Raw genomic sequence first — 43,157 nt, 5'->3', positions numbered from 1 at the left:
CAACCGGCACCCGCCGGACAAGCCTCCGAATAGGAACGAAAGTCAGGCCGATTCACCTGTCGGCGCCATCAGTCAGGCGCTGAGCACGGCCTGGTTTAGCGACGAGTTCCCTCTTTTGCAGCTTGTTGTTCTCGCGACGTACGCAGTGGGGCTCTCCGCGCTGGCAGCGCGGCTATTTCGTTGGGATTGAGCGGTGGCACGCCGGGAGAGAAGCGTGCGCTCGCTTTGGCAAGAGGGCGAGCCGGTTCCGGGCGATCGAGGAACGCTATTGCAGCTTTGAGCAACGCGTTCGAGACTGTGGCCCGGTCGTCGCAGAGGTCGGCGGGCGAGATGGGGTCGAAGGCCCCGAGATGGTCGCGCACCTTGTCCGCGTACAGTGGGCTGTCCGACGGTAACGTGTCGGCTACAGCAGCCTGCGCTCCGCAACCGACCGCACCCGGCTGAACTGTCATCGAGGGGCGCATCGTTGAAGGCGGCGCGGTCTCGACGGGGTTCCGGCATCGGGCGTTGGCTATCAGTCGCCGAACAGAAGACAGCGGCACAGAGTGCCATCACCGTACGATGGCAGTCGGGTGGGTCGATTCCCGAGCATGAACCAGCGCCGCGGTCAAGCACAAACGCCTGGCTCGACCACTACAACTGTAATCAACCACACAGGCCACTCGGCGACCGCCATCAGCCATAGAACAGGATGCCCCCGGTCGGCTACCGCCAAGCTCGATGCATAGAACAGCTAGCGCCTCACCGTGGCCGAGGTTGCAGCCACGGCCACGGAGCTGGCTATGGGCTCCCACTCGGGACGGCTACGCGTGAGCATGCGAAGCGCTTTACAGCGACTTTTGCAGATGGTCGGGCAACAGGTAGGTGGCGAGTCGCAGTGTTGGGCGGCTCATTCGACTCTTGTGCTTGTCGAGGAAGTCGAGGAGCCGCTGCTGATCGATCTTGCCGACTTCCCTCAGTGCGGTTCCGACGGGCTTGGTGACGATCTCGCTGGGGTCGTCGAGGAGCAGTTCTGCTAGTGCGATCGGGTCGTCGAGGTCGCTTTGGCGGATCAGCCAGAACGATGCGGTGATCGCCGTTCGTCGCTCGATCGGGGCTTCGGATCGGGCGAGGTCGAAGAGGGGCTGGCGTGACTTGTCGAGGAGGTACCACCCGACCACCCGCGGAGCCGCACGGTCGACGAGATCCCAGATGTTGATGAACTCGTGGTGACTCATATAGGTGTCGTAGAGGCGGCGTCGTTCGTGGTCGGGTAGACCGCGGCGTCGTGCTTTGAAGTCGAGGACTGACACGCCGACCATCCGCGTCTCGTACCAGGGACTGGACAACAGTTCTGGAACGTGGTGAAGATCGAGGTCGGTCCACTCCTTCGCCGTGTCGAACACGTCCTTCATGCGCACGCCGATGGCGTCTAGGCCGCTGTCGGCTGGCAAGCGTCGAACGATCTTGTCCTTCTCAGTTGCGCTCTGCAGGTCAACCAGTGCGTCATGGACCTGACGTTGAGGTCGTGTCATCGTGTTCCTCTCTTCGTAGGGATCGGGACGAAATTTACGGGGAGCGCCAGCAGCCCGGCCTTCACCTGTCGATATCGGTGAAGCCGTACGCGTGTGCCAGGTGTCGCTCGACCAAGAACCCGTTCCCACGTTGTCTTTCGAGCCGCGGATGAGCGCGACTGTGCTCGCTCGATGAAGCGTGGCGATTCGGAGATCGCCGGCATATCAGGTGACGAGCCCACGGCCGAGCAGGTGGATGGAGAGATGCGGCGCGTGCCGCTCCGCGATCCGGGCGGTGCGAATCGCATAGTCGTTCAGCCCGGTATCCTCTCGCGCGGCTGCGCCGAGTGGTCCCTCGATCCCGAGGACTTCGATATCACGCAGGTTAGCCGCCTGAAGCTCTGTTTCGAGCTCCGCAGGGTCATGGTTGTACGAGACCCGGTCAAAGTCAGTGCCGTTAGGATCATTGCCCCCGCTCAGTACGGCCTCCAGATGGCGTTGGATCTCCGCATCAGCGAGCTCGCCTCGGGAGGCGCGCACTGCAGGCTTCGCCCACCTGGACATCGCCGCAGCGATCACCTGCCCGCCAGAACGACAGACTCGGGTTGCTTCGGCTAGGGCACGCTGACGGTCTTCGGCGAGCGGGAGGTGATAGAGCGGTCCCATGAGCAGAACGGCGTCTACGCTGCCAGTCGCCTGCGGCAACTCGCGTGCGTCACCCGGTTCCGCGTTGATCCCCTTTGCCCGTGCCTGCTCGACATGCTTGGTCAGGAGATCGATCACGAGGACGCTATACCCGAGCGAACTGAGCCACTGCGCGTATCGACCCGACGCGCCACCTACGTCGAGGATTGTCGCAGGCGCATTCGGCAGCCAGCGACGGAGCAATTCGCAGGTGCGATCCCATTCCACGAAGTTCTGGGGCAAGACCATGCGGGCATCTTCATCACCTTCCTGATATAGGCCGCGGAGCACCTCATCGGCGTCAGTCATTGCGTCTTCGATCACTGCCATCCTTCTCGATATGCGATGACGTTCACGGTCCGGCTCTTGCTCGTGCTGCATCGACGAACTCGCTATGAATGCCGGTCCGAAGCGGTGCACGCCTGTCACAGGGGCAATCGCACCGCTGTTCGCCAGGAAGACACCAACGTGTACAAGTTTGGTGTGTGAAGTGGGCTTGATGTCAACACTCGATATTCCGAGAGGGAATGGGCGATATGGTAACGAATTGCCAAATGCCGTGACGAATAGTAACGACCCCAGGAGAACGTCGCTGCGATCATCGGCAGCCGCGAGGCTGTAGCCGTCGCTGACCTCCGAACTGCGAGACGAGTAACGGGAGCGCGACGCCCCGCGAGGAGCAGCTTGCCAAGAAGCCGCGCACCGCTGTAGCAGGCATGGACAGTGCCGGTCCTGGCGAGAACAGGAGCGAATCGCCTACTTCGTCTTCGATCCGACAGCGCGAACCGAGTCACGGTGGTGGACATGATGGGGTCAGCGCACGCGAGCTATCCGCGGGTGGAGGCACACGACGATGGCGTGAGGACGCATCGTTGCTCCTACGCGGCGAGGTACCGGTACCGCCGGGCTGCCAGGGGGAGGAACACGGCGATGAGAATGAAGGGCCAGGCGATGGCGAGGAGTGTCGCGTTCTCGGCGGCCCATGATGTCGATGTCGTGATGCCGGGATTGCCGAAGAGTTCGCGCGTGGCAGTGACTGTGGCGGAAAGTGGGTTCCACTCGGCGATGACCCCGAGCCAGGCCGGCATCTGGGCAGGGAGGACGAAGACGTTGGAGATCATCGTCAGCGGGTAGATGGGCGCGAGGGCGACGCTCGTGAGGTCGGGCGACTGCAGTGCGAGGCCGAGGTAGATGCCGACCCACGCGAGCGCGTAGCGCAGAAGCAGCAGGAGCCCGATCGCCGCGAGGGTCTGCCATACGGTTCCGTTGGCGCGCCAGCCGACCAGCAGGCCGCAGGCGAGCAGGGCGATCAGTTCGAGGACGGATGCCGCAAGGTCGGCGAGGCTTCGTCCGGTGACGACGGCGGCGCCTGACATGGGGATCGTGCGAAACCTGTCCGTGATGCCCTTGGCGGTGTCGGTGGTGACGGAGATGACGGTCTGTGCCATGCCGAGCGCCATCGTCATCACGAACAGCCCTGGCATCAGGAACTCGCGGTAGTTGCCGCCGTCGGGCAGCGTGATCGCGCTCCCGAAAACGTACCCGAACATGATCACCATGACGATCGGGAAGAGGAGATTGCCGACAAGCCGTGATGGTTGCTGGCGGAAGTGGGTGAGGTATCTGCGGGTTACGATCAGGCTGTCGTGCAGAGCCCACCGTGACGGCGAGCCGGGGGCGGTTGCGGTGACGGGTGCGAGCGATGTCATGCTGTCTTCTCCTTCCGATCGGTGAGCTTGAGGAACACGTCGTCGAGGGTCGGTTGGCGCAGGGCGATGTCTTCGGGGTCGATGCCGGCCTCGTGGAGTTGTCGCATGGTGGTGCTCAGGTTGTGGAATCGTTCGGGAGCGGGCGCGCTGACGCGGCGACGGTGGAGGTCGATGCCGGGGTCAGTGCCGGTCGAGGCGGCGACGATGCGTGCGGCCGCGTTCGTCTGTTCCTCGTCGCGGAGTGCGAGTTCGATCCGGTCACCCCCGACGCTCTCCTTGAGTTCGCGGGGTGCGCCGCGCGCGATGATCGTCCCGCTGTCGATGACGGCGATCTGGTCGGCGAGGTGGTCGGCCTCGTCGAGATACTGGGTCGTGAGTAGGACGGTTGTGCCTGCCGAGACGAGTTCTCGGATGTCGGTCCAGACCTCGGCGCGCGTGCGTGGATCGAGGCCGGTGGTCGGCTCGTCGAGGAAGAGCACTCGCGGTGCGAGGATGAGGCTGACGGCGAGGTCGAGGCGACGCCGCATCCCGCCGGAGTAGCCGCCTGCGGGTCGGTCGGCGGCGTCGTGGAGTGCGAATCTGTCGAGCAGTTCGTCTGTTCGTTGGCGCGCCTGTCGTCGGTCGAGGTGGTAGAGCCGGGCGAACATGTCGAGGTTCTGCCGTCCGGTCAGGATCTCGTCGACGGCGGAGAATTGTCCGGTGAACCCGATCGCGGCGCGTACTCGGTCGGAGTGTGTCGTGAGGTCGTGTCCGGCGATGCTGGCGTTGCCGGAGTCGGCTTTCAGCAGCGTGGCGAGAATGCGGACCGCCGTGGTCTTTCCCGCACCATTGGGGCCGAGCAGCCCGCATACTGTTCCTTCGTCCACGGAGAGCGTGAATCCGTCGAGCGCCTGTTTCTTTCCGTAGGTTTTGCGGAGGTCGGTGGCGCTGATCATCGCGGTCATGTCAGTTCCTTTCTTCGGGTGGTCTCGGGGCGCTCGGGCCGCTGAGCGCTCGGAGCACGGCGGCGTGTTCGGCGGTCGTGCCGGCCTCGCGGGCGTGACGGGCGCCGTCGGGTGTGAATCCGGCGACGGCCCAGGCAGGGACTTCCGTTCGGGGGATGCCTGCGTCCCACCACTGCCGGAGGAGTTCGAAGCCGTCGTGGCCGGCTTCAGCGAGGGTTGATGCTTCGGAGGGGGTGAAGCCGATGCTGTGGTACACGGCGGCCTGTGCCGGGTCGAGGCCCGTTCTGGCCCAGGACACAGCCGTTGCGGCATCGCGCCATCCGGCGTCGAGGTAAGCGCGGCCGGTCGCGACAGGAACTCCGGAGCGGAGCAGCGCCCGCATGGTCGCGGACTGTTCGCCGGTCAGCGTGTCCGACTTGCGAGGGCGGTGTCCGAGCAGGATCCGCCACCAGCGTCGGGGGCGCGGTCGCTCTCCGGCGAGGTGCCGTTCTGCGGCCTCGGTGTGGCTGTAGCCGAGTTCGTGCCATCGCACGGCGTCGCGGGGTGTCATCCCGGCGCGCAGCAACGGTTGCACGGTGTAGGGGCTGAGGCCGGCGGTGCGCCAGGCGTACGCGTCGCCCGGAGTGTAGACGCCACTGCCGCGCCAGCGTTCGGCTGAGCCCAGCAGAAATCCGTTGTCGATCCAGCGGCGTGCTTCGGCCACGGTGAAGCCGCGCTCGGTCCAACGGTGGAGGTCTTCGGGCTCGGGGTCGGGATGGTCGTCGTAGGCGATGGTCATGGGTGCTCCTTATGCAGTGGCAGGGAGGGCGATGACATGTGCCCATCCAGGTGGCGGTGTCTCGGTGTGGTAGCCGGGGCCGGGTTCGACCAGGCCGACCACGACCGGCACGGGCGGGCGGCGGTCCGGCCACGGGGTTTGCCCGTCGGTGAGGACAAGGATCAGATCAGGCCGGGGTCGCAGCGCGAGCGCGGCGCTGATGCCCTCGCGCATATCCGTGCCGCCGCCGCCGAGCAGCTCGATGTCCTCTGCGCGGCGGATGGTCTGGACGGGGTGGGCGTTCAGGTCGCAGCAGATCACGTGCAGCCGTCGGCTCGGTCCACTGGCGCGGGCGATGATCGCCGTCACTTCGGCGAGGAAGCCGGTCAGGATCGCGGGGGTGATGCTGCCGGAGGTGTCGATGACCAGCGCGATCTCTGGTGCGGGAGCGACCATCGCAGGCATCACGATGCTGTCGACGGCCGGCCTCCGGGAGGGACGGCTATAGGAGAAGTCCACCCGGCCTGCCGCCTGCCGCGCTCCGCGGCGCAGCATCGCGCCGAGCTCGGCGCGCCAGTCGACGGCGGGATGCAGCCTCTCGCTAGCCCAGCGTCGCCAGCCGCCGGGAATCGTGGCTCGCGCGGCCGAGCGGGTTTCGATCTCGCGGGCGACCGCCAATTCGAGGATGTCGCGCTCGGTCTCACTGAGCCCGTCGCCACTGGCCGAGTCCTCGTAGTCGTGCGGGATCCCGTCCGCCGCGCTGCCGCAGTCGATCAGCTCGGCGAGCCGCCGCCCACCCTTGCTGTGGGCGGTGTCGAGAACCTCGATGAGCGACAGGTACTCCTCGGCAAGTCGTCCCTCGGGCAGCCCGAGTGCGTGTGGCGAGATGATCCCGGCCGGTGAGTCGAGTCCTGCCGCTTCGAGGTCGTCGTTGACCTCGGCGTCCGCGGCCTGGTTCCACCGCCGCGCGATCGAGTCCGGCGCGCCCGCCTCGCCGGTGGCATGCGTGCTTGGAGCGTTGGCTGACACCGGGGAGCGGGTCGCGTGATGGCGGACAAGATGCCCGATGTGGTGCAGCAGCCACCAGCCGACCACCGGCGGGGCCGTCGCGAGCGTCGCGCCGGGATCGAGGTGGACGTTCCAGCGGGTGTCGGCCGGGAACGCCCGGAAGTCGTCGTCCGGGACGGGCTCGCCGGTCTCCTCGTCCACGTATGGTTCCAGCACGACCGGTCGGAGTGCGAACAGCGCACTTGCGAGGTATGGCGCCTGCGCTGCGGCCCACAGCCGCGCCTCGGCGAAGCGTGCTAGCACTTCGGGTGTGTGATCGGGGTCTGTCGGAGCCGGGCCGGTCATGGCATGAGTCCTGCTGTGCGGAGGATCGGGGCGAGCTCGAGCATGGCCGTGGGCAGGTTCACCCCGGCCGGTCGCTGGCCTGCAAGCGCCCTGGCGGAGGTCGCGGCCACGTCCGGCGTGGTCTTGGCAACCCGAGCAATCACGTCCCATGCGCGCTCCCATGCCGACTCGCTCGCATCCGCGTGAACGTGGGCGACGACCGCGCCGAGCAGCGCGTGCAGGTGGTCGGGCCGGTCCGGCAGTGGCGCGTGGGGGTCGTTCAGCACCGACTCAGGGTCCGGCAGGTCGAGCGTGCGCAGCCAGGACAGCGCCTCGAAACCCGCCGCCTCTCCGACCGCACCGATCACCAGCGCGGCGATCGTCGCCTCGTCGCTGGCGTTCGCAACCCCGGCGGCCAGGCCGCGCGCCGCCATCTCCCAGCTCCGAGGGCTTGGCCAGCTCCGTCCCGCCCGCTCCGGCGAATCCGGCACGGCAAGCACCAGCTCCGGCCGGATACGAAGGAATGCACCGAGCTGCGCCTTCGCTGTCGCGATCTGCCCGGACGTCGGCGCGGCGACAGAGGCGGCATCGGCGACGGCGAACCCGTGAGCGAATCCCTCAGCGACCGCGGCGGCCTCGATCTGCCAGTCCAGATGGACGAGCCGGTTCGCCAGCGGCGCAGACAGCTCCCAGCCGTCCGCGGCGATTCCGGGCGGGTTCGCTGCGGCGACGATACGCACGCCCTCCGGGAGCACAAGATCGCCCACAGCGCGTTCCAGGACGACGCGGAGCATCGCGGCCTGCACCGCGGGCGGTGCCGTGGTCAGTTCGTCCAGAAACAGCAACCCGGATCCTGAAACGGACAGCCGTTCCGCCCATCGTGGCGGCGCGAACCAGGTCCCGTCATCGCGGATGACGGGAAGACCGGAGAAGTCGCTCGGTTCGCGGATCGAGCCGACCACCACCTCGATCGGCATGCCCAGCTGCTCAGCAAGCGCCACGACGGCGGAGGTCTTGCCGGTGCCTGGCGCACCCCACAGCAGGACAGGGAGGTTCGCCCTCACCGCCAGTGAGAGCGCCGAACGCACGGTCTCGTTCTTGGTCATGAGGTCCTCCTTCATATGCGCGCGGGCAGCACGAAGCCGCCCGTTTTCGGGTGTGCTGATCTCCGGCGGCTGAGGCTGCTGCTCGCCGCCTACGGATGGGGTCGGCTACCCGCCTATTTCTGGCTGCCGAACAGACCTCTGCCGCCGTACTTCTTGTGGATGGCCTGCTTGGACACGCCCAGCACGGCCGCGATGTCGACCCAGGTCGCTCCCTGGTTGCGGGCACGGCGCACCAGCACCGCCTCCACACGCTCCATCTCCTTGCGAACCTGCACGGTCGCATCCAACCCGACCAGCGGGTCCTCGCTCGCCGTCGCCCGGGCTAGCGCCGTCAACTGCTCCACGTCCATGTGGTCAACCATAATTGACCGCTTGGCCGAAGTCAACCTGGATTGACCGGTGCGCCGGGCGTGGAGGGCTGCGCTCGGCATGGAACGGTATCGACCGGGACGCCGACCCTCCGCAAAGTCGACGTCGAGCGCTTCTCCGACGCAGGCCCTCGCCAAGAGGGCGGCGGCCACGACCTCAGAGCATTTCGGGCGAGGATGCCAAGTCACCACAAAGTCCGAAGCCTGGACGAACAAGCATAACTCTGGCTCGTCAGAGCATTGAAGGCTCAGTAGACCACTCCATACGGTTGCTTTGAACATCACGATCGAACCGAGCACAGAAGGCAGGGCGTGGGCATGGTGGCTGACGGCAGAGGCATCGTCGCAGAACAGTCGGCGCCGGTGGTTCGCCTTCGCAGTCTTGTGCGGCATGCAGACGATGATTGTCATCGATGTCAGCATCGTCACGGTCGCGCTTCCCTCTATCCAACGCGATCTCGATATCGACCAATCGCATCTGAGTTGGGTGATCAATGCCTACACGATCGGATTCGGCGGTCTGCTGCTCTTGGCAGGGCGTCTAGGAGACCTGATCGGACGCAAGACCGTCTTCATCGCCGGCGTGGCTGCGTTTACCGGCGCCTCCGCGCTGAGCGGGTTGGCGTGGAGCCAAGAAGTTCTCATCGCGACCAGGTTCTTCCAGGGTGTGGGTGCAGGCCTGGCATACGCGGTGGCCATCGGCGTTGTGATCACGCTTTTCACCGAGCCGCGAGAACGTGGCCGAGCGCTGGGGCTGGTCGGCTTCGCGCAGGCCGCTGGAGCCTCGGCGGGCATCGTCCTCGGTGGCGTCATCTCGCATGCGATGAGCTGGCATTGGGTCTTCTACGTCAACGTCCCCATCGGGATCGTCGCCTCCGCACTGGCCGTCCGGCTCATTCCCCGCGACCGTGGCCTGGGATTACGTGCGGGATTGGACGTCGCCGGCGCCGCGCTTGTCACAGCCGGACTCATGCTTGGCGCGTATGCCGTGGTCGCCGTCGGCGACCACGGCTGGAACTCCCCACACGCGCTCGTCGGCCTTGCATCGCTGGCGCTGCTGGGTGGCTTCGTCCTCCGGCAGGCGACCGCCCGCGTCCCCTTGATCCGTCTTGCATTCCTGCGTAACCGCACCCTGGCCGGTGGGAACGTCATCCACATCCTGACGACGGCAAGCACCGTTCCTTTCACCATCCTCATCGCCCTCTACTTTCAGCAGGTCGCGGGATATAGTCCCCTCGACGCCGCGTTCTCTCTGATGCCGCTCGCGATCGCCTCAGCCCTCACATCGCTCACGCTCTACCCGCGCCTAGCCGCGCGCTTCGGGAGCCGCAGCCTGCTGGTCACTGGCCTGACCGCCGTGACGTGTGGTCTCCTGCTCGCGACCCGCCTGCCGACCGATCCGCTATACGCGGTCGACATCCTGCCCGCTATCACACTGGTCGGCGCGGGCAGCGGGATCGTGATGCCAGCGGTCATCGCGACCAGCATGACGGTCCCCGACCTCCGGGACGCAGGACTGGCTTCCGGTGTAGCCGCCACCTCAGGCATGGTGGGCGATACCGCAGGCATCGTGATCCTCACCACGGCGGCCGCCGCTCACACCGCCACGCTTCTCAGCGGTGGTTCACAGCCGGTGCCCGCGCTCAACGACGGATTCCACGTCGCGTTCGGCATCGCCGCGGCACTCGCAGCCCTAGCAGCGGCGATTGCCTCACTGCTCCTACGCCGTCACGCTCCTCTGAGCACGCCTGTGCCACGATGAAGACGCACACGCGACCCAGTGGCATGCCGCTGTCACGCACCTTCGTGCAACCCGCCTCCGTCATCTACCGGCATCGTTGCTCCTGCATCGCGTGCGCGTAGCCGCGCCCCTTCCCATCTTGATCCCCACGAGCAGCGAGGTGCCGCATGACTGAGGAACTAAGGACCGTGTGGACCAGTGTCACAACAGAATTCGGTGACCCGCGAGCCCTCCTGCACATGTCGTCCGTCTTGTCGGATGATGAGCCGCGTCCCGGGGTCGTGCTCGTAGACGGTTCTGGTGACGGGGTGTGTGACGACTGGGGCGGCTGGCCAGAGCGGGTCGCATCGTGCGATGCCGTTGTGCTCACCTATGACAAGCCCGGCTGTGGTGGTTCGCCTGGACACTGGACCCAGCAGACGATGGCGGATCGGGCCGTCGAGGCGCTGGCTGCCGTCGAGGTTCTGCGCGCCGACCCACGTTGCCAGGGGCAACCGGTCGGTCTGCTCGGAGTGAGCCAGGGAGGATGGGCGTCGCTGCTGGCGTCCGCGATCGGCGGTACGGACTTCGTCGTCTCGGTGTCAGGCCCGGGCGTCTCACCTGCCGCGCAGGAGCGGGATCGTATCTCTCGCGAGCTGGCCGGTCTTCCGTCTCAGGAGCACGCGGATGCGATGGCGTGGGTCGATGAGCGCTGCGCGCGACTGGTCGCCGGCGAGCCGGTCGACGCGGTGCTCGCCGACCAGCAGCGGTTCACTGGCCGCTCGTGGTACTCGGCGGTGTCTGTCGCCTACGACACCCAAGAGGACCTCGCCTTCGTCGCAGGCATGCTGGACTTTGACCCGGTGCCGGTACTGCGGTCGGTCACCTCGCCGGTGCTTGCGCTGTTCGGCGGCTCCGACCCGCTCATCCCGGTCACGGAGAGCGTCGCGGCGTACGCGGGGAACCTCGCCGCGCTTGATGGCGTGAGTCACGGGCTCGCCGTGTTCCCGCGCGCGAACCACGGCCTGTTCGTCCCCGACACTGCGCCAGGCGGCAACGCTAGACAGCTGGCCGCAGGAGTTCTTCCGATGATCGCGAGTTTCCTTACCGACGCCCGCGTGCGGCAACCTTCCTCGTGACCTTGACCCCGAGCCTGGTCGGCGAGGCGGGACGTCAATCTGCGGAGGCTCGGACGGCCGCCTCATCGTGAGTGGGCTACGTGCGTCTGGTGAGCGACCGCGCGAGCAGATCGGTGATTCGGTGGCCGTGGATGAGGTCGGGATCGAGGTCGGGATCGTAGATCGTCAGGTCCAGACCGATGAAGCGCTCAGATGCGGTGAGCGGTCCCAGGATGAGTGCAAGTTGGTCAAAGCTGAGTCCTCCCGGCTCGGGGCTATCGACGGCCGGCATCAGGTCTGGGTCGATGACGTCGACGTCCAGATGAACCCAGAATCCGCTGAGATCGGGACGCTCGACGACGCTCAGGGCTTCTCGTACGGCGTTCTCGGTATCAGTCGCCGTGGTGACGGCATCGAGGACCATCACCCCGTCTGCTGCCGCGTCGCCAGCGAACTCGTCGCCCGGGCGCGAGCCGATCGACACGACATCGGACGAACGCAAATACGGACCCCGGCCGTCTAGGTTCGCCAGTGCCCCGCCAAGGCCCGTCACCAGCGCGAGGCTCTCGCCGCCCGCGGATCCCACCGAGTCGCTGTTTCCCGGGTGTCGGTAGTCAAGGCCGTCAATGCTGATCAGACCGTACGGTCCGCTGCGATTCAGAGCGAGCCCAATGCCGATGAGGATGCTGCAGTCGCCGCCCAGCACGACAGGGAGGCCCCGGTCGGCAATGATCGACTCGAGCCGTTCCGCCAAACGTCGTGAATGATCGGCGATCGTCGCCTCATTGCGTACCGCACCCGCGACGCGACCAGGGCGATACCGTCCTGGCGTCACGAATCCGCCGTCTTGCGCGCCGAGCAAGTCCAGGAGCCCCGCGTCTCGAAGCGCCCCGGGCGCCTTGTAACAGCCTGGCACAGCCCCTTCCTCGGGAGGGCGCAGCCCAAGATTCGACGGCGCATCCACGACGACAAACCGCCGCGTGACTTCGGGCATCGGCATCCATTCTCCTGACCTACGCACGCGGAGGCTTCTCACGAGCCAGACTCGGGGACTTGTCTATGGTGCGATCCGGCATGGCTTCCACCTGATTCTATGAAATCGACCTTTGCAAGCTTACGAACCTGTGCGGTCGCCACCGTTGGATAGAACCGCCTCCAGCGCCAGCTCTGCGAGTACGAGCCGTACTGAGCGTGCGCGGCACGGCGCAGGCGTCCGTGTCGGGCGTTCACGGCTGCTGGTGGGTCTTTCCTGCTGCGGAACTACCCCGACGGCGGAACAGGGGGATGATCACCGCTGCGGCAGCGACGTGCATGAAAGTCAACGACAGCTTGGTCTCGGTATCCGCTTCATAGCCGAATGCTGGCAGCGTCGAAATCGCCGCCGCCGTGAGCGCGAGCACCGTCCATACGGTTCGCGCTCGCACGGTGAAAAGTTCGAGCACGACAAGCAGAACCCATCCCGCGACGGCGGCCGCGAGCACGGAACCGATGACGGCCCAGATGGTGACGTCCATGGACGCGTGCTCGTCGCCGAACGAGACGACGAACGACGCGCCCGCCGCACCTCCTGCTAGCCAGATGAGCGTGCAGCCCAGTGTCGCGACAACGGCGCCGAGCAGGCGCGGGCGCCAGTTGGCCGTCAACGTCTGGGGCAACTTGGGTCGGCTGCTGGCCCGAGTGGTTTGAATCTCAGAGGGCATGAGGTCTCCTGGCTTTGAAAGGCCATGGCGGTAATCGACACGGCGATGATCACGCTATGTCCCATCTGGGGCACGATCAATACGCGGATACACCGCCTTCATGTGTGATCGTCCCCCGAGTGCGAGTCATCGTATAGACTCAGTTCATGGACATGATGAGCGAGGTGGTCGCGGTCCTCCGGCGAGGACGACCGCGGTCTCAGCGCGTCACCTGGACGGCACCATGGGGTCAGCGTTTCGCTGCGGTCGTGGGCTCGGCCGGATTCCAGGTGATCCTCCGCGGGACGTGCTGGCTGCTCCGTGATGGTGAGGAACCGGTACGCCTACAGACAGGAGACGTCCTGTTCCTCCCCAGCGGGGTCGAGCATGCGCTCGCCGATCAGGTCGATGCCGAGCTGGCTGAGGCGTGCGAACCGGGCCGAGTGACTGGCAACGGCGCCGTTGCTATACCGTCGGACCCGGATCATGGGATACCGGGGGAACAAACGGTCACGCTATGCGGCGCCTACGAACTGGACCTGCGTTTCATCCACCCGTTGCTTGCGCAACTCCCGCCCGTGGTGGTCTTGCGCGCGCCATTCGATCGCGGCGAGCCGCTCCGGGACGCGGTAGAACTACTCGCGATGGAACTCGACCGACCTGGACCGGGCACGGATCACCTGGTCGCCGCACTCCTCGACGTACTGTTCATCCACATCCTCCGGGCGTGCCACGACGAGCGCGTCCTACCGGACAACGCACATTCCTGGATCACCGCAATCCGAGACACAGGAATCCGCTCCGCACTAGACGCCTTCCACGACAACCCAGGGCACCCCTGGACAGTCGCCGAACTCGCTCAGCATGCGGTCATGTCCCGCACCGCCTTCGCTCGCCGATTCCATGAACTGATCGGCGATCCACCCATGACCTACATCACCTGGTGGCGGATGAATCTCGCCGCCGCCCTGCTCACCGACACGGATCAATCCATGCGCGCGATCGCTCAGCGTGTTGGCTACAGCTCGGAGTACGCCTTCGCACACGCCTTCCGCCGGGAACGTGGAATATCGCCAGGGGCAGCACGCCGAGCCGGCAGACGCGGCGGCCTCCCGGACACCGGCAATCCACCAGAAGAAGGAGACACGGCGTGACAGACCGAAGCTCAAGCCCACTCCCCGAAATCGTCGTGGACGAGTTCGGCGACCGCAATGGGACACCCGTCCTCCTGCTCCATGGAGGTGGAGTCGCCGGGTGGATGTGGCGACCACTGATCGAGCAGATGAGTCCCGGATACCGACTCCTTGTCCCGGACCTGCCAGGGCACGACCGCAGCGCGCACGCAGACTACGAGTCACACGAACGGACCATCGAGGCGCTCGTGGAAGCGCTCGAGCACCGTCAGGTCCGCCCGGTCGCGGTCGTCGGCTTCTCGCTCGGCGCGCAACTCGCTGTGCTCCTCGCCGTCCGCCGCCCTGACCTGGTCTCGCACGTCGGGATCATCAGCGCCCAGGCAGAACCATCGAGATGGCCGAACGCGACCCTCGCACTGCTGCGAACGGCGGCGCCGCTTGCGAAGCGGGAGTGGTTCGCGCGAGCACAGGCGAAGGAACTGTTCATCCCCCCGACCCTGTTCCCCGACTACCTCAGAACCACTCAGGACCTTTCGACACGGACCCTCTTGGCGTCGGTGGGCGAGAACATACGGTTCACAATCCCGCCGACGTGGGCCTCATACGCAGGCAGAACTCTCGTCCTGGTGGGCGAGCGAGAACGAGCGATCATGGCCCGCTCGGCGCACCACCTCACCCGTTATCGAGCCGATGGCGAGCCTGAAACCATCGCCGAGTGTGGTCACGGAGTTCCGCTCCAGAAGCCACACTGGCTGGCAGACCGACTACAGGCTTGGCTTGCCTGATTGGGTTCACGCCCGACGGCGGTGCCTGAGGCAACATCGAGTCCCTGTATTCAGCGTGATTGCGTCCGTAGCATGACGCGGAGAGCTGTCACCGCCTGAATCGGCAGGACGCCGTTTCCAAGCGCAGCGAGTTGCTGGTTGTCGGTCAGATCGTGGGACGACTCGGTGACCCAGCCAGGTTCGAGACCCATGAGCCATTCCACGAACTCTGGCGCGGGCCGCGGCCCCTTCGTCGTGCTTAGGAGGGCTGGCTTAGGGGCAGATCGCCCGGTGATGTGTTCCCATCGCGCGACGGCTGTGGCGTAGCGTCCCCAGCGGTGAAGATGTCTTCGATCAAGGACCACAGCGTCTCCGACTCGTCGTTCTGGTTCGCTGAGCCGTCCGGTCCGTGCAAGGCGAGGTCGATGACTTGATGCAACAGCGCTACCGTCCCGCGACGAACTCGCACTTGCGCCAAGGTCTCCCCGCCGGAGGTCGGCCAGGTCTCCGAGTACGGCGCCAAGTGCCCGTAGAGGTCGGGTTGGCTGGTCTCCCGGACCCCACGGGTCGGGTTCCACACCGCGAAGGGTGGCACCTGTGGCGGTTGCAGGGGCGGGGTTGCGTCGTTCATCCTCGTGTCCTTCCGGAGGCGGGCGGAACGCGGGTGCGGAGAGCAGTCCGCGCACGTTCTCGATGACGACCCATTCGGGTTGCAGCGCCTCGATGGCGGTCGCCATGTGCGCCCAGAGGCCGGAGCGGGTGCCGGGTGCAAGGCCGGCCATCTTCCCAACCGTGGACACGTCCTGCAGGGGAATCCTCCGCAGAGCACATCAACCGGCTCGACCCTGCCCCAGTCGATCGTGGTGATGTCGCCGAGGTTGGGCGCGTCGGGCCAGTGGTGAGCGAAGATGCGGGCGACGGGCTCGTTGATCTCCGAGAACCAGATCGTGCGGGCGTTGAAGACCTCCTCAACGGCGATGTCGAGTCCTCCGTAGCCGGAGAACAGCGACCCGACCCGCAGCGGACGGGCGTCGCTCTCGTCGTTCGGCTTGCGCATGAGGACTCCGGCAGATCGGTGACCCCGGCCGTCGCTCCACTCGTGACCTCGATGCCGGGCTGGTCACCTGCCAGGTGCTCGCGTCGCATCCCGCGCTAGATTTCGCACCGGCCGCCCGCGACCCTGGCGAACTGCTATCCCGCACCTCGCCTCAGAGCCACCACGCCTCTTGCAGATCGAGGTTGAGCCTGCCGGTCGGCGGGCCGCTGCTCACCTCGTGAGCAAGCAGATAGGGCGGCGCGGATGACGGTTTCGATGCGCGTGATGAGCGCTGGCGACGGGTATAAGTACCTGCTGCGCACTGTCGCGGCCGGCGACGGCGACCGCTCGCTCTCGACTCCGTTGACGCGCTACTACAACGCCGAAGGCACCCCTCCGGGTCGCTGGCTTGGCGCCGGAGTCGCCACGCTCGGAGGCGGACGGATCAACGTGGGCGATCAGGTCTCCGAAGCACAGCTCCAGCTCCTCGTCGGCATGGGCCGCGAGCCCATCACCGGGGAACCGCTCGGCCGCGCGTACCCCGAGTACCGAACCGTGGCCGACCGGGTCGAGGCGCGGACCGGGGCACTCGATCCATCGCTCGGGCCAGCGTCACGCGCAGAAGCGGTCGCAGCCATCGAAGCCGAGGAAGCCGAGCGCGGGATGCGGCGGGCGGTAGCGGGGTTCGACTTCACGTTCTCGATCCCGAAGTCCGCGAGCGTGCTGTGGGCGGTTGCGGACGCGGGGACGCAGGCGTTGATCGCGGATGCGCATCATGCGGCGGTTGCGGAGGTGGTTGCGTTCATGGAGCGGGAGGTCACAGCCACCCGCACGGGCGCAACCGGGCGCGACGGCGCTGTTGCACAAGTCGACGTCGCAGGGCTCATCGCCGCGGTGTTCGATCACTACGACAGCCGGGCGGGCGACCCGCACTTGCACACGCATGTCGTCATCAGCAACAAGGTGCAGACCGTCCTCGACGGCAAATGGCGGAGCCTGGATGGACGGCCGATGCACGCTGCTGTGGTCGCGCTCTCCGAGCTGCACGAAGCGGTCTTCGCTGACCACCTCACCCGATCGTTTGGCGTCTCGTGGGAGGCGCGCGACAAGGGCCGCGACCGCAACCCGGCGTGGGCGATCACTGCGGTGCCGGAGGCGCTGGTGAAGGAGTTCTCCACTCGTGCCCGGCATATCGACGCCGAGACCGACCGGCTTATCGAGAACTACGTGGCTGAGCATGGGCGGCGGCCGTCGCCGGCGACGATCACGAAGCTCCGCGCCCAGGCCACCCTCTCGACCCGGCCGGAGAAGGAGGTGCGGTCGCTGGCCGATCTCACTGCGTCGTGGCGGGAACGGGCCGGACAGATACTCGGGTCGGATACGACGTCGTGGGCGCGAAGCGTGACGACGAACGAGGAGCCGTTGCTGCTGCGCGCCGACGACGTGCCGTTGGATGTGATCGCCTCGCTCGGGCAAGACGTGGTGACCGCGGTCGGCGAGAAGCGCTCCACCTGGCATCGCTGGAACCTCACTGCCGAGGCCGCGCGGCAGACGATGGGGTGTCGGTTCGCCTCGACGGAGGATCGCGAAGCCATCGTCGGACTAATCGTGGACGCCGCCGAATCCGCGTCGCTGCGCCTGACCCCGCCCGAGCTCGAATCCAGCCCGGCCGCATTCCGCCGGCCGGACGGCACGAGCGTGTTCCGTCCGAAGCACTCCGCGCTGTTCTCCTCCGAGGTTCTGCTCGCCGCCGAAGACCGCCTCCTCGAGCGCGCCCGCACTACCACTGCCCCGACCGTGCCGCTGACGACCGTCGAACGTGTCACGAAGCGGCCCGACAGCAAGGGCCGGATGCTCGGTGACGACCAGGCAGCCGCGCTGACAAAGATCGCCGTCTCCGGGCGGATGGTCGACGTGCTGGTCGGCCCTGCTGGGGCGGGGAAGACCACGGCGATGTCCGCGTTGCGGCGGGCGTGGGAACACGAGCACGGACGTGGCAGCGTGGTGGGGCTCGCGCCGTCCGCGGTCGCCGCGCAGGTTCTGGCCGATGACCTCGGCATCCAGACCGAGAACACCGCGAAGTGGCTTGACACCCACGACCGCACCGGCGAGACGTTCGCGAAGGGTCAGCTCGTCATCGTTGACGAGGCGTCGCTGGCGGGCACGCTCTCCCTTGACCGCATCACCGCCTTGGCGGCGGAGGCCGGGGCGAAGGTGCTGCTGGTCGGGGATCACGCCCAGCTTCAGTCCGTCACCGCCGGGGGCGCGTTCTCCCTCCTCGTCCGCGACCGTGACGATGCCCCGGAGCTGGTCGATGTGCACCGATTCGTCAACATGTGGGAGAAGACCGCATCCCTCGCGCTGCGGCATGGGCGCACCGATGTCATCGACACCTACGCCGAGCACGGCCGCGTGATCGGCGGGGAGACCGAGGCGATGATCGACGCCGCCTACACCGCCTGGCGTACGGACACTCTCGCCGGTCGGGCCAGTGTGCTCGTGACCGACTCGAACGAATCCGTCCAGGCGCTCAACAACCGGGCGCGGGCCGACCTGATCCTCGACGGCACTGTGAACGCCAGCCGCGAGGTCGAACTGCACGACGGCACCCGTGCCGCTGCCGGGGACACCGTCATCACCCGACGAAACGACCGCCGCCTCCGCGCCGGCCGCTCCTGGGTCCGCAACGGCGACAGATGGACAATCACCGAGGTCCGCGACGACGGCGCCCTCACCCTCCGCCGCGCAGGGCGCAAGTGGGGCGCCTCGGTCGTGGTCCCGGCCGAGTACGCAGCCGAGCACCTTGACCTCGGCTACGCCGTCACTTCCTACCGGGCGCAGGGGATCACGGTCGACTCCTCGCACGTCCTGGCGGATGCGTCGATGACCAGAGAGACGTTCTACGTCGCCATGACAAGAGGTCGTGAGGAGAACATCGCCTACGTCGCCGTCGACAAGCCTGACCCCGCCCATGACGGCCCGCATCCCGGCGACAACACCGAGGCCACCGCCCGGTCGGTGTTGTTCGGGGTGCTGCAGCACGTCGGCGCCGAGCTGTCCGCGCATGAGACGATCATCGCCGAGCAGGAAGCCTGGGCCTCGATCGCTCAGCTCGCCGCCGAGTACGAGACCCTGGCCGCCGCCGCACAGCACGACCGCTGGGCCGCGCTCATTCGCTCGTCTGGGCTCAGCGATGAAGACGCAGACGACGCGATCGCCTCACCCGCATTCGGAGCACTGACCGCCGAGCTGCGGCGGGCCGAGGCAAACCAGCACGATGTCGAGACCCTGCTGCCGCGCCTTGTGCGAGCACGCGGGTTCGGGGACGCCGACGACATCGCCGCGGTCCTGCACTACCGAGTCGCAAAGACGACCGCCCGGCCATCAGGGTCCGGTCGTGCACGGAAGGCACCACGCTTGATCGCAGGCCTCATCCCCGAAGCCGCCGGCACCATGCCGGCCGAGATGCGGCAGGCGCTGATCGAGCGACGCGACATCATCGAGACCCGGGCCGATGCGCTCCTCGACACCGCGCTCACCGAGAAGCACGAGTGGATCACGAAGCTCGGCGTCCTGCCGAAGCGGGCACGAGCGGCCCAAGCATGGCGGAACGCCGCGCGCACCATCGCTGCCTACCGTGACCGCTACGGCATCACCGGGCGTGCACCCCTCGGAGCACCCGTCGAGACCGAGGCGCAGAAGATCGACGCCGCCCGTGCCCGTGCCGCGCTCGACCGGGCGCAGAGCCTCGCCCAGGCTGAGCAGCCCGAGCAGGAACGCGCCCAGCGCACCGGGCCGCAGCGCGTCAGTCCGTCGCTGTAGCGGTTCGGCTACTCGGCCCGATCAGGTGGGTGGATCATCCGTACGTTCGAGACGCCGCCCTGGTTCACGCAGTCCTGAGCGAGGTCGTGAACGCCCCAGTAGAAGTCAAGGTCGGTAGCCGCCGCGTTAACGGTGCTCTCGACAGGTATGTAGCGGTGCAACGGTGTGGAGACACCGCCGTAGGAGTAGCCGAAGTTGTCCACCGTGAGGATCGTTAGGGGCTCTGACCCGGTCCACTCGATCCCGACGCGCACGTCGTACTCGTCGTTGCCTGTCGCGTCGGCGGTCGCCCGGATGAGAGCCATCAGGTCTGCGACGCCGCACTCGACCGCGTCCGACTGGACCTGCGATCCCTCGAAGTACCCGTCGCTACTCATGCGGTGGCCGCCGATTGCGGCTGCGAGCGTGACTGATCCGTCGTGGTGGAGACTCGCCCATGCTTCCTTCCACAGTGATCGATCGCCTGTTGCGGTGTTGACAGCGACCCAGCGGCGCAACCCTGGTCGTGGGTTGTGCCGGTCGACGCTGTCCAGCGGGTGCACACCTCCACGTCCGGCATAGTGCCGGCCCAGACCTTCAGCCTTGGTCAGTACGTCGCGCGCTCCGTCGCGCGTCAGGCGGTTGTGGCGGCGAGGGACGCGCGGGTGGGCGACAGCGATCAGCCAGGCGCGTTCGCTCGTGGTCCGCCCGCCCGCGGTCTCGGCATACAGGTTGTCGAGTGCTTCGCTGGCATGGCGGCGTTCATCGAAACGTGCTCGGTACATCGCCTCGATCTGTCGTTCCTTCATCCATACGGTGTCGGAGTCGTTGCGCACCGGAGCGCCGAAGTAGTCGTTGCGGTAGATCAGGTGAGGCCCGTCAACGCTTGCCGGCACTTCCACGACGACAGCGCGAGCGCCCTCAGTTCCGAGACGGTGCACGTTGAGGCCGAAGACGGGCGGGGAGATAGCGGTGATCGCTGCGGAGCGCAGGGATCGCTCGTAGGCTTCATCGAGTTCTCCGACATCGACCCGCTCTGTCGCGGCCTTCTGCGACTCGCGTACTCCGAACACAATGACGCCGCCGCCGCTGTTCGCCATCGCTGCGACGTCCTTGGGGAAGTCCGTTTGCGGTAGGCCCTTCGCTGGCGGCAGCTCTGACTTCCAGTCCAGGTCGTTCGTCTCCACGACTCCACTGCTCACCGCCGCGTCCAGCAGTTCGTCCGTCAGCGGTCCAGGAGCGGCCCCGAGGGCGCGATGCAGAGCGGTGAAAGTCATGACCCCCAGCGTAAGGATCACCTGCGACAACTGGCGGTGACGCCGACCGGAAGCTGCCTACAGCGCGCGCCCCTCCCGATGAGCGGACGGGGTGATGCCCGACTCACGCGCGAATGCCTGCCCGCCGCCACCTGCGGGCGGGTCGAGGAGGGCCGTGACATTTGTGGCGTCGGTGATGAGGGACGCGATGCCTTCGCGCAGGAGCCGGTGCGTCCCGGCACTGGACACACTGGTCACCGGGCCGGGCACGGCGCCGACCGGGCGGCCGAGTTGCGCGGCGCGGGCGGCGACGTTGAGGGAGCCGGAGCGGTAGCCGGCCTCCACCACGACGGTTGCACCGGAGAGGGCACCGAGGATGCGGTTGCGGGCGAGGAACCGCCGCTTGGTCGGCGCTGCGCCGGGCGGCATCTCGCTGGCGAGCAGGCCGAGGTCTCCAACTCGTTCTAGCAGCTCGCGGTTGCCGGACGGGTAGAGGCGATCCAAGCCGCCCACCATCACGGCGAGAGTCTGCCCGCCGGCGACGAGGGCGACTCGGTGTGCGGCGGCGTCGATGCCGTAGGCGCCGCCGGCCACGATGATCCGCTCAGCATGGGTCAGATTGGAGGCGAGTTCGCCCGTGACGTGCTCGCCGTAGCTGGTGGCGGCACGGGCTCCGGTGATCGTGACGCGATCGTTCAGCGGCCCGGTGAGTAAGGAGACAGCGCCTCGCAGCCATAGGGCGGTAGGGGCACGATCGCCCAGATCGTTGAGGGCGGTCGGCCACTCATCGTCGCCGGGGATGAGGATACGCAGCCCGAGGCGGTCAGCCTCCGCGAGCGCCTGCGTGACCGTGCGGGCATCCATTCGCGGGGCGACCTTGTTGCGCCACAGCCGAGCCTCGACCGAATCGACCTTCTTCGGGAACGCGCCGGCACCGGCCGCCAGGCGCACGGTCTCGACCGCGCCGACTGCGGCGAGGAGCCTACCCGTCACGGCGTCGTCGGGCTCCAAGGTGGCAGCCAGAGCGACCCGCGCGGAGCGTTCGTCCTTGGCGAGAGAAGTGATCGTGACCATGCCCGGCTCCCATCCGTGTGCCAGACAGGTGCGCGAGCGCCGCCCGAACGCAGGGGCACACCTCTTACGAAGGTCGGCCGAGAGTCATACTCTGGAAGGGAGGCAGATTCCTCCTTGATATGGCGTCCCTCGCGGACAGGCCCTCGGACCACTCTCTACGCACTGTCTCGTCACGTGACCGTGCCACGAGAGGAAAAGCCATGATCCGACTGCTCTGGGCGCTCAGCGCCCACGCCCGCTACTACCTGCGGCGCTACATGCCCACCAACATCGCGCTCGACGCGATCCGCACCCGCCGCGGCCTGAAGTGGGGCATCCCCGGGATGCTCCTCGCGATCCCGTACTTCCTCGCCGCGAACTACTGCATCACGCTGATCGAGGAAGGCGGCCCCGGCTGGCTGAACCTCCTCGTGCTCCTGTTCTGCTGGAACGCGCTCAAGTTCCTCATCATGGGCCCGGTCAGCGTGGTCCTGCTTGTCCGCGCCCGCGTTCAGGAGGCCGTCGCCCGGCACCGCACCAGCGGGCTACCGAAGACGACATCGCCTACTTCCGTGGCGGTCAGTCGGGTACTCGTAGCACGCGACCAGTGCGTGTCCTTCCTCGATCCGGGCGTCCTCCCTGGGATAATGGTGAGCGACATGGATCACTAGTAGTGGGCGAGTAGGCACAGCCGAACCATCGCCAGAGAGCGAGGTTGGCAATGACGACTACCCCTCCGCAGATCCGGCTCTGGGACGACAACCCCAGCTCGTTGGACCTCCTCGGGTTCGACGCGGTGGTCGAGCCGATCGTCGCTGCAGTCCGCGAACGCAACATCCACCCGCTAACGTTGTCCGTGCAGAGCCCGTGGGGCGGCGGGAAGTCCACGATCCTGAAGCTCATCGAGGCCGAGTTCAAGGACGACGACACCTGCTTCGTTGTCACAACAAACCCCTGGGCGTACGACGACCAGGGGGACGTGGCCCGGATCGTTCAGGTAGCGCCCGGTCACCGATGCCGGGTGTGCGGCGACGGCGGCAGGGGTGCCCTCGGAGATCCGATGTCCGCCGTCTCGGCCGCCGCCGGGTTCAAGATCGATGACCCATTGGGCGTGTGCGATCAGGTCGGGGTCATGCTCTACGGACAGAACGGTGTTCCCGGCGTCCCGCAGTTCGCGGAAGCTACCGAGCAGGTGTTGCTCGTCTGCCGGGTGAAGGCCGCCGGTACCGGGTTCATCGAAGATGTAGGTCAGGCCCGTCATTGCGGTGCTGATCTGCGCGGAGAGTCGTGCCAGTTGCAGTTCACCGCCTGAGAGTGTGGGTGCGGCGCGGTAGAGTTCGATGTGCCCGAGTCGGAGCCGGATGAGGAGACGCTTTCGCATTTCCGGCACCAGCACCTCATCGACTGACTGTTGCCGCTCGTTCATGGCGGTGGCAACAGCATCGATCCACTCCCGCACCTGGAGCACCCGATACTCAGTGACATCGCGGTATGCCTTGCCGGTGAGTGTCACGGCGCGACCATGCCAGGGCCGGTGCCGTCACATACCGGCCAGGTCCTCCTGGACAGGAAGGGGTGATAGAGCTGCTTGGCATCTTCGGCCGCGGCATCGCATACGCCTCTCAAGTTCTTCTCCAACGTTCCCGATCACAAGACTCCAGCACCTCAACCTAAGGTGAGGTCAAACCGGGCCTGCTGGGCTACCTGCAGACGCTCGGACCGGGAGTGTGAATCTCGCGATGACCGCAACCGCGAACATGATCACTGCGAGGAGCGCGGGCACGACCACGAACGCCACATCACCTAATGCGTCGATCAGTGCGCCGATGCTGGTCACGCCGAGTGCGGCTCCGAGCTGCACGGCAATGAGGGCGGCCGTGGTTCCCCGCCCTACCGAGGCCCGGGGCAAGATGCGGTAGATGCTCGCGAAGGTCGGCGCCGAGACGGTGCCGAACGCTACCCCCGTCACGCCGAGTAGCAGGGGACCGGTGATGGCAGGCGCTGTCAGCCCAGGGGTCAAGACGGCTAGCCCTGCCAGGCAGACCGCGGCGCCTGCGGCACCGACGGTGACGATGGGGCGAGGGCCGATGCGATCGGACACTGCACCCGAGATGCTCATGGAAACGAGCATTCCGAGACCGAACGCTCCTAGCGGCATGGCAAAGGCTATGCCCTCTAGGTTCCAGACCCGCTCAGCGAGCATGGGTGCAAGTGTCAGGACCGAGAACGTCAGTACACCGCCCGCGCCCATGATCGCGACGGCACCCGAGAACTTGCGATCCATGAAGAGGCGCGGATTCACGACTGGTTCGTCGATGCGCAACGCTCGGCGAACATACGCGGCCAGCAAGACGACGCCGCCTACCCCAGCGATCGCAGCCAACCACAGCGTGTCCTCGCCGACCTGCGCGAACGCGAGGAGCAACGCCGCAAATCCGACCCCGAGGAGGGCGAGACCGGCGGCGTCCAGCTGTTCGGCTTTCGCGGTGTCGTCACCGCTTGCGTCCGATGCCTCGTGCCTACGCAGCGATACCGCGAGGAGTAGCACTGCAACGATGACCGGAGGGACGGCGAAGAAGAATACTCCTTGCCACCCCGTCCATGACAGCAGCGCTGCGCCGACTAGCGGCCCGACCGCAGGGGCGATGTTGATGACGGCCGCCATGACTCCCATTACTGTACCGATTCGTTGACGCTCGGTGATCCGAGAAATCAGGGCGAGACAGGCAGGTTCGAGCACACCGCCGCCCAGACCCTGCAGCGCACGCGACAGCAGGAGCAATTCGATGGAGTTCGCCAGGCCGCTCGCCAGGGATCCAACGGCGAAGATTCCGACGCCGACGAGCAGCACGGGGCGGGCTCCGAAGCGGTCGACGGCCCACCCGGCGACCGGGAGCGTCAGTCCGGCCGCTAACAGGTAGGCCGTCGTGACCCACACGATGACGCTCGTCGACGCGCCGAAAGCTCCCGACAGCGTGGTCAGGGCCATCGAAGTCACCGTTCCGACCAGCACTGAGACGAAACCGATGATCGCCAGCGAACTGATCGCGAGCGGAAAGCTCCGCGCCCCCAGGGCATCGCTCGCCGTCGACATGTGCGTCATCGTCATTGTCCTTTCTCTTACGATGTAAGTGATGTGGATGATGCTACTCTTACACCGTAAGAGACGCAAGGGCAGAGGGTGGCTGGATGCGCACGCAGGGAAAGCACGCGGGCCTCGACCGCGACCGGGTTCTGGACATCGCCGTCGCACTCATCGACAGCGAGGGCGAGGCCGCGCTGTCGATGCGGCGTCTCGCGGGCGAGGTCGGCGTCGAAGCGATGACGCTGTATCACCACTTCAGCAACAAGGGAGGCCTAGAGGATGCGATCGTGGAGCACGTACTCGCCTCCCAGGAGGGTGCGACTCTGCCCAACGGCGCGCCTTGGCAAGATGTCTTGTGTGGTTACGCCCGGATGATCCACCGAGCACTCGCCACGCATCCAGGAGTCGTGCGGCTCGTGGCGACGCGTCCAGCCATGACCGAGCGCAACGTACGCGAGGTGGAAGCCCTGCTCGAGGCGTTCACGACCGCGGGACTCAGTGTGACCGATGCGCTCAAAGTCGTGCACACTGCTGGCGCGATGGTGCTGGGCCTGCATATCGCGCACCCGAGCGACGCGCGGAGAACCATTGCTCCCGACCTCAGCGCCACGCCGCGCATGCAGGCCGCGTTAGAGGATGGCGCGGGCGACTTGGACGCAAAGGTCGAGTTCGCCCTCAATACCCTGATTGCGGGGCTGGAAATCACGATCCTGAACCCAGCGGCGCCTTCCTAATCCTGGAGCCTGATTCGACGGAAATGCGAACGAACCGTGCTTTCGGACGGACCTGTTCCAGAGGGCGACAATCGGCCCGATAGGGTCTCTAACGTCCATCTGAGTTTTCTCCATGCGACGGCTGGGTGAGCTATCCACACCACCGGGATGCGGTCGGTCGACTGGTTACTCAAATGTGGAGCTCTACAGAAACGGTCGTTTGCGAAGCCCCTCGTGGACGCTCGCGAAGCCGTCGCGCTACTGCCGCGCGAAGACGTTCAATGCAACCTCAACGTAACCGTCGGGCGTCGGTGCGCAATCGGGTCTCGACGTAGTTACCACTGGGCCCGCCGAGCCCGAAGTCGGGTGCACTACCGCAGCCGCACCCACGCTGTCGAGTTCGGATAGACGACGAGGCAGACGTGGCCGCCTTTTGTGGCCTTGGCCCGCGGGAGAACTTCTACGTGTTCATGACGCGCGGGGCGGAAGGAAACCGAGGCGAGCACGAGCATGGCAACGCCTGGCCATAGCGGTCAGCGCCGTCCAGCGCGGTCGGCCAGTTTCGGTCCTGCTGGCTACCTTCTCTGAACTGGTAGAACGCTCGGCGTGACGTGAATCGCCAGAAGTAGGTATCCGAACTAGAGCGAGCCACGTCGGCCGCCCTCCGGCCTTTCGGTCACGGTCATCAGCCGCTTGATGGATGTTGGTGCTCTTGGATGCGGACGGGCCCGGGGCCGTGCGCTTGGAGCTTGTCGTCGGGGTTGAGTAGTAAGCAGGCCTTCATGGAGAGGCAGCCGCAGCCGATGCAGCCGGTGAGTTCGTGTTCGAGGGCTTCGATCTGGCGGCGGCGGTCTTCGAGTTGTTTTCTCCAGATGCGTGAGACGTATTGCCAGTCTTCATGTGTCGGCGCATGGTCGGTGGGAAGTTCCGCAAAGATGCGCGCGACGTCCGTGAGGGGTATACCTAGGCGTCTGGCGACCAGAATGAGGGAGACGCGGCGGAGCATGTGTCTGGCGTAGAGGCGCTGGTTCGCGCTCGTGCGTTGACTGCTGATGAGTCCTTTGCGCTCGTAGAAGTGCAGCGCGGACGCGGATACGCCAGTTCGTCGGGTGACTTCTCCGATGCTCAGGGGTTGCGCCGGGTCAACGTTGTGGGTGGGCGAGGACGTGGGGTCGTCAGGTGTGTTGGGCATTGATTTCCTTCTCGCGGGCGTGTCCGGTGCGTGTGAACAGCAGGACCGCAACGGTGATGGTGAGGATGAGGCACACGGTGCCGACGCCGAACTGGGTGATGTGCCACGACCCGGTGAAGGCATCGATCTCGATATCGCGCTCCGCACTACCAGTCTCGGTAAGGCGGCCGGCGGACACGTCGGCGGCATGCTTCGCATCACCGAGCCGGTCGGTCAGCACGGCTAGCAGCGACGCGCTGAATGCTGCGATCACCAGCGCTTCGGCAGCGCCCCGTAGCGTGTTCAGGAAACCGGCCGCGGTTCCAACGAGCTGCGGAGGGACGAGCGCCATCGCCTGACCATCAGTGATCCCGAAGGACGTGCCCATACCGATCCCGATCAGCAGGAGCGGGACGAATACCAGTCCTGCGGTGTGTTCCGGGCGCAGTGTAAGGAGGCCGACGTTGCCGATAACGACCAGCACAAGGGCGATCAGGATCAGCAGCCGCGCCGAGACGCCTCGATTGACGAGCGTGGCTGCGAGCATCGGTGAGACGAGAACCGGTGCGGTCAGCAGCAACATGACGAGTCCGGTCGTGATCGGCGTGTGCCCGGAAACAGCCTGCAAATAGGTGGGAAGGAACACCAGCGCCCCAAGGAAGCCGATTGAGGTAGTCAGGGTTGCCAGGCACCACCCCATGAAACCGCGATGGGCGACCAGCTCGGGCGCAAGGATCGGTGCGCTACTTCGCCTCTGAGACACCGCGAACGTGATCGCAGCAACGAGACCGATCCCGAAGCCGGCGAGGACCGCGGGATGTGTCCATCCGTATTCGGGACCTTCGAGGAGACTGACCATGAAGGCGGTCAACGTAACAACGAACAGGCTGCTCCCGATCCAGTCGGTTCGGGCGGCCTCGTTGCGGGACTCGGCCAGGCGGGTAGCGGCGATCGTGACGAGCGCGGCGACGGCGGCGAAGACGCCGAAGCTGCCGCGCCATCCCGTCACACTGATCAACGCGCCGATCAGTGTCGGTCCGACTGCGATGCCCACGCCGGCCATGGTTCCCATCAGTGCGAATGCCCGATTGCGAGCGGCGCCCTCGTAGCCCTGAGCCAACAGCGCGCCGCCGGCGGCCATCACTCCTGCCCCGCCGACTCCGGAGACGACGCGTGCAACATCCAAGATCTGGATCGTGGGGGCCGACGCCGTGGCAACGAATCCAGCCGCGAACAACGCGGCCGCGATGATGAAAACGCGGCGCCTCCCCGCACGATCGGCCGCCGCACCGGCGACTAAGGTCATCGCTGCGAACGCGAGGTTGTAGCCGGCGACCACCCAGTTCAACGGTGATCCGGCTGCGTCGAGGTCTTTGCCGATGTCGGGCAGAGCGATGGCGGTGCCGGAGATCGACATCGCCACCAACGCGACGCCGATCAGGACCACAGGCAAAGTCAGTCGCGATGGTGAGCCTGCGGCTGAGCCGGGCAGAGCGCCAGTCGATGTCGTCGAAACCGAGTTCATTGCGTACCTCTCACTATTCAAACGTTCCCGATAGGGAGACTCCAGCACCTCAACCTAAGGTGAGGTCAAACCGGGCCTGCTGGGCGACCTGCAGATGCTCGGACCCGGGAGCGTGAATCCCGGTATGACCGCAGCAGCGGTTAGCCATGATGTCGGCTACTTGGCCGCCTCCTGCCGCGCGCTTGTGGAACGCCGCTTCGACTTTCGCGGCGAAGTCGAGTGCATCGCGTTGCTGGTCGTGATGCTCGCGCACGAATCGGTGATTAGGCTCAGCCATGACCACATTATGGCGTCCGAGGGACGCTATTATGTGAGTCATGGCAAGCGAGGACACATCCGGCGATGAGATAGGCCTCGCCCTGGCGACGTTATGGGGCACGTCGCCGACGGTTCGTCGCGGGCCGAAGCCGAAACTCACCCTGCAGGTGATCGTCGACGCCGCCGGCACCATCGCGAGGGACAAGGGGCTGGCGGCGGTATCGATGGCGGGGGTGGCCAAGGGAGTCGGATGCGCGAAGATGGCGCTCTATCGGCACGTGACTGACCGAGACGACCTCCTCGCGGCAATGGTCGATACCGCACTCGGGGAACCGCCAACCCTTGACGGCAGCTGGCGCGAACGCTTCACGACTCTGTGGGAGAGTCTTCTCTCCATGTACGCCCGTGACCCGTGGATGCTCGACCTGCCGGCAGACATCGACGCCCTGACACCTCAGAACGCGGCATGGGTCGACGCCGGACTGTGCCTGTTCGAAACCAGTACCCTCCCGCATGGCGAACGGTTGGGCGCGGTGTTGCTGTTGACGGAGAGTGCGCGGTTCGTCGCGCGGCAGCAGCGCTCAGAGGACAGCCCCGCTGATGATCTTGATCGCCTGATCTCATCGGTCTCGTCGGCAGGTGCCTTCCTGCCGCACGATCGATATCCGCACCTGGCGGCCGTCGCCGGCCATCACCAGGTATCGCAACCGATCGCCCTGCGCCCGGAGTGTGTGCGAGAGGCGATGACACGCGCCATCGCCGCCTACTTTCCCACGGAGGAATCGTGATGGGGCGGGATAGGACGCTGCGAGTGCTGTTCGCGCCGGAGACGTTCAATCTGGGCGAGACCAGCCGGGCGATCGAGGTTGCACGACAGCTGCGGCGCTCGGGGCACGAGGTGCGGTTCATGGGGTATTCGCGACGATTCGCCGACCACGTAGGCGACGCTGGGTTCACGATCGAGCTCCTGGCTCCCGAACTGGGTGAAGACGAGGCGGATCAGTTGATCGCAGCCGATCAGGGTCGACGTTTCCGCCATCCGTTCACCTCGGCGATGGTGCGGGAACGGGTCGCAAGCGAGCTCGCTCTGTTCAGGCGTTGGGTGCCGGATTGCGTGGTCATCGGCACGACGCTCTCGACGTTCGTCTCTGCCCGAGCGGCATGCATACCGCTGGTCTACGTTCGGCCGTACGCGATGAGCCGGAGCCACCTCGCTGCCATGAACACGTTCCCCGTAATGCAGGGACACACGTGGATCGGCAGGCAGATCAATCGGCTGGCAGGGCGGCTCGTACGAGTCGTCGCTCCGAAGATCCGCTGGAAGCCTTCTTCTTTTCGACGGATCGCGGGGGAGTATCGAGTCCGACTGCCATCGCGCACGCTGGACGCCCTCGACGCCGACCTCAATCTCATCGCTTCGCTGTTCCCCTATCTCGACGCGCAAGCGATGAGTTCCGGGGAGATCGCCGTCGGTGCTGTCTTCTCGCAATCAGAGGGCGAGGTTCCCGCCTCGGTGGTTGCTCTTGCCGAGAGCGGTCGGCCCGTCGTCTATGTCGGTCTTGGGTCGTCGGGGAACCGTCAGCTCGCGCTGGACATCCTTCATCAAGTCGGAGAGCTCGATGTTGAGATCGTCTCCAGCGTCGGCCACTACCTTCATCAGGGCGACCGCGAGCATCTGCCTTCCAACGTTCACGTGTATGACTTTCTGCCCGCCCACAAACTCGCCGGACTCATAGACGCGTCGGTGGTCCACGGCGGCGAAGGCACCGTCCAGACGGCATGCGCGTCCGGAGTTCCCTTCGCAGGCATCGGCCTGCAGACAGAACAACGGTTCAACATCGACGAGTGCGTGCGCTACGGCAACGCCTCACGATTCACACCTCGCGACATCAAGCGGCAGCGGCTCCCCGGCATCGTCACAACGCTCCTGACCGACACCGCCATGCGCCGCGCCGCCGAAGAACTCCAGGAGAAGACGCAGGCCGTTGGCGCGGAGAACGCGGCGCGAGAGATCGCCGACTTCGTCTCAAGGAGGATGCGTTGATACGCGACTACCGCCCGCCGTACGGGTGGAGCGAGCGGCACACTTCGATCGATCCATGCCGACGGCACCTGGAGGCCGAAACGCGCCCACCCCGCCCTCGCAGCGACACGGAGGAATCAAACCCATGACGACCACTTCTGCACCACTGTCGCGCCGGCTCGTGTCCGCAGCGTGGAAGATCGCGCTCGCGGTTCTCCCACTCGGCGCGGGCCTGGGCATCGTCTCGGCCCTACTGCCCGCCCCGCGCGACCCCTCTGACCCGATGACGTTGGCGATCAGGATCGCCGTAGGCGTCATGGTCAGTGCTCTCACGCTCGCCGTGATCGCCATGCTGGTCCGCCGTATCGACCGCGAACGCATGAGTGACGCCGGGTTGACGAACATCCGTACAGGCTGGCGGCTGGCGGTGTGGGGCGCCATCGTCTGGATCGTCCCGGCCGCGTTGACGTTCGGAGTGTTCGCGCTCCTCGGCGCCCCGCTTTCCATCGCCGTTCCCGTGCCGGAACTCACGCGGACGGTGTTCCTTCTCCTCCTCGCGGTGTTTCTCACCGAGGCACTTCCGGAGGAGGCCGTCTTCCGGGGCTACGTCACGAGCGCGCTCGGCGCGGTCACCCGCGGGTGGGGGGCCGTCACGATCCAGGCCATCCTCTTTACCCTCTTTGCGGGGCTCCTGCGGCAGAACTGGAACCCGATCGACCTCTCGCTCTTCCTCGCGATGGGGATCGGATTCGGCTACCTTCGCTTGATCACCGGATCTATCTGGATGCCCATCGGGTTCCACACCGCCTTCCAGACCGGAGCCCAGCTCGTCCTCACCCATGACGCCATCAGCTTCGCAGGTGATACCGGCACGGCCATGCTCGCCCTCGGCATCATCCCCTTCACCGCCGCCGCGATCCTTGTCAGCATCGTGGGTGTCCCTCGCATCGTGAACCCTGCCGTGCGCAACCCACGCTGAGTGACGGGAGGTTTCTTTGAGGGGCCTTGCTTCTACGCCCGAGCAGGGACTGGTGTCTGCTGGTAGAGCGCGAGTCGCCAGTTGCCGTCGTTCCGCGTGTAGACGCTGGACATGAGTGCGTTGAACGCGGGTTGATTCTCGTCGCGGTAGGCGCGGCCGGTGTAGACGAGTATCGCGCGATGCTCGTCTAGAGAGATGAGTCGCTCGTCGGTGATGTCGTAGGTCCGCCACGGGGGCGCCTCGTTCAGGGAGTCGATGACCGCCTGGCGGTCGAAGACCTGGCCATGGGCCAGGACCATGACACCGTCGCTGGTCATGATTCGTCCGTAGAAGTCGGCGCCAGTGCTGTTGCAGAGGGACTTCCATCCCTGGTGTTCGAGGTCGAGCAGTTCGTCGAGCATGGTCTGTCTCCTTCCAATGCCGGGGCGTTCAAGCCTACCGGGGGAGTTCGCCGGGGTTTGAGGGGCGTTGAGGTCGCGGTTGGTGCTGCCTATGTCAGACCGCACCGGTCGCTGATGCATCATGTGTCGCGCCGGAAGTGTGGACCTCGGCGAGGATGCAGCGCTCGCGCAGGTTGGCGGCGTGCTGACATGATCGCGTGACTCCTCCACGCTTGTGGTCGGGCCGCGGACGCATGTGGCAGTTCAAGCGAGTGGTGAAGAAGCGATGCGGTCGAACCTGACGGCCCGAGGACAGGTGGTCCGCCAGGCTGACCGGAATCGTCAGGCAGTGTGCTCGGAGACGACCGCGTAGATGCCGGGGCTAGGCATCGCGATGGCGGCGGTGCGTTCGGCGTATGCGGCCGCGGCGGGGTCCTTCTGGGTGGCCTTCGCGTCGTTGGCGCTTTTCCAGCGGGCGATGTTGACGACGCGGCTCTTGTCGGCGCTGGCGAGGACCGTGACGGAGATGAATCCGGGCCGCTTGGAGATGACCTGCTCGGTTCCTTCATTCAGGATGTCGATCACCTCCTGCTGCTTGGACGGGTCGACGTCGATGATGTTGATGAACGTGACGGGACTGGACATGTCCGGCCTTCCTCTCTGATCGTTCCGCGATTGGTGTCCGTGGTCGGCGCCGTTGAGTGCGTCCGGCCTGGTGAGCAAGACGGTCGCCCGCTCTGGGGAAGAGACGAGATGGCGCCGCAGAGTGTGAGGCGCCACCAGCAGTGGGGCGGCCACCTCACGGTCTGGGGGGCTGCGTCGTCCTCATTGAGGGCCGGGCTTTCCGGCCCCTCGGTGACGAAAGGGGCAGGATTGGCAGGGTCAGCGCGGGGGAGTACTCAGGTCACCGATCGGGTCGCCCGGTGGTTGGATGATCGGACACGCATCGGTGTGATGGTCCGCGTCTGGCGGGGCCGGGCGTTCCCGGATCACTGGTCACTGTTGCTCGGGCACGTCGTCGTAGTGAGTTTCCTCGTCTGCTCGCTCACAGGAGTGTTTCTGCTGTTCTTCTACGACCCGTCAACCACTGCTGTGCAATACGACGGGCCCTACATCCCGCTCCAGGGGGTTGAGATGTCCCGTGCGTTGGAGTCGACCCTGGACATCTCCTTCGAGGTCCGCGGCGGCCTGCTGATGCGGCAACTTCACCACTGGAGCGCGTCGCTGATGATCGCAGCTCTCCTGCTGCATATCCTGCGCGTGTTCTTCACGGGCGCGTTCCGCAAGCCGCGTGAGCTGAACTGGCTGCTCCTGTTCGGCATCCTGTTCGCGAGCATGGCAGCGGGGCTGACCGGCCACGTCTTGCCCGACGACATGCTCTCCGGCAGCAGCCTGGCTGTGCTGGACGGGATACTCAAGGCGATCCCCGTCGTGGGTACGTGGCTGTCATCCCTGGTGTTCCAGGGAGAATTCCCCGCCGGCGCGATCACCACGTTCTACCCGCTCCACATTCTTGTGCTGCCGGCGATCATCGCCGTGCTGATGGTCGTGAACGGCATCCTCGCCACCCTGCACAAGCCTGCACAGTTCCCTGGCCCCGGCAGAACGGAAAGCAACGTCGTCGGGCGGCCATTGGGTGCTGCGGCGATGAAGAGCGTGGGCCTGTTCTTCATCGTGTTTGGCGTGCTCACCGGGATCGCGGCGATCGTGACCGTGAACCCGATCTGGACCTATGGGCCGGCCGATCCGGGCAACGCATCAGCCGGTGCCGGGGCGCTCTGGTATCTCGCGTTCCTCGACGGCGCGCAGCGCCTTGTCCCTCCGGGCTGGGAGTTCGTGTTGTTCGATCGCACGTGGACGTTGGCGATTCTGGTCCCGGTCGGAGTGTGCGTGTTGTTCCTTGTCACAGCGATGGTCTACCCGTTCATCGAACGCTGGATCACCGGTGACCGGCGTGAACACCACCTGCTGACCCGACCTCGCCATGCCCCGACCCGCACTGGCACCGGCTTCGCGGGGATCGTGTTCTACGGAGTGCTGTGGGCGGCGGCGGGCAGCGACCTCATCGCGCTGCACTTCTCGCTCAGCATCGAAGGGATCGTGCTCACCCTCCAGGTCGCCCTCATCCTCGGCCCGGTGGCCGGCTTCGTCCTGACTAAACGCATCTGCCTCGGTCTGCAACGCAAGGACCGCGAGATCGCCCTCCACGGGTATGAGACCGGCCGGATCGTCCGTCATCCCGGCGGCGAGTACGTCGAAGTCCACCACCCCGTCGACGCCTACGAACGGTGGCGGCTCGTCGACCACGACAGCTATGAACCGCTCGTGCTCCGACCTGACAAGACGGGGCGCATCCGTTCCCGCGACCGCGTGAGAGTGACATTGTCCCGCTGGTTCTTCCAGGACCGCATCCTGCCGCCCACCGCTCTCGAACTCACCACCGATCCCGCCAACCGTCCGGTTGCCCTCGCCGAAGAAGTGGCTCAGGATCATTAGCCGTGACCTGCGACCGCCTCACAGTTCGCCGGGCTGTCTCGTCTTCTTCTCACGGGCATGTGATCCGATAGACACCACGCGTCGAATCGGAACGGGAAGCCTGGTCGATGGAAGGAGGAACGATTGAGCAAGCCACGTCGCGCAGGGCCCACCGAACCACCCGAGCTTGGTGACGCGATTCGCGAGCGCAGCGTCCTCCTCGGCCTCTCCTACCGGCTCCTCGGCTCTCTCGCCGACGCCGAAGACGCCGTTCAAGAGACCTACATCCGCTGGTACCGACTCAGCAACACCCAACGCCGCCAGATCGGCTCCCCGCGAGCGTGGCTCATCAAGACCGCCAGCCGCATCGGACTGGACATGCTCACCACCGCCCGCGCCCGCCGCGAACAGTACGTCGGCGAATGGCTCCCCGAACCGATCCCCACGCCCGGTACCTGGACCAGCCACCACGACGGCGCCCCCATCGACCCCGCCGAACGGGTCAGCCTGGACGAATCAGTCTCAATGGCGCTACTGATCGTGCTCGAATCCATGACCCCCGCCGAGCGGGTCGCGTTCATCCTCCACGACGTGTTCCGCTACACCTTTCCCGAAGTCGCCGACGTCGTCGGCCGTACCCCGGAAGCCTGCCGACAGCTCGCCTCCTCCGCACGCCGCCGCGTGCACAGCGCTCGCAGCACAACGGTTCACCCAGCCGAGCACACCGCCGTCGTCCGCTCTTTCAAAGAGGCATGGGAGACCGGCGACCTCGCCACACTCATCAGCCTGCTCGACCCGGACGCCACCGCCATCACCGACGGCGGCGGTCTCGTCTCCGCCGCACTCGAGCCGCTGCTCGGCGCCGAAGCCATCGCAGAGTTCCTGCTCGGCGTCCACGAGCGGCAGCCCGACCTCACCATCCGCGAAGACCTCGTCAACGGCGAACTCGGGCTCGTCGCAACCGGGGCCGGACGCACACTCGCGGTCGTCAGCCTCAGCCACCGAGCCGGCAAAATCGAACACGTCTGGGCCGTCCGCAACCCCGACAAACTCGGGGCGTGGGGGTAACCAGGCTCGAACGTTCGTCGTGCCCTGACACTCGAGAAACTGTGCCAAGCGTCTCAGGCGGCTGAGCGCCATCACAGCGTCCAACTAAACGACGCCGTGGCCGAGCGGTCACCCCAGGTCATCCGCTCAGTTGCACGGCCTCTTCCTGTCTTCAAGCGATCCCTCCCGTGCTGCATCCTCGGACGTGTCCGTCCCCGCGGGTGTCCGCCACAGCCTCGCCTGACTGCCACACGTCTTTCAGACGAGGCCGCCGTGCGAGGGCGGTGCTGATGGAGGGCGTTGCCCGGTCGAGTGACGTCCCACCTGGTGCCAGGAGAAGGAGGCGTGACGGTGACGGTTTCGATGCGCGTGATGAGCGCGGGCGATGGCTACAAGTACCTCTTGAAATCGGTCGCCGCAGGAGACGGCGACCGCTCGCTCTCGACGCCGTTGACGAGGTACTACGCCGAGGCGGGCAGCCCGCCGGGGTTCTGGATGGGCTCGGGCCTTGGCCGTCTCGGGCACGGTGAGCTGGTCGAGGGCGCCCAGGTCTCCGAGGCGCAACTACAGCTTTTGATCGGGATGGGTCACGACCCGATCGCCGGCGAGCCACTGGGACGCGCCTATCAGCAGTTCGCCTCCATCGCTGAACGCGTCCAGCAGCGCGTCGACGCGCTCGATCCCGAACTCGGGCCAGCAGCCAAGGCACGCGAGGTCGCCATGATCGAGGCCGAGGAAGCCGAGCGAGGAACCAGAAGGGCCGTTGCGGGGTTCGACTTCACGTTCAGCGTGCCGAAGTCGGTCTCCGCGATCTGGGCGGTCGCGGACGCGGGCACGCAATCGCTGATCGCAGATGCGCATCACGCGGCGGTTGCAGGACTGGTTGCGTTCCTCGAACGAGAGGTTGCAGCAACCCGCGTGGGCGCAACCGGCCCGGACGGAGCGGTTGCACACGTCGATGTCGCCGGCGTCGCCGCTGCCGCGTTCGATCACTACGACAGCCGCTCCGGCGACCCCCAGCTCCACACGCACGTCGTCATCAGCAACAAGGTCATGACTGTCCAAGACGGCCGCTGGCGAACCCTCGCCGGGCGTCCGATGCACTCCGCGGTCGTCGCCGTCTCCGAGCTCTACAACGCCGCCCTGGCCGACCGGCTGACCCGCACCCTTGGCCTGGGGTGGGAGGCGCGAGCGCGCGGTCGGGATCGGAACCCGGCATGGGAAATCGAGGGCGTGCCCGACGAGCTGGTGGCCGAGTTCTCCACCCGCTCCCGGCACATCGAGGCCGAGAAGGATCGCCTCATTGCGGAGTACGTCGCCAAGCACTGCAGGCAACCCTCGGCGCGGACGGTGCTGAAACTTCGGGCGCAGGCGACACTCGCCACCCGGCCGGAGAAACATGTCAGATCACTCGCCGACCTCACCGGCGAGTGGCGGCAGCGCGCCGGCCACTTACTCGGCCAGGACGCGACCGGATGGGCGCTCGCCCTGACCAGCGGCGCAACTACCGCCGAGTGCTGCGTGCCGATGACGTGCCGCTAGACGTGGTGGGAGAGATCGGGCAGGCCGTGATGGAGACGGTCGGCGAGAAGCGTTCGACCTGGACACGGTGGAACCTGCACGCCGAAGCATCCCGGCAGCTTATGGGCTGGCGGTTCGCCAGCATCGAAGACCGCGAAGCGATCACCGGCCTGGTCGTGGACGCGGCCGAGCGCGCCTCTCTGCGGCTCACCCCGCCAGAGCTGGCGACCAGCCCGCTCGAGTTCCGCCGCCCGGACGGCACTACCCGGTTCCGTCCCCGGCACTCCATGCTGTTCTCGTCCGAGGCGCTGCTGGCCGCCGAAGACCGCCTCCTGGCCCGCGCAGAGGCGACGACCGGACCCGCGGTGCCGTTGGAGACGGTGGAGCGGGTCGCCCGCAAACCCGACGCCCGTGGCCGGGTGCTCGGCGAAGATCAAGCCGCCGCCCTGGCCGCGATCGCCGTCTCCGGTCGGGTCGTGGACGTGCTGGTCGGCCCGGCCGGCGCCGGGAAGACCACCGCCATGAGCGCGCTGCGCCGGGCATGGGAGAAAGGGCACGGCGCCGGGTCTGTGGTCGGGCTGGCGCCCTCGGCGGTCGCCGCCCAGGTCCTCGCCGACGATCTGGGGATCAGATGCGAGAACACGGCGAAGTGGTGGCAGAACCACCTCATGCACGGAACCACGTTCGATGCGGGTCAGCTCGTCATCATCGACGAAGCCTCCCTCGCAGGCACCGCCTCTTTGGACCGGATCACCCGCGAGGTCGAGAAGGCCGGAGCGAAAGCCCTGCTGGTCGGAGACTGGGGCCAGCTCCAATCGGTCGACGCAGGCGGCGCGTTCGGCCTGCTCGTCCACGCCCGCGACGATGCCCCGGAGCTTCACGACCTGCACCGCTTCACCCACGCCTGGGAGAAGACCACCTCCCTACAGTTCCGCCACGGCCGAACCGAAGCGATCGACACGCTGATCGAGCATGGTCGGATCACCGGCGGCGAAGCCGAGGCGATGATCGACGCCGCCTACACCTCCTGGCAGCGCGACCTCTCCACCGGCCGAGCGTCTATCCTCATGGCCGAGACCCACGAGACCGTCACAACCCTCAACGCCCGAGCACGGGCCGACCGGATCATCGACGGTGCCGTGAACCCGGCCCGCGAGGTCGGTCTGCACGATGGCACCGCCGCTTCCGAAGGCGATCTGGTCATCACCCGCCACAACGACCGCCGGCTCCGCAACGGCAGAACCTGGGTCCGCAACGGCGCCCGCTGGATCGTCACCAACGTCCGTGACGACGGGTCGGTCAACATCCGCCCGGCCGCGCGCAGGTTCGGCGGAGGGATCGTCCTGCCCGCTGACTATGTGAGCGAGCACCTGGACCTGGGCTACGCGATCACCGCGCACCGGGCTCAAGGCGTGACCACCGACACCTCGCACGTCGTCGTCACCCCGACGACCACACGGGAGAACTTCTATGTCTCGATGACTCGCGGCGCGGAAGGCAACTACGCCTATGTCGCCGTCGACCGCGAGGATCAAGAGCACGCTGAGCCGCACCCCGGCGACAACCCCAACGTCACCGCCCGCAGCGTCCTGCATGGCGTGCTCCAGCACGTCGGCGCCGAGATGTCGGCGCACGAGACGATCACTGCCGAACAAGAACACTGGGGCTCGATCACTCAGCTCGCGGCGGAGTACGAGACGATCGCCCAAGCCGCCCAACACGACCGCTGGGCAAGCCTGCTCAGCACGTCCGGGCTCACGCCCGAGCAGGTCGGCGACGTGCTCGACTCCGACGCCTACGGTGCTCTCTCTGCCGAGTTGCGGCACGCCGAAGCCAACCACCACGACCTCGACGCCCTGCTCCCGAGGCTGATCGCCGCGCGCAGTTTGGACGATGCCGACGACATCGCCTCCGTCGTCCACGCCCGCCTCGCACGCGCCACAGCGCGGCCGGCCGGGTCCGGCCGCACCCGCAAAACACCACGGCTGATCGCCGGACTTATCCCCGAAGCCGCCGCTCCGATGGCTGCCGAGATGCGCCACGCCCTGGACGAACGCCGCGAACTGATCGAGCAACGCGCCGACGCCGTGCTCCACAGTGCCCTCACCGACACGGAGCTGTGGACGGCGCAGCTCGGCACTCCACCGAAAGAGGCGAAGGAGCACGCCGCGTGGTGGCGCGCCGCCCGCACAATCGCGGCCTACCGCGACCGCAACCAGATCACCGACAACGGGAACCCGCTTGGCCCGGCGGCAGAGAGCACCAGCCAGAAGATCGACGCAGCACGAGCGCGCGCCGCCCTCAACCGCGCACGGTCCATCGCAGGCGACGACCCGACGAAGGACCAGGTACGGCCAAGCGCCGTCACCCGATCCGCACCGCGCCTGTAACCACCCCGACTCGGAACGGCAAGGAAAGGTTGGGGGAGTCGTCAGATCGAGCGTCCCGGCGTGCCCGGTGACGGCCGCCGCTGGCCGAAGTCCCATCCGACCTCCGGCGGTGTGACCGCGCGGCCGGGCGCATCGGCGTCGAGCAAGGCGATCACGTCGCTGGGCTGGGTAACGAGCGTCGCGAGGCCCTGTCGGATGAGTTCGTTCGTCCCGCTACTGGCGGCGCTGGTCACTGGGCCAGGCACCGCACCGACGCCTCGGCCGATGTCACGTGCCGCAAGGACAGTGCTCATCGACCCTGACCGCACACCGGCCTCGGGAATCACGGTCGCGCCCGACAGCGCCGCCATCAGCCGGTTCCGTGCGATGAACCGGTGCTTGGTCGGCGCGGCCCCTGGCGGCAGCTCGCTCACCAGCAGGCCGACGTCGCCAACCCGATTCAGCAGCTCACTGTGACCAGCGGGATAGAGCCGGTCAAGACCGCCCGCGAGGACCGCGACAGTCTGCCCGCCGGCCGTGAGAGCGCCGCGATGCGCGGCTCCTTCGATCCCGTAGGCACCACCCGCGATGATGATGCGTTCCTCATCGGCCATACCCGTCACCAGCTCGCCGGTGACATGCTCCCCGTAGCCGGTCGAGGCGCGGGCGCCCGTGAACGTGACCCGATCGCTCAGCGCCCTACTCAGGAAGGAAGTCGCTCCGCGCGTCCACAGCAGATACGGGGCCCGGTCGCCCAGATCATCTAGACCGGCCGGCCAGTCCTCGTCCGACGGGATGAGCGTGCCGAACGCCCCACCCTGAGTCTCGGCCACGTGGCCCAGCAGGGCCGGCGTGATCCGCGCACCGAGGCGTTCGCGCCACATCAGCGCGTCGGCGCGAGCAAGACCCGGCACCGGATCGTCCGCCTCGATCAGCCGCAGCGTCTCAACCCCTCCGACGCGAGCCAGCACGTGTCCGGAGGCCGCATCGTTGGGCTCGGCGATCATTGACAGCAACCCGCGCCATCCGCTCACCCTGCATCTGCTCCGCCAGTGTCGCCATTATTGGTGTCCTCTCGCTCCAAGGTCACCGACGAGGTACACGCGTGCCGGCCGCCGACGGGTTCCCTCTGTCAGAGCACGGTCGTAAACTGGACGACGAGGCAGGTTCTTCAGCTACGCGGGTCCTACGGGACGGCCCCTTCGAGGGCACTCGGTTCATAGCCGCCTCCACGACGGAACACCGTCGCGCTATGACGAGGAAAGAGAGACCCGCGATGCTCCGCACATCAGTCGCACTCAGCGCACGAGGCTACTGCGTACTCCGCTACGCACCCACCAACCTGCTGCTCAACGCCATCCGCATCAGGCGTGGCCTCAAGTGGGGCGTCCCCGCGATGCTCCTGTCCGTGCCCTACCTCTACGCCGCCGCGATCTGCACCACAATCATCAACGACGGCGGTCCCCGTTGGCTCTGCCTGCTGGTCCTGCTGTTCGTCTGGAACGCCTTCAAGTTCCTCTGGATCGGACCCGTCAGCCTCATCCAACTCATCCGCGTCCGAAGGAACGAGCTGGGGTCTCGACCACTTGACTTCCTCGGAACCGGTCGGGCTTCGCGGGGGAGCACTAGCACGGGGGACAATTGACGGTATGGCGAGGATGGACAATCACGAGATACTGCGGCGGTTCGTCTTGCGTGCGCGGCGAGTCCAGGCGCACTCGATCGTCCAGAATCAGGAAGAGTTGCTGCGGCACGCACAGGGAAGCTTCGACGGTCACGTTGACGTGACCGGGCGAATGACCATCACACGGCGCCTCCCTGCTGATGAGGAGGTCTTCGAGTCACTGGCTTCGAGGGTGAGGCCGTTGACAGTGAAGTCCGAGCCCGTCTACTACGTGAAGGTCTTCGACGCGATCAAGCACCTCATCAGTGAAGCCGATGTTGACGACGCGCTACGAGCGCGCCTGCACGACCTTCGGCGTGCCTGGGACGCTTCCGAGATTCAAGGAACCCAAGTCCAGGCATACTCTGTGCAATCGGCCCACATTGATGGGACCGACGTGACCAACAGGGTCTCGGACACGCAGCTCGCCGCCGCTTGGCTGTACGCCGACCTCGTCCATGCTGATGCTCAAGGACCGAAACAGGAGGCACTCGCGTTCCCTCTCCGCGAGCGATATGCCGCAGCGGTCCGCGTGTTCTCCCACATGGCAGCGCTGACGGTAGCGACTTTGCGCATAGTCGAGTCGCTACGGGATGCACAGCTGCTCGCCCTGGACAACTCGGCGTGGGAGGACGATGTCACCGTCGGTACGTCCGAACTGGTTGAAGAGGCAAGGGCATACGTTGCGCCGTTGGGTAGCGAGGTGCCGGACATGCGCGACTCTCTCGGGCTGACCGAGAACTGGAGCGCTTTCACCGTCACAGAACTGCTCAGGCAGGACCCGACCAACCATGTCCGCGTCGTGCTGCGCGACGACGACGGCAGTATCACGGAGGCTTACGATGCGGCCGTCGCTCGTCGCCGCCGTGACACTACCTTCGCTGAATGGGATGTACTAGTAGCCGGCAGCGTCATGTTCAAGTTCTCCTTCGGCATTCAAGGCGAGCGAATGACTGACGCGCAATTCCGAGGTTGGGAAGTGTTCGACTCGACCAATGACCTCAAGCTCGCATCGACGCGCTTCATGCTTCAGCTCCGCCGCTCTACCGCGGTGGCCTTCGAAGTAGGAGGAAGCGAGTTGCTGGCGCTTGACCCGCCATCTATCCCCGACGAGGAACAGCGGGAGCTGGCGGTGATCGCGGAGACGGTCGAAGACATCGTGAGGATCGAGCGTCTCACTAGACAACCCCTCCAGCCCTGCAACGGCCGTTTTGATGACCGTGATCGTGTCCGGCTACGTCGCGCTCGTTTGTTGCTGGAGGGTCATGTCGTCCACGCCATGCGTCATCCGGTCACGGTAACGGCCCCCGAAGGCAACCCGCCGCAGGTAGTGGTCGCCGCTGCCGGGACACTCAACGTCGGCGGCGCAGAAGTCCCCACACCACAGATCGTTATGCGTCACCCTGAAATGACAGCCAGGGAGACCGGTCTCGCTCCCGAGGCGGGGCCCGAGGCCAAGACATATCGGATGGAGACGCCCCTTGGCGAGCAGTTCATGGCATGGGTCCCCGGGCTCGCTGAGGTCTCTGGTGACGAAGACCTCCTCGTCACTGCGTCGTGGGACCTGATCGGCATCGATGAAGAGAGTTTCAGCGGCTGACCAGTGGTAGGGAGTCCAGAAGACGCTTACGAGCGAGGTTATCCGCACAACTTGTGACTTGAGGTCGAGCCGATCGTGGATCTGGCCAACAGCAGGGGTGGGCTCTGCTCGCGGAGATAACCTCGACGAAGGCGTTGGTCAGCGTCGAGAAACTCTACGAACCGACGCTTGGACTTGTCGCTCTGGACCCGACCACAGGTGCCCCGCCAAGCTTGAGATGCAGAAGCAGGGACGCAAGCTCGTACGTTGGCGATAGGTTCTCGGCCTGCAAAGCGCGTACCCACAGATTGAAGCGACATGAGTGTTGAACTGAACTTCGGAGACAGCATGGCTGTGCTGTTTGAATCGGCCTGACTTTCGTTCCTATTCGGAGGCTTGTCCGGCGGGTGCCGGTT

The 43,157-nt window shown here is 66.3% G+C and carries 34 protein-coding genes and 3 pseudogenes; 17 read left to right on the top strand and 20 right to left on the bottom strand.

Annotated elements, in window-relative coordinates; genetic code table 11:
- Positions 1-190, top strand: a pseudogene (locus RH864_RS18095) (ABC transporter permease); the annotation flags it as partial.
- 637 nt (positions 191-827) lie between these two features.
- Here the strand turns inward: RH864_RS18095 and RH864_RS18090 are convergent.
- The 8 genes from RH864_RS18090 to RH864_RS18055 all read right to left on the bottom strand — a co-directional run bounded on the left by RH864_RS18090 (position 828) and on the right by RH864_RS18055 (position 8,375).
- Positions 828-1,514: a DNA alkylation repair protein gene (locus tag RH864_RS18090; RefSeq protein ID WP_310518977.1), complete on the bottom strand. Its 687-nt coding sequence runs from the start codon at positions 1,512-1,514 to the stop codon at positions 828-830.
- Positions 1,515-1,718: 204 nt separating this feature from the next.
- Positions 1,719-2,501, bottom strand: coding sequence for a class I SAM-dependent methyltransferase (locus tag RH864_RS18085; protein WP_310518976.1), 783 nt, complete (start codon positions 2,499-2,501; stop codon positions 1,719-1,721).
- 554 nt (positions 2,502-3,055) lie between these two features.
- Positions 3,056-3,886: an ABC transporter permease gene (locus tag RH864_RS18080; protein ID WP_310518975.1), complete on the bottom strand. Its 831-nt coding sequence runs from the start codon at positions 3,884-3,886 to the stop codon at positions 3,056-3,058.
- Positions 3,883-4,830: an ATP-binding cassette domain-containing protein gene (locus RH864_RS18075; protein ID WP_310518974.1), complete on the bottom strand. Its 948-nt coding sequence runs from the start codon at positions 4,828-4,830 to the stop codon at positions 3,883-3,885. The genes RH864_RS18080 and RH864_RS18075 overlap by 4 nt, the downstream gene beginning before the upstream one ends.
- A gap of 1 nt (position 4,831) precedes the next feature.
- Positions 4,832-5,608 carry a hypothetical protein gene (locus RH864_RS18070; RefSeq protein WP_310518973.1) on the bottom strand — a complete coding sequence of 259 codons (777 nt, stop codon included), beginning with the start codon at positions 5,606-5,608 and terminating at the stop codon, positions 4,832-4,834.
- Positions 5,609-5,617: 9 nt separating this feature from the next.
- Positions 5,618-6,940, bottom strand: a complete 1,323-nt coding sequence (locus tag RH864_RS18065; RefSeq protein ID WP_310518972.1) for a vWA domain-containing protein — start codon at positions 6,938-6,940, stop codon at positions 5,618-5,620.
- A complete protein-coding gene (locus RH864_RS18060; protein WP_279586378.1) occupies positions 6,937-8,085 on the bottom strand; it encodes an AAA family ATPase in 1,149 nt (382 codons plus the stop codon). Before RH864_RS18060 ends, RH864_RS18065 begins: the two co-directional genes overlap by 4 nt.
- Positions 8,086-8,138: 53 nt before the next feature.
- The gene (locus RH864_RS18055; protein ID WP_024842381.1) at positions 8,139-8,375 is read right to left on the bottom strand and encodes a hypothetical protein; all 237 of its coding nucleotides are present in this window, start codon (positions 8,373-8,375) and stop codon (positions 8,139-8,141) included.
- A gap of 292 nt (positions 8,376-8,667) precedes the next feature.
- On the opposite strand from RH864_RS18055, the gene RH864_RS18050 reads away from it, so the two are divergent.
- A complete protein-coding gene (locus RH864_RS18050; protein WP_310518971.1) occupies positions 8,668-10,155 on the top strand; it encodes an MFS transporter in 1,488 nt (495 codons plus the stop codon).
- Between the two features lie 146 nt (positions 10,156-10,301).
- A complete protein-coding gene (locus tag RH864_RS18045; RefSeq protein ID WP_310518970.1) occupies positions 10,302-11,252 on the top strand; it encodes an alpha/beta hydrolase family protein in 951 nt (316 codons plus the stop codon).
- Between the two features lie 76 nt (positions 11,253-11,328).
- Here the strand turns inward: RH864_RS18045 and RH864_RS18040 are convergent, their stop codons facing one another.
- Both RH864_RS18040 and RH864_RS18035 read right to left on the bottom strand, forming a co-directional pair.
- Positions 11,329-12,225 carry an arginase family protein gene (locus RH864_RS18040; RefSeq protein ID WP_310518969.1) on the bottom strand — a complete coding sequence of 299 codons (897 nt, stop codon included), beginning with the start codon at positions 12,223-12,225 and terminating at the stop codon, positions 11,329-11,331.
- Positions 12,226-12,457: 232 nt separating this feature from the next.
- A complete protein-coding gene (locus RH864_RS18035; RefSeq protein WP_310518968.1) occupies positions 12,458-12,931 on the bottom strand; it encodes a DUF6069 family protein in 474 nt (157 codons plus the stop codon).
- Positions 12,932-13,077: 146 nt separating this feature from the next.
- Between RH864_RS18035 and RH864_RS18030 the strand changes: the two genes are divergently transcribed.
- Both RH864_RS18030 and RH864_RS18025 read left to right on the top strand, forming a co-directional pair.
- Positions 13,078-14,064 (top strand): AraC family transcriptional regulator, encoded by a 987-nt coding sequence (locus RH864_RS18030; protein WP_310518967.1) that lies wholly within the window; start codon positions 13,078-13,080, stop codon positions 14,062-14,064.
- Positions 14,061-14,828 carry an alpha/beta fold hydrolase gene (locus tag RH864_RS18025; RefSeq protein ID WP_310518966.1) on the top strand — a complete coding sequence of 256 codons (768 nt, stop codon included), beginning with the start codon at positions 14,061-14,063 and terminating at the stop codon, positions 14,826-14,828. The genes RH864_RS18030 and RH864_RS18025 overlap by 4 nt, the downstream gene beginning before the upstream one ends.
- A 50-nt stretch (positions 14,829-14,878) precedes the next feature.
- On the opposite strand, the pseudogene RH864_RS18020 reads toward RH864_RS18025, so the two are convergent.
- Positions 14,879-15,864, bottom strand: a pseudogene (locus RH864_RS18020) (DNA cytosine methyltransferase).
- Positions 15,865-16,119: 255 nt separating this feature from the next.
- Here RH864_RS18020 and mobF (RH864_RS18015) point away from each other — a divergent pair.
- Complete coding sequence (gene mobF / locus RH864_RS18015) at positions 16,120-19,665, top strand: MobF family relaxase (RefSeq protein WP_449224138.1); 3,546 nt, start codon at positions 16,120-16,122, stop codon at positions 19,663-19,665.
- A gap of 8 nt (positions 19,666-19,673) precedes the next feature.
- On the opposite strand, the gene RH864_RS18010 is transcribed toward mobF (RH864_RS18015), so the two are convergent.
- Both RH864_RS18010 and RH864_RS18005 read right to left on the bottom strand, forming a co-directional pair.
- Positions 19,674-20,921 (bottom strand): AlbA family DNA-binding domain-containing protein, encoded by a 1,248-nt coding sequence (locus RH864_RS18010; protein ID WP_310518964.1) that lies wholly within the window; start codon positions 20,919-20,921, stop codon positions 19,674-19,676.
- A gap of 57 nt (positions 20,922-20,978) precedes the next feature.
- Positions 20,979-21,974 (bottom strand): DNA-processing protein DprA, encoded by a 996-nt coding sequence (locus tag RH864_RS18005; protein ID WP_310518963.1) that lies wholly within the window; start codon positions 21,972-21,974, stop codon positions 20,979-20,981.
- A 200-nt stretch (positions 21,975-22,174) separates the two neighbouring features.
- Between RH864_RS18005 and RH864_RS18000 the strand changes: the two genes are divergently transcribed.
- The gene (locus tag RH864_RS18000) at positions 22,175-22,624 is read left to right on the top strand and encodes a sulfate permease (protein WP_396130006.1); all 450 of its coding nucleotides are present in this window, start codon (positions 22,175-22,177) and stop codon (positions 22,622-22,624) included.
- Positions 22,625-22,674: 50 nt separating this feature from the next.
- Positions 22,675-23,265: a P-loop NTPase fold protein gene (locus tag RH864_RS19235; protein WP_396130005.1), complete on the top strand. Its 591-nt coding sequence runs from the start codon at positions 22,675-22,677 to the stop codon at positions 23,263-23,265.
- Positions 23,266-23,634: 369 nt separating this feature from the next.
- On the opposite strand, the gene RH864_RS17990 is transcribed toward RH864_RS19235, so the two are convergent.
- Positions 23,635-25,056 (bottom strand): MFS transporter, encoded by a 1,422-nt coding sequence (locus tag RH864_RS17990; RefSeq protein WP_310518961.1) that lies wholly within the window; start codon positions 25,054-25,056, stop codon positions 23,635-23,637.
- An 86-nt stretch (positions 25,057-25,142) separates the two neighbouring features.
- Here RH864_RS17990 and RH864_RS17985 point away from each other — a divergent pair, with 86 nt between their 5' ends.
- Positions 25,143-25,772, top strand: a complete 630-nt coding sequence (locus RH864_RS17985; protein WP_310518960.1) for a TetR/AcrR family transcriptional regulator C-terminal domain-containing protein — start codon at positions 25,143-25,145, stop codon at positions 25,770-25,772.
- Positions 25,773-26,436: 664 nt separating this feature from the next.
- On the opposite strand, the gene soxR is transcribed toward RH864_RS17985, so the two are convergent.
- From soxR to RH864_RS17970, 3 genes are all read right to left on the bottom strand, one after another.
- Positions 26,437-26,943 (bottom strand): redox-sensitive transcriptional activator SoxR, encoded by a 507-nt coding sequence (soxR, locus tag RH864_RS17980; RefSeq protein ID WP_310518959.1) that lies wholly within the window; start codon positions 26,941-26,943, stop codon positions 26,437-26,439.
- Complete coding sequence (locus tag RH864_RS17975) at positions 26,927-28,369, bottom strand: MFS transporter (protein WP_310518958.1); 1,443 nt, start codon at positions 28,367-28,369, stop codon at positions 26,927-26,929. Before RH864_RS17975 ends, soxR begins: the two co-directional genes overlap by 17 nt.
- 127 nt (positions 28,370-28,496) lie before the next feature.
- Complete coding sequence (locus tag RH864_RS17970; RefSeq protein ID WP_310518957.1) at positions 28,497-28,724, bottom strand: hypothetical protein; 228 nt, start codon at positions 28,722-28,724, stop codon at positions 28,497-28,499.
- Between the two features lie 40 nt (positions 28,725-28,764).
- On the opposite strand from RH864_RS17970, the gene RH864_RS17965 reads away from it, so the two are divergent.
- From RH864_RS17965 to RH864_RS17955, 3 genes are all read left to right on the top strand, one after another.
- Positions 28,765-29,493, top strand: coding sequence for a TetR/AcrR family transcriptional regulator (locus tag RH864_RS17965; RefSeq protein WP_310518956.1), 729 nt, complete (start codon positions 28,765-28,767; stop codon positions 29,491-29,493).
- 23 nt (positions 29,494-29,516) lie between these two features.
- Positions 29,517-30,749, top strand: coding sequence for a glycosyltransferase (locus RH864_RS17960; RefSeq protein ID WP_310518955.1), 1,233 nt, complete (start codon positions 29,517-29,519; stop codon positions 30,747-30,749).
- A 124-nt stretch (positions 30,750-30,873) separates the two neighbouring features.
- Complete coding sequence (locus tag RH864_RS17955; RefSeq protein ID WP_310518954.1) at positions 30,874-31,707, top strand: CPBP family intramembrane glutamic endopeptidase; 834 nt, start codon at positions 30,874-30,876, stop codon at positions 31,705-31,707.
- A 32-nt stretch (positions 31,708-31,739) separates the two neighbouring features.
- On the opposite strand, the gene RH864_RS17950 is transcribed toward RH864_RS17955, so the two are convergent.
- Positions 31,740-32,108, bottom strand: a complete 369-nt coding sequence (locus RH864_RS17950) for a nuclear transport factor 2 family protein (protein ID WP_310518953.1) — start codon at positions 32,106-32,108, stop codon at positions 31,740-31,742.
- Between the two features lie 321 nt (positions 32,109-32,429).
- On the bottom strand, positions 32,430-32,732 hold the full coding sequence (locus RH864_RS17945; RefSeq protein WP_310518952.1) for an antibiotic biosynthesis monooxygenase family protein: 303 nt from the start codon (positions 32,730-32,732) through the stop codon (positions 32,430-32,432).
- A gap of 210 nt (positions 32,733-32,942) precedes the next feature.
- On the opposite strand from RH864_RS17945, the gene qcrB reads away from it, so the two are divergent.
- The 3 genes and pseudogenes from qcrB to mobF (RH864_RS17930) all read left to right on the top strand — a co-directional run bounded on the left by qcrB (position 32,943) and on the right by mobF (RH864_RS17930) (position 39,520).
- A complete protein-coding gene (gene qcrB, locus RH864_RS17940; RefSeq protein ID WP_449224137.1) occupies positions 32,943-34,583 on the top strand; it encodes a cytochrome bc1 complex cytochrome b subunit in 1,641 nt (546 codons plus the stop codon).
- A gap of 123 nt (positions 34,584-34,706) precedes the next feature.
- A complete protein-coding gene (gene sigJ, locus RH864_RS17935; RefSeq protein ID WP_310518950.1) occupies positions 34,707-35,630 on the top strand; it encodes an RNA polymerase sigma factor SigJ in 924 nt (307 codons plus the stop codon).
- A 342-nt stretch (positions 35,631-35,972) separates the two neighbouring features.
- A pseudogene (mobF, locus tag RH864_RS17930) lies at positions 35,973-39,520 on the top strand (MobF family relaxase).
- A gap of 41 nt (positions 39,521-39,561) precedes the next feature.
- Here mobF (RH864_RS17930) and RH864_RS17925 read toward each other — a convergent pair.
- Positions 39,562-40,506, bottom strand: a complete 945-nt coding sequence (locus RH864_RS17925; RefSeq protein ID WP_310518949.1) for a DNA-processing protein DprA — start codon at positions 40,504-40,506, stop codon at positions 39,562-39,564.
- Positions 40,507-40,775: 269 nt separating this feature from the next.
- On the opposite strand from RH864_RS17925, the gene RH864_RS17920 reads away from it, so the two are divergent.
- Together RH864_RS17920 and RH864_RS17915 are read left to right on the top strand one after the other, a co-directional pair.
- Positions 40,776-41,144 (top strand): sulfate permease, encoded by a 369-nt coding sequence (locus RH864_RS17920; RefSeq protein ID WP_310518948.1) that lies wholly within the window; start codon positions 40,776-40,778, stop codon positions 41,142-41,144.
- Positions 41,145-41,148: 4 nt separating this feature from the next.
- Positions 41,149-42,762 (top strand): hypothetical protein, encoded by a 1,614-nt coding sequence (locus RH864_RS17915; RefSeq protein WP_310518947.1) that lies wholly within the window; start codon positions 41,149-41,151, stop codon positions 42,760-42,762.
- Positions 42,763-43,157 lie beyond the last annotated feature (395 nt).

It is taken from the genome of Agromyces aerolatus, assembly GCF_031432255.1.
Classification (GTDB): Bacteria; Actinomycetota; Actinomycetes; order Actinomycetales; family Microbacteriaceae; genus Agromyces.
Note: the sequence above shows the minus strand (reverse complement) of the source record. Positions and strands in the feature narration are given on the sequence as shown.

Bases quoted from the DNA above. Each gene is read 5' to 3' on its own strand.
- RH864_RS18035 (WP_310518968.1), bottom strand. From the start codon at position 12,931: ATGCCCTCTGAGATTCAAACCACTCGGGCCAGCAGCCGACCCAAGTTG.
- RH864_RS18080 (WP_310518975.1), bottom strand. From the start codon at position 3,886: ATGACATCGCTCGCACCCGTCACCGCAACCGCCCCCGGCTCGCCGTCA.
- RH864_RS18045 (WP_310518970.1), top strand. From the start codon at position 10,302: ATGACTGAGGAACTAAGGACCGTGTGGACCAGTGTCACAACAGAATTC.
- RH864_RS17985 (WP_310518960.1), top strand. From the start codon at position 25,143: ATGCGCACGCAGGGAAAGCACGCGGGCCTCGACCGCGACCGGGTTCTG.
- RH864_RS17915 (WP_310518947.1), top strand. From the start codon at position 41,149: ATGGCGAGGATGGACAATCACGAGATACTGCGGCGGTTCGTCTTGCGT.
- RH864_RS17920 (WP_310518948.1), top strand. From the start codon at position 40,776: ATGCTCCGCACATCAGTCGCACTCAGCGCACGAGGCTACTGCGTACTC.
- RH864_RS18000 (WP_396130006.1), top strand. From the start codon at position 22,175: ATGATCCGACTGCTCTGGGCGCTCAGCGCCCACGCCCGCTACTACCTG.
- RH864_RS17955 (WP_310518954.1), top strand. From the start codon at position 30,874: ATGACGACCACTTCTGCACCACTGTCGCGCCGGCTCGTGTCCGCAGCG.
- mobF (WP_449224138.1), top strand. From the start codon at position 16,120: ATGCGCGTGATGAGCGCTGGCGACGGGTATAAGTACCTGCTGCGCACT.
- RH864_RS18065 (WP_310518972.1), bottom strand. From the start codon at position 6,940: ATGACCGGCCCGGCTCCGACAGACCCCGATCACACACCCGAAGTGCTA.
- RH864_RS18075 (WP_310518974.1), bottom strand. From the start codon at position 4,830: ATGACCGCGATGATCAGCGCCACCGACCTCCGCAAAACCTACGGAAAG.
- RH864_RS18005 (WP_310518963.1), bottom strand. From the start codon at position 21,974: ATGGTCACGATCACTTCTCTCGCCAAGGACGAACGCTCCGCGCGGGTC.
- RH864_RS18090 (WP_310518977.1), bottom strand. From the start codon at position 1,514: ATGACACGACCTCAACGTCAGGTCCATGACGCACTGGTTGACCTGCAG.
- RH864_RS17990 (WP_310518961.1), bottom strand. From the start codon at position 25,056: ATGACGCACATGTCGACGGCGAGCGATGCCCTGGGGGCGCGGAGCTTT.
- RH864_RS18055 (WP_024842381.1), bottom strand. From the start codon at position 8,375: ATGGACGTGGAGCAGTTGACGGCGCTAGCCCGGGCGACGGCGAGCGAG.
- RH864_RS18030 (WP_310518967.1), top strand. From the start codon at position 13,078: ATGGACATGATGAGCGAGGTGGTCGCGGTCCTCCGGCGAGGACGACCG.
- RH864_RS17965 (WP_310518956.1), top strand. From the start codon at position 28,765: ATGGCAAGCGAGGACACATCCGGCGATGAGATAGGCCTCGCCCTGGCG.
- RH864_RS17945 (WP_310518952.1), bottom strand. From the start codon at position 32,732: ATGTCCAGTCCCGTCACGTTCATCAACATCATCGACGTCGACCCGTCC.
- soxR (WP_310518959.1), bottom strand. From the start codon at position 26,943: ATGCCCAACACACCTGACGACCCCACGTCCTCGCCCACCCACAACGTT.
- RH864_RS19235 (WP_396130005.1), top strand. From the start codon at position 22,675: ATGACGACTACCCCTCCGCAGATCCGGCTCTGGGACGACAACCCCAGC.
- RH864_RS17970 (WP_310518957.1), bottom strand. From the start codon at position 28,724: ATGGCTGAGCCTAATCACCGATTCGTGCGCGAGCATCACGACCAGCAA.
- RH864_RS17950 (WP_310518953.1), bottom strand. From the start codon at position 32,108: ATGCTCGACGAACTGCTCGACCTCGAACACCAGGGATGGAAGTCCCTC.
- RH864_RS17925 (WP_310518949.1), bottom strand. From the start codon at position 40,506: ATGATCGCCGAGCCCAACGATGCGGCCTCCGGACACGTGCTGGCTCGC.
- RH864_RS18010 (WP_310518964.1), bottom strand. From the start codon at position 20,921: ATGACTTTCACCGCTCTGCATCGCGCCCTCGGGGCCGCTCCTGGACCG.
- RH864_RS18070 (WP_310518973.1), bottom strand. From the start codon at position 5,608: ATGACCATCGCCTACGACGACCATCCCGACCCCGAGCCCGAAGACCTC.
- RH864_RS18040 (WP_310518969.1), bottom strand. From the start codon at position 12,225: ATGCCCGAAGTCACGCGGCGGTTTGTCGTCGTGGATGCGCCGTCGAAT.